Below are 57,671 nucleotides of genomic sequence, written 5' to 3'. Positions count from 1 at the left end.
CGTTCGGCCCTCGGCCGCACTTCAACTTACCCGCATATCTACTGGATAGACTTTTCGCGGCGGGAGTGAAATCGGCGGAAGACATCGGTGTCTGCACGCTCGAAAACGAATCGATTCTCTTCAGTTACCGGCGCGCTTGCTTGCGTTCGGAATCGGATTATGGACGCCAAATTTCCGCCATCCTGGTCGGGTGATGTGGATAACTAGGGGGGCATACCCGATATTAACGGGTTTTTGTGTCGCTTCGCGGCTTTGTGGAGCGTCGTTCTGGACGCGTTTTGCGGCGACCGCTAAATTTCGAATGTTATAAAGATTCGGCGGATTTATAGGTGCCGGTATGTCAAGTGCCGCCGTTCCTGGAGCAAAAAAGCAAGGAGTGGAGAAAGTGACGCGCGAGAATAATCTGGCCGCGCAGAGCGCAGCTCGCCGTGCCGCGTCGCTCTTGACTGGGGGACTTATGCTTGCCGGCCTCGCCGGGTGCAGCGGTGATCTCTTTCAGAATAGCGACAACGCCAGCCTGACTCAGAAGGCCAAGCCCGCTGTCGCCCTGTCCGCCGGACAGGGTGTTCCGCAGAAATACGCAAGCAAGGTCGACGAGCAGCTCGCTGCCTCGATCAAGGCAAAAGGTGTCGTCCTCGTCGAAGCGAAGGACGCGCAATATATTTTGAAGCCGACTTATGCCGCAGCCAGAGAAAAGAAGGGCACGAAGGTCGCTTACACGATCGACGTGACCGACAAGGCCGGCAACACGGTCCGCACGATTTCCGGCGAAGAGATCGTTTCAAACAAGCGCGGCGGCGATAATTGGAAGCATCTGAACGACGAAGGCATCCAGAAGGTGGCGCTCAAGTCGGCGACGGACGTTGCGTTGTGGGTCGAAAACCCGAACGCTCCGCAGGCGGCTCCGGCCGTTGCGGCGGTCGAGCCCGCGACGCCGGTCAGGGCGGCGGCCGCTCCGACGCCGATCAAGGCGGCTGCGGCGCCAAGGGTTCGTCAACCCGCCCATGCCGCCGAGCAGCCTTCGCTGGCTTCGGCCGTTGCCGCTCCAGCGCCTCGCGCGCATGCGGCGGTTAACCCGGGTGAGGTGGTCGCGGTCGTGTCCGGCGTAACGGGCGCTCCCGGCGACGGCAAGACCTCGCTGACGGAAGCCATGAAGCGCGCGCTCAATCGTCAGGGCATCAAGCTTTCGTCATCGGGCGCTCCCGGCTCCTACAAGATCCAGGGCGAAGTCCAGATGGGCGCGGCGCAGAACGGCCAGCAGCCGATCACGATCAAGTGGGTCGTCTACGATCCGACCGGCAAGCAGCTTGAGAAGACCGTCGTGCAGAACAACAAGATCGGCGCGGGCACTCTTGACGGCGCGTGGGGCGAAATTGCGGATCAGGCAGCGGGTGCCGCGGCGGCCGAAGTTTCCAAGCTGCTCAACAAGTCGCCCACCGGCCAGGCCCAGGCCGGCAACGGCACCTCCGGCTAATTCCGAGGTCATTATAACTCAACCTGTGGGTAGCCATGTCGCGCTCACAGGTTTACAGATGACGAGCGCGCTGCTAGAAGCGCGCTCGTTGTTGTTTGTGCACAATTCTCGTCACCCAATGGACAATCCCGCATCATGAAGCTGGTCGCTGGCAATAGCAATCGGCCCCTGGCTAACGCCATCGCCGCTTACCTGAAAACCCCGCTGACGGAATGCCTTGTGCGCCGCTTCTCGGACATGGAAATCTTTGTCGAGGTGCGTGAGAACGTGCGCGGCGAGGATATCTTCGTCATCCAGTCGACGTCCTACCCGGCGAACGACAATCTGATGGAACTGCTGATCATCACCGATGCGCTGAGGCGCGCGTCGGCGCGGCGCATCACCGCAGTGATCCCGTATTTCGGCTACGCCCGGCAGGACCGTAAAACCCTGCCCCGCACGCCGATTTCGGCGAAACTCGTGGCGAACCTCATTACGCATGCTGGCGCCGACCGCGTGCTGACGGTCGATCTCCACGCGGGCCAGATCCAGGGCTTTTTCGACATTCCGACCGACAACCTCTATGCCGCCCCTGTCATGGTGCGCGACATCACCAAGCGCTATACAGACGGCAACATCACGGTCGTGTCGCCGGACGTGGGCGGCGTCGTCCGCGCGCGAAGTCTGGCAAGCCGCATCGATGCTCCGCTCGCCATCATCGACAAGCGCCGCGATCGCCCGGGCGATTCCGAGGTGATGAACGTCATCGGCAATGTCACGGGCCGTCACTGCATCCTCATCGACGACATCATCGACTCCGGCGGCACGCTGTGCAACGCGGCCCAGGCGCTGATCGAGAAGGGTGCTTCCTCCGTGGCAGCCTATGCCACTCACGGCGTGTTTTCCGGCGGCGCGGTTGCCCGCATTCAGGCGTCGAAGATCGACACGCTCGTCATCACGGACACCATCGTGCCGACCGAGGCCGTGCGCGTGTCCAGCAACATCGAGGTGTTGTCCTTGTCCGCGCTGATCGGCGAGGCAATCCTTCGCACCTCCGGCGAGGAATCGGTGTCGAGCCTGTTCGATTGACGGGCTCGTTCATGTGCGGAAGCGACAGGATTTCGAAGCCGCGCGCGACCGAACGGCCGTACCCGCCTCCTATGAATGAAGGTTGAACGAACGAAGCAGCTTATTGTCTTTCGTTGAACTTGCCCTTATAGAGAGGGTTTGAGACATCCCTGAGTGCAGAACGTCCGCGTGCTTGATCGCCGCACAGACGCGCTCATCCAACAAAACAGAGACAAAAATGGCTGAGGTTATCGAACTCAAGGCGCAGGCGCGCGAAGGCACAGGCAAGCTCGCGAACCGCGCGCTGCGGGCAATGAAGCTCGTTCCGGGTGTCGTCTATGGCGGCGAAAAGGGCCCGGCAAATGTCGCGCTCGAATATCGCCACGTAAGGCAGCATTATCAGACCGGCCACTTCCTCTCGACGGTCTATATACTCGACGTCGACGGCAAGAAGGAGCGCGTGATCCCGCGCGAAGTTCAGGTCGATCCGGTGCGCGACTTTCCAATCCATGTGGATTTCCTTCGCGTCTCGAAGTCTTCGCGGATCGAAGTTGAAATCCCGGTGCATTTCATCAACGAAGAAGCCTCGCCCGGCCTGAAGCGCGGCGGCGCTCTCAACATCGTGCGTCACGCCATCGAGCTGTCCTGCCCGGCGGATTCGATCCCGGATCACATCACCGTGGACCTTACCGGCTACGACATCGGCGACAGCATTCACATTTCCGCCGTGAAGCTTCCGGCCGGCATCACCCCCACGATCACCGACCGCGACTTCACCGTCGCAACCGTTGCGGGCGCTGCGGCTCAGATCTCGGAAGAGGCGGCTGAAGCTGCCGCGGCCGAAAAGAGCGAGTAGCATATTCCCATACCGGTTCGGCGTTCATCATCGATAAAATGTGAGAGATTTCATCATGAAGCTGATCGTCGGATTGGGTAATCCGGGTGAGAAGTATCAAGGCAACCGCCATAACATCGGTTTTCTGGCGGTTGACGAATTGGCGCGCGGCTATGGCTTCTCGCCATGGAAAAAGCGGTTTCAGGGGCTGGTCGCCGAAGGGCAGATCGGCCTCGTTCGCGCGATCCTGCTGAAACCGTCGACCTATATGAACGAGAGCGGGCGCGCGGTCGGCGAAGCCATCCGTTTTTACAAGATCGCCGTCAGCGACGTGATCGTCATTCATGACGAGATCGACCTTGAGCCCGGCAAGATCCGCGTCAAGACCGGTGGCGGCAATGCGGGTCATAACGGCCTCAAGTCCATCACCGCGCATATCGGCAACGATTATCGCCGCGTCCGTCTCGGCGTCGGCCATCCCGGCGACAGGGCGCTCGTCGCCAATTACGTTCTCCACGATTTCGCGAAGGCCGATGAGGAATGGCTGGTGCCGCTTCTCGAAGGTGTCGCGCGCGGAATGTCGAACCTCGTGGAAGGAAAAGAGGCCAGTTTTTTGAGCGAGGCCGCCCGGGGACGGAAGCCATTCCCGAAGGCGGCGAAAGCGCTCGGCTCCGTTGAAAGTGCCGCGCAGCATCGCGCGGAAGAGCCGTCTGTGGAGGCCCCTTTGGCGGCGGCCGCAGCCGTGGTCGCATCGAGCGCCGTTTTCGACGCACCAGCCGAGGCGGCCAACGAGGGCGAAACCGCTTTCGCTTCGGTCGACGACGCCATCGCATCCCCCGGAATTGAAACGCCGAGCCTCGAAGCTCCTGCTGAGGCCGAAGTCGAAGCTGCTCCGGTGAGCGAAGCAGAGGCACGCGAAGCCGATCCCGTCACGACAGGAGCCGAAGCCCCCGCCGTTGAGCTAGTCCCGGCTGAAGCTGAAGCGCCTGCCGCTGAGACTGTGATGGCCGCAGAGGTCGCGACAGAACCGGAAGCCGAGGCAACGGCGTCGGAGCCGGTCGCCGCGGAAACGCAAGCTGAGGCCCCTGCCTCCGAAATCGTCGCCATCGAAGAGGTGAGCGAAACCGCCGCCGACCCCGAAGCGCTCGCCGCCATCGTGGCAGTCGCGACGAAGCCCATCGAACCGATGCCGCTGCCTTCGATCACCGTATCGGTCGGGCGCGACGGCAGCGGCGGCGCCGTATCCTCAGCCGTCATGCTGCCTCACCCGGAGGCTGGCGGCGCTTCCGAAGCCGCTTCCGTTTTCGATCTGGAGCGCGACGTGCCGCCGCAGCGCGTGCCCCGCGATCAGGAAATTCTCGCCACGAGGGAAGCTCTCGGCGAGGCGACGGCACCGAAACAACCCGAGCCCGACGCAGCGCCCGTCGCCACCAGCGGCGAAGACGATGCCATCGTCGAAGCCGCCGAAACAGCGCCGGTTCCCGGTGAGACATACGACGCGTCGTTGGCTGGACCGGAAACCGTCGTGGCAAACGCGGAGGCGGTTTCCGTGGAAGCGGCGACGGTTGAAGAAGCCGTCGCGGTTGCCGAAGCCCCGGAACTTGCCACGGAACCGGAAATCGTCAGCGCTGCGTATATCGAACCGGAGGCGGATGCAGAGCCGATCCAGGCCGGAACGCCCGATCCAGAACCTGCGCCGGCGCCTACGCCGGAGCCGATCATCGATCCCGTCCCCGCGCCGGAACCACAGCCGGTTCCCGAGCCTGAACCGGTCGGCGATCCGGACCCCGCGCCAGAGCCCGCGCCCGTTCCCCATCCCGACCCCGTGCAGGAACCCGAGCCTTCCCCGCTACCCGAGCAGGTTCAGGCCCCGGTCGTCGCGGAACCCGCGCGTGAGCTGGAGTTTGCAGCCGCAGCTTCCGCGACACTGATCGACCGGCCGAGCGCGGCTGAACATCAGGCCGCTCCGCTCGCGGAAAGCGAAACTGCCGCCGTCCCGGTTGCGAAAAAGAAGGGCGGCGGTTTCTTCGGCTGGTTCCGCAGACGGCCGCGCGGTTCTTGAGGCAACAGAACCGCATCAGCGGGCGACGTTGTCACCCGCAGTATCGGACTTTACCCGCGCATGGCCGGAAGCGTCGCTTCTGGCCCTTCGCGCAATGGTTGCTCGCGTGGGCGAAAGCGCCGCCAGGGCCGGCGCGGTGAGTGGACATAACCGGGCGCGCCGTGGCCGTCGCCGCAGCGGCTTCAGGCACAGACAAGCAAGACAGGACGTTTCATGGGTTTCAAGTGCGGTATCGTCGGCCTGCCAAACGTGGGTAAGTCCACGCTTTTCAATGCCTTGACGCAAACGGCGGCAGCGCAGGCCGCGAACTATCCCTTTTGCACGATCGAGCCGAATGTTGGCGAAGTTTCCGTGCCCGACGAGCGCCTTCAGAAGATCGCCGCTGCCGCGAAATCCGCCGCGATCATTCCGACGCGCCTCACCTTCGTGGACATCGCGGGCCTCGTGCGCGGCGCGTCGAAGGGCGAAGGGCTCGGCAACAAGTTCCTCGCCAATATCCGCGAGTGCGATGCGATTGCCTATGTGCTCCGCTGCTTCGAGGACGACGACGTGACGCATGTCGAAGGCCGCGTCGATCCGCTGGCGGACGCCGAGACCATCGAGACCGAGCTTATGCTCGCCGACCTCGAAAGCCTGGAGCGCCGTCGCCCCGCGCTCGAAAAGAAGGCCAAGGGCAACGACAAGGAAGCGAAGACCGCGATCCAGCTTATCGACGTCGCGCTGAAATACGTCTCCGAGGGCAAACCCGCGCGCCTCGCGCTCGCGGACATCCCCGAGGCCGATCATCGCGCCTTCCGCAATCTTCAGCTTCTCACGGCAAAGCCCGCGCTCTACGTCTGCAATGTGGACGAGGCGAGCGCGGGGAGCGGCAACGCCTATTCGAAGATCGTGGAGGATCGCTACAAGCCCGAGGGCGCGGAAGTGGTCATCATCTCCGCGAAGATCGAGTCGGAGCTTGCGCAGCTCGACGAGGAGGAGCGCACGCTCTATCTCGCCGAACTCGGCCTCACCGAGCCCGGCCTCAACCGCCTGATTTCAGCGGGCTATCACCTGCTCGACCTCATCACCTATTTTACCGCGGGCCCGAAGGAAACCCGCGCGTGGACGATCACGAAGGGCACGACGGCTCCCGCCGCCGCAGGCGTGATCCACTCGGATTTCGAGAAGGGCTTCATCCGCGCCGAGACGATCGCCTACAGCGATTTCGTTTCGCTCGGTGGCGAGACGGGCGCGAAGGAGGCGGGGAAATTCCGCCTCGAAGGGAAAGACTATGTCGTCGCCGACGGCGATGTGCTGCATTTCCGCTTCGCAAATTAGTTTCGATCCGCCAAAAAAGCACAGCGGGACGACGGCCCGCCGACCAAACGCCCGGCCGCTTGCGCGCGTCGGCGAAGTTGACGCTGCGCGCCCTCCGCCATGTCACTCGGCTTGGGGCCGGTTGTGTCAAATCGGCGACCGCAAGCAACTGCGGCTATAAGCCATCCCGGACAACTTGTCTCGACAACCGCGCCAACGGGAAAATCCTGCTCGACGCTTCCGCGATTTCACAATGATACCAGCCATGCCGTTCCGGAAAATGTGTTGACACTCGCGTGTTGCCTTGTGCGGCCAAGTTTTCTAAGGTCGCGGCGCTGCGCCGGAAGCTAAACGATATTCCCACTCGTCCGGCCGTGGGCTTCTTTCGCCCAACCCTCTCGTTCCAGGATCTCATCCATGAACCAAGTACTTTGGATCATTATTGCTGGGGGCGCGCTCTCCATCCTGTATGGCGCGCTGACCACGCGCTCGCTGCTGGCGGCCAGTCCCGGCAACGCGCGCATGCAGGAAATCGCCGCCGCCATTCAGGAAGGCGCGTCCGCCTATTTGACGCGACAATACACGACGATCGCGATCGTCGGCGCGGTCATCTTCGTCATCCTCGCCTATCTTCTTTCGTTGACGGTCGGCGTCGGCTTTCTGATCGGCGCGATCCTCTCGGGCGCTGCCGGCTTCATCGGCATGCTCGTGTCGGTTCGCGCCAATGTGCGGACAACGCAGGCTTCTTCCGAAAGTCTCGCACAGGGCCTTTCCATGGCCTTCAAGGCGGGTGCCGTGACCGGGCTTCTCGTGGCCGGGCTCGCGCTGCTTGGCGTCACCATCTATTACGGCGTGCTCACGCAGTATCTCGGCTACGCGCCGAATGATCGCCGTGTGATCGACGCGCTCGTGGCTCTCGGTTTCGGCGCATCGCTGATCTCGATCTTCGCGCGTCTCGGCGGCGGCATCTTCACGAAAGGCGCCGACGTCGGCGGCGACCTCGTCGGCAAGGTTGAAGCCGGTATCCCCGAGGACGACCCGCGCAACCCGGCGACCATCGCCGACAACGTGGGCGACAACGTCGGCGACTGCGCCGGCATGGCGGCGGATCTTTTCGAGACCTATGCCGTGACCGTCGTTGCGACGATGGTGCTTTCCTCCATCTACTTCGCCTACGATCCGGACCTTCTGTCGCGGATGATGGTCTTCCCGCTCGCCATCGGCGCGGCCTGCGTCGTCACCTCCATCATCGGCACGTTCTTCGTCCGTCTCGGTTCGAACAACTCGATCATGGGCGCGCTCTACAAGGGGTTTATCGCCACCGGCGTACTCTCCCTCATCGCCCTCTATCCGCTTACCGACTATCTCGTCGGCCTGGACACGACGCTGAAAGCGAACGAGACGACGTTCACAGGCATGGACCTGTTCTGGTGCGGCGTGGTCGGTCTCGCCGTGACAACAGCCATTGTGGTGATCACCGAGTACTACACGGGCACGGGCTATCGCCCCGTGAGGTCGATTGCGCAGTCGTCTGTGACCGGCCATGGTACGAACGTCATTCAGGGCCTCGCCGTCTCGCTTGAGTCGACGGCGCTTCCGGCAATCGTCATTATCGCAGGCATCCTGTCCACCTATAACCTCGCGGGCCTCTACGGCATCGCCATCGCCGTCACGACGATGCTGGCGCTGGCGGGCATGGTCGTTGCTCTCGACGCATTCGGCCCGGTGACGGACAATGCGGGCGGCATCGCAGAGATGGCGGATCTGCCGTCGAGCGTGCGCAAGACCACCGACGCGCTCGACGCGGTCGGCAACACGACAAAGGCCGTCACGAAGGGCTATGCCATCGGCTCCGCGGGGCTCGGCGCGCTCGTCCTGTTCGCGGCTTATACGGAAGACCTGCGTTACTTCATCGAACGGGCGGCGACGAGTCCGGATCAGTTCCAGTACTTCAAGAACGTGACCATCGACTTCTCGCTGTCGAACCCATACGTCGTGGTCGGGCTGCTGTTCGGTGGCCTGTTGCCGTATCTCTTCGCGGCGATGGGCATGACGGCCGTCGGGCGCGCGGCAAGCTCGATCGTCGAGGAAGTGCGCCGTCAGTTCCGCGAGAAGCCGGGCATCATGAAGGGCACCGAAAAGCCCGACTACGGTCGTGCGGTGGACATGCTGACCAAGGCCGCCATCAAGGAAATGGTCATCCCGTCGCTTCTGCCGGTGTTGTCGCCAGTCGCGGTCTTCCTGATCATCAATGCCATCGCGGGCAAATCGGCAGCCTTCTCCGCGCTCGGTGCGATGCTCCTCGGCGTGATCATCACGGGTCTGTTCGTTGCCATCTCGATGACTTCGGGCGGCGGCGCGTGGGATAACGCCAAGAAGTCCTTCGAAGACGGCTTCGTCGACAAGGACGGCGTCCGCCACATGAAGGGCTCGGACGCTCACAAGGCGTCTGTGACCGGCGACACGGTGGGCGACCCGTACAAGGATACCGCCGGTCCGGCCGTCAACCCGATGATCAAGATCACCAATATCGTGGCGCTTCTGATCCTCGCGGTGCTCGCACATCAATAGGGCTGCGCAACGCGGCTTCGCCTGACAGGGCCAGGCCGTGACACGAGAAAATGACGAGATGGCCGGGGAAACCCGGCCATTTTGTTCTTAAGCGGCTCGCGATTACGCCGTCGTTGGCGCGCTCACGTGCCCATCCATTCCGGCGTGCGCTTTTCGATGAACGCGCCGATGCCCTCTTCCGCGTCGCGGGCAAGCATGTTTTCCACCATCACCTGCGCCGTGTAGTCATAGGCGGCGGCAAGCGGCATCTCGCCTTGCGCATAGAACGCCTTCTTGCCGATGGCGACCGTCAGCGGCGATTTCGCGGCGATCCTTCCGGCAACCTCGAGGGCCGCCGGAAGGACCTCCGCGTCGGGCACCACCCAGTTGACGAGGCCGAGTTCGCGCGCCCGCGTCGCGTCGACCATGTCGCCGAGAAGCAGCATCTCCATCGCCGCCTTGCGCGACACGTTGCGCGAGAGCGCAACCATCGGCGTGGAGCAGAACAGGCCGATGTTGACGCCGGGCGTCGCGAATTGCGCACGATCGCCCGCCACCGTCAGATCGCAACTCGCAACGAGCTGGCAGCCTGCGGCGGTCGCGATGCCGCCAACCGCCGCGATGACCGGCTTCGGGCAGGCGACGACGGCCTGCATCAACGCCGCGCACGCCCGCATCGTCTGATCGAAAAACGCGCGGCCCCGGTCTGCGTCGGTGCGATGGGCGGTGAGTTCCTTCAGGTCGTGCCCGGCTGAGAACGCTGGCGGCGCACCCGCGAGCACGATTGCCGCCACCTCGCGATTGCCGCCGTCCGCCGCGATGGCGTCATGCAGCGCCGCGATGAGGCCGAGCGACAGGCTGTTGCGCGCCCGCGCGCGGTTCATGGTGAGGATCGAGATCTTGCCCCGGCGCTCGGTGAGCAGCAGCGGCTCGGGCGTGTCGGGTGTCTGTGTTGTCGTGGTCATATACTGCTGTCCCCCATCAATTGTTTTGCTCTCTCAGCAAGCAGGATTGATCGCTCTTTTCTAAATTCACTATATGTTAGACTGTGCCAGCCAACAGGAAGGCAACTCTGTTTGAATATTCCATCTCTATGATCGGAGGAAACCATAGAAACATATTCTGACGGAGACTTGTCCTTAATTTTTTGATTATCAGCAGCAGATAAAAAACAGAAGTTCACTAATAAGTTAACATTATCTTGATCTCCGAATTTTTTCAGGTAACCTTTTGGAAAAATATGATGAAATTCATTTCTATTACATCTTAATAACACGTCATCAAGATTAATATTGCACCCGGATATGAAGCTTTTCGGCTTCTGATTAACTAGCAACAAAATGAATATTTTTGTATTTACGGAAGTCACGATAAAATTGTTCTCGAAAAAGAAGTTTGGGGTCACGGATGCGTTTATTTTCCAAACCTCCGCGTTCCCGTTCCTTCTTAGAGTATCCATCGCCGAAATATCATGAGAATGGGCCTTTCCAACTCCGCTAGAATAGCGTCTTGAGAAACAGCTCTTCCAAAACCATCGCTTCAATTGCGCGGTTTGAGCCGAAGTCGGAGAAAAACCTGACGAGCCGTCCGTAGCAAAAAAACGCGTTAGAGGGACCAACATAGCAGGATAAGGCATCACCTCCAGTGAATGGACGCAAAGCTGATTTCTTAGAAATTCTATTGCTCCCAAAATGCCCCGTTTGATTTTTTCGAACTCTTGTCTAACTGTAGGCCCTTTAAGATTAAGAACAGAGCGAGCGCTAGCATCTCCGGTCACGACAGCTGAACAACATTTCATAAGCAAATCTTGTTGTTCGCCTATTGCCGCATATCCATATGGGTCAACCTCATATCCAAGATTTCTTATTTTTTCTGTTAGATAAAATTCGTTGCTCCATGTCCAGGCGGTCAGCAATTGAAATGTATCAAGTGGCACGCCAGCGCGATTTATGCGTTCAAAGATCATTGCGATCTGTTCTCTATCTTTAAACTCAATTAACGTTGCGGGAATCGACGCTTCTTGGAAACGCCTTTGAAGCTCAGCAATCCTGCACAATGATTCGTCATCTAAATTTCGTGTCGCTTTCGCATACTCCGGCGTATCAAACAGAAGTCTAAGGGAAAAAAGCGACCTAATGTCATAATTTCCATTGTTGCAAACGAATAGATCGTCTGGAGAGTTCTTGTCGGCTGCCATATTAAAGCAAATATTAAAATCATTTGTTTCTGAGTTTGGCTTTATTGCCGTCTGAAAAACCCCAAAAAGCGACGTCAGGCGTTGTTGTCCATCAAGTACATAATCTACAGGCCAGTCCTTTTCCGGCACTGGTAATGTGAAAGGACCCAAGTCTCGTTCACTAGTAAGTTTCTCGTGACTTCTCCACAATAGCAGACTCCCGATTGGGTAGCCGCGGTAAATGCTATCCATGAGAAATGCAACCCGATCAGGGCCCCAAACAAATCCACGTTGGAATTTGGGGACACGAATTGTGCCGGACTGCACCCGTTCAATTAGTTTTCTGATAGGTAAAGGCTCTGACATAGTTTAGCTCCAATCAATCAAACCGCCTCCACGAAACTCGCGACAACCTTCTTCTGTCCGGCTTTCTCGAAATCGACGGTGAGCTTGTTGCCCTCGATCTCCGCCACGCGGCCATAACCGAACTTCTGGTGGAAGATGCGCTGGCCGACCGAAAACGCGCAAACCTCGGCGACGCTCTTCGCCACAAGCTCGCCCTCGATTTCGCGCGGGACGGGCCGCTGCCGGTTCTTCGCCGCGCCCTCGCTTCGCCAGTTCGTCTGCGCGCGCTTCCAGCCGGGCGTGCCGCGCTCCTCGTAATCGAACGGCGAAACCTCCGGTTCGTCAAACCGGCTCGCGCCATAGCCGCCATGGGCCGCGCCGAACCGCCCGTAGCCGTAGCCGCCGCTCTCAATCTTGAGTTCGGCATGCTCGACCGCGAGTTCGTCGAGAAAGCGCGACGGCAGCGCCGTTTGCCACGAGCCATGCACGCGCCGGTTCTGCGCGAAGCTGATGGTGAGCCGCCGCTTTGCGCGCGTGATGCCGACATAGGCGAGGCGGCGCTCCTCCTCCAGCCCCTCCTGCCCGTTCTCGTCGAGCGCACGCTGATGCGGGAACAGCCCCTCTTCCCAGCCGGGCAGGAACACCACGCCGAATTCGAGGCCCTTCGCGCCGTGCAGCGTCATGAGGCTGACGCGGTCGCCGTCCGCCGCCTGGTCCGCGTCCATCACGAGCGAAACGTGCTCCAGAAAAGCAGCCAGGCTGTCGAACTGATCCATGAAGCGGATGAGTTCTTTCAGGTTTTCGAGCCGCGTCTGCGCCTGCGGGGACTTGTCCTTCTGCCACATCTCGGTGTAGCCGGACTCGTCGAGGATGACTTCGGCAAGCTCGGTGTGCGGCATCGCGCCCATGAGACCACGCCAGCGCTCGAAACTGTCGGTGAGCGCACGAAGCGACCGGCGCGGGGCCGGCTTCAGTTCTTCGGTCTCGGTAATCTGCCGCGCGGCGTGGAACAGGCTCAGTCCCTGGCTCCGCGCATGGCCGAAGATCGTCTGCACCGCCGCTTCGCCGAGCCCGCGCTTCGGCACGTTGACGATGCGCTCGAAGCGGAGGTCCGCCGCCGGGTTTTGCAGCACTTCGAGATAGGCGATGGCGTCCTTGATTTCCTGCCGCTCGTAGAAGCGCGGGCCGCCGATGACGCGGTAGGGCATGCCCATGGTCACGAAGCGGTCTTCGAAGGCGCGCATCTGGAAACTCGCGCGAACGAGGATCGCGATGTCGTTCAGCGCGACGCCATCGCGGCGAAAGCGGTCGATGTCCTCGGCGGCGAGCCGCGCTTCCTCGTCGTCGTCCCATATGCCGCGCACGGCGAGCTTTTCGCCCATGTCCGCGCCCTCGATACCGGTGCGCAGCGTCTTGCCGAGGCGCCCCGCATTGTTCGCGATGAGCTTCGAGGCTGCGCCGAGGATGTGCGGAGTGGAGCGATAATTCTGTTCGAGGCGGATGACGTGCGCGCCGGGAAAGTCCTGTTCAAAGCGCAGGATGTTGTCCACCTCCGCGCCGCGCCAACCGTAAATCGACTGGTCGTCGTCGCCCACGCAGCAGATGTTGCGGCTGCCCTGCGCCAGAAGGCGAAGCCAGAGATATTGCGCGACGTTGGTATCCTGATACTCGTCCACCATGATGTAGGTGAACCAGCGGTGGTATTGCTTGAGAATATCCGTGTTTTCCTGAAACAGCCGGATGTTTTCGAGCAGCAAATCGCCGAAATCGACGGCGTTCAGATCCTTGAGCCGCTTCTGATACGCCGCATAAAGCTCGATGCCGCGCCCGTTCGCGAACGAAAACGCGTCGCCCGCGGGCACCTTTTCAGGCACGAGCCCCTTGTTCTTCCAGCCGTCGATGAGCCCCGCAAGCTGCCGCGCGGGCCAGCGCTTGTCGTCGAGCCGCTCGGCCTGGATGATCTGCTTGATGAGCCGGATCTGGTCGTCGACGTCGAGGATCGTGAAATTTTGCGAAAGGCTGACAAGTTCGGCGTGGCGGCGCAGGATGCGCATGCCGATGGAGTGAAACGTGCCGAGCCATGGCATGCCCTCCACCGTGCCGCCGACAAGCTTGCCGACGCGCTCCTTCATCTCGCGCGCCGCCTTGTTGGTGAAGGTGACGGCGAGGATTTCGTTCGGCCGCGCGCGATGCGTCCAGAGCAGATGCGCCATGCGCGTGGTGAGCACGCGCGTCTTGCCCGTGCCCGCGCCCGCGAGCACCAGCACCGGCCCATCCAGCCGCTCCACGGCCTCGCGCTGTTCGGCGTTCAGACCTTCGAGATAAGGGGGGGCGGGCGCTAGCGCGTTGGAAGCGGCGATGGCCGCGGCTATGTTGAGACGACTCGTTGGCATGAGAAAGATATAGCACGCACGCGTCGGGTTTTCACGGAAGCGGCGGCGGTTTTCACCAACGGGTAGAAGGCCACGTGCTGAGAGTGCCTTCGATCTGCGCCGTCATTGCAAGCGCCGGTAAATGCTTGATACAAGCTTAATTGAACAAAACAACCTCGCCAGACTACACCGCAATGAGCGATCCAAATGCCCGTTGACAGTGAGCGCCCTTGAGCCGCCGCCGCGAACCCGCTACCTCTGACGCATGGCCGACGAAACGATTCTCGCACCCCCTCCCATCGAGCCGATCCGGCTGAAGGACGCGCTCGAAGAGCGCTACCTCGCCTATGCGCTCTCCACGATCATGCACCGCGCGCTGCCCGATGTACGCGACGGGCTGAAGCCGGTGCATCGCCGCCTGCTGTTCGCGATGCGGCAGCTGAAGCTCGATCCCACGGGCGGCTTCAAGAAATGCGCGCGCGTCGTCGGCGACGTGATCGGTAAGTATCACCCGCACGGCGATCAGTCGGTCTACGACGCCTTGGTCCGCCTCGCCCAAAGCTTCTCGCAGCGCTATCCGCTGGTCGACGGCCAAGGCAATTTCGGCAATATCGACGGCGATAACGCGGCCGCGATGCGCTACACCGAAGCGCGCATGACGGCCATCGCGGCGGCGCTGCTCGACGGCATCGACGAGGACACCGTCGATTTCCGCGAAACCTACGACGGCGAGGAAGAGGAGCCGGTGGTGCTGCCCGCCGCCTTCCCGAACCTGCTCGCGAACGGCTCGTCGGGCATCGCGGTCGGCATGGCCACGTCGATTCCGCCGCACAACGCGGAAGAAATCTGCGACGCCGCGCTCTATCTCATCAAGCACCCGAAGGCGAGCGTCGAGACGCTGCTCACCTACCTGCCGGGGCCGGATTTCCCGACAGGAGGCGTGCTCGTGGACGACACGGCGGGACTTGTCGAAGCCTACCGCACGGGGCGCGGATCGTTCCGGTTGCGCGCGCGCTGGCATACCGAGGACACGGGGCGCGGCGGCTATCAGATCATCGTCACCGAAATTCCCTATGGCGTGCAGAAGTCGCGGCTCATCGAGAAGATGGCCGACCTGCTTCAGGCGAAGAAGCTGCCGCTGCTCGGCGACATCGACGACGAGAGCGCCGAGGACATCCGCGTCGTCATCGAGCCGAAATCGCGCAACGTGGACGCGGCGCTGCTCATGGAACAGCTTTTCCGCCTCACCGAGCTTGAGGCACGCATCCCGCTGAATATGACGGTGCTGTCGAAGGGGCTGGTGCCGCAGGTGCTGGGCCTGACGCAGGTGCTTCAGGAGTGGCTCGACCATCGTCGCGTCGTGCTGCGCCGCCGCTCCGAGCATCGCCTGAAGCAGATCGATCACCGGCTCGAAGTGCTGGGCGGCCTGCTCATCGCCTATTTAAATCTCGACGAGGTGATCCGCATCATCCGCAACGAGGACGAGCCGAAACCGGCGTTGATCGCGCGCTTCGCGTTGACCGACGTGCAGGCCGAGGCGATCCTCAACATGCGGCTGCGGTCGTTGCGCAAGCTTGAGGAAATCGAGATCCGCTCCGAGAACGACGCGCTGACAAAGGAGCGCGAAGGGCTGGTCGAGCTTCTGGGTTCCGACGAAATGCAGTGGGACAGGATTTCTGCCGAGATCAGGGGCATCAAGAAGCAATTCGGCAAGGCCACGCCGCTCGGCAAGCGAAAGACCGGCACGGCCGCGCTTCCCGATATCGACCTTTCGGCCGAGGAAGCGTTGATCGACAGGGAGCCGGTGACGGTCGTGCTTTCCGAAAAGGGCTGGATTCGCGCGTTGAAGGGGCATGACGGCGATCTCGCCAAGCTCACCTTCAAGACGGACGACGCGCTGAAGGTCGCGATCAAGGCGCAGACGACGGATAAGGTGGTGCTGTTCGCCACCAACGGCAAGTTCTACACGCTCGAAGCGAGCGAACTTCCGGGCGGGCGCGGGCAGGGCGAGCCAGTGCGCCTCATGATCGATCTTGACGAGGCGGACGGCCTGCTCGAAGCCTTCCTGCACAGGCCGGGCCGCAAGCTCGTCGTGGCGTCGAGCGCGGGCAACGGCTTCGTCGTGGCGGAAGATGAGGTCGTCGCGCAGACGCGAAAGGGCAGGCAGGTGCTGAACCTCGGCGACGGCGAGCGCGCCGTGCTGTGCCGTCCGGCGGAGGGCGATGCGGTTGCCGTGGTCGGCGAGAACCGCCGCCTGCTCGTGTTCCCCATCGCCGAGTTGAACGAGATGACGCGCGGTCGCGGCGTTCGCCTCCAGAAATACAAGGATGGCGGGCTTGCCGATGTGCAGGTTTTCGACCCGGCGACGGGCCTCAGGCTCTGCGATACGTCGGGCCGCGTTCGCACCATGACCGAACTGGATGAGTTCAAGGGCGCGCGAGCCGCTGCCGGCTCGCCCGTGCCGAAAGGCTGGCCGAAGTCCGGCCGTTTCGGGCTGACGGGGTTCGAGGCCGCCTGATCGGCAACGCGCGAAGCAAAGCGACGGATTACACGTTCGCGGGGTCGATCAGGCCCATGAGGTTGTCGTCAAGCCGACGTGCGGCATCGTTGAAGGCGGGCAGCCGCGCCTCGGTCTCGCCTTCCAGCGCCGCCGCGCCTTCCTTGCCGAGCGCCTTTTCGAGGCTCGCGGCATATTCGGGGATGTCGCGCCATTCCGGCACCGTGTCGGGCGTGATCTCGACATGATACTGGAAGCCGTAGGCGTGGCGGCCGATGCGGATCGCCTGCGTGGCGCAGGCCGCATTGGACGCGAGCACGACGCTGCCTTCCGGCAGGCGCTTCACTTCCGCGCCGTGCCACTGGAAGGTTTCCACGCGAGGCGGAAAGCCCCGAAAGATCGGATCGGCAAGGCCCGCCTCGGTCAGATCGACAGGCGTGAAACCGACCTCGGGCGCCTTCATCGGCCCGACCTCGCCGCCGAGCGCCGCCGCGAGAAGCTGATGCCCAAGGCAAATGCCGAGATAAGGGCGGCCAAGCTCCGCCACCCAACGCCTGATCGCGCGCTTCTCGTCGGCGAGCCAGGGTAACTCGTCGTCCTGCCAGACATCCATCGGGCCGCCCATGACGACGAGCAGGTCGAAGTCTTCGAGGTCGGGGATCTCGTCCCCTTCGTCGAGTTCGACCGCCAGGACCTCATGGCCCGCGTCGAGCCAGAAATCGAGGAAGACGCCGGGATGTTCGACCGCGAGATGCTGGAAAACAAGAATGCGCATGGTGACCCCCGAAGCGTCTGCGCGCGAAACGGATTTCCGGCTCGCGCGAAGAACATGCCGAAATGAACACCAGAGATAATGGATTCTAACCGTTCTTGAAGTCTTTCATTCCGGCCACACACTCTCAAGCAAACGCATGCGCCTGATGAGCACCAGCTCGCCTCAAACCGACAAGCGCGGCTGCCAGATACCGGCGAGCGGCGACCGGAGATCGTCCACGACCTTCATCAAGTCTCTCTGTCGCGCAGTGCCGGTCTTTGCAAAAATGTTTTGCAGGTGGGTCTTCACGGTGTTCACGGAGAGCGACAGCGCCGCCGCAGCCTCCGCCACTGAGGCGCCTGCGGCGAGATGTTCGAGTATCCGCGCCTCTGCCCTTGTCAGCCCGTAGCAGATCGTCATGACATGGAGGGCGCAAGTGGTTTGCGCAGGAGAGGTGGCGATGTGGATCGCCACCATGGCGCGCCCCTCGTGCGTTGTGTCGAGGAGGCGGATCATTGCAATGGCAATGCTGCCGTTCTGCGACGTCGCGGAGAGAGAGAGTTCGCGGTTGCCGGGCTTCCCGCTCGTCAGAGACGGCGCCTGCGCCGTTTCGAAAATCGCTTTCAACAGGAGCGCGGTGCGCTCGGCATTCTCCGCCCGCAGGCGCTTGTCCTCTATCCGTATCGGCCAGCCTGCTTCGGCCATAGCCCGCACAGCAACGTTTGCGTACAGGAGTTCCCCGTCGCCGAGCGAAACGGCAAAACCCGCGCGGAACTGGTCGAGAGCGAGCCCTAAAAGGGAACCAAGGCGAATATCGATCAACGTGATCCAAAATGTGGCTGGTGCTAAAGGATGCTTCAAACCAATTTAGGTAGAACTTTTTCAGAAAAACAAGTTGCAATAACAGCGCGAGACAAATCAACACGGGCATCGTTGCGAAAAGCCCGCTGTTTCCGGCTCCCCGGCGCGGCAAGCGCTTCATCCGGTTCAATTGCCAGGCGCTTGAAAAGCAGCTTCGAGAAAGTCGCTTCGCCGAACTTTGCGGCCAGTTCGCGGTATGCGAAATACGGAACCGGCACAAGAAACATGAAAGTGAAATGCCAGTCGGCCTGTAAGCCGGGTTCTGTGCCGGCGGAAGAGGTTGCCCCCCTGTCGCCGCGATGGCCATTCATCTGGGACGCGCGTTGCCGCGAGCCTCAAGCAACCAACCCGGACGGCGATGCGGAAACGCATTCCGCCGCGAGCCGAAGCCCGCGAGCCGTGCCGTCCCTATTCGGTTTTGCTCCCGGCGGGGTTTACCGTGCCGCGACTGTTGCCAGCCGCGCGGTGCGCTCTTACCGCACCCTTTCACCCTTACTCTCTCAGGAGCCTGACGCGTTCCGCGCCGCTTGAGGCCGATGGCCCGGCATGCGCTGCGTCAGGATCTGGAAAGCGGTTTGCTTTCTGTGGCACTATCCCTGGGGTTGCCCCCGCCGGACGTTATCCGGCGCCGTGTTTCCGTGGAGCCCGGACTTTCCTCCATCCGCGCGCTCACGACCTTGCGGCCCACAAAGATCGCGCGAACAGCGGCCATCCGGCCGACTGGCACCTTACGTTTTGGGGGGTGTGTGCCTTCTCGTCAAGGGCCTTCGACGGCAGGCGCTTTTCCCCCGGGGACTGGTCCTCTCCACGCACCACGCAACGATTGTGTAAAATACTGTGAACAAGTCTTAATTGCACCTTGTATGCTATTCACCGCATCTCTAGAACGGCAAATCATTCCGATTACGTCGTTATGAAAAACGGGGCGGGTATGGACGGAACATCTGGCGAAAGCTTTCACCTGATCCTGATCAAGCCGACGCACTATGACGATGACGGCTACCCCATCCAGTGGCTGCGCTCCGCCATCCCGTCGAATACGCTCGCCTGCCTCAACGGCATCGCCGAAGACTGCAAGGCGCGCGCCGTGCTCGGCGACGATGTGGAGCTTTCCATCTCGACCTATGACGAGACGAACCGTCGCGTGCATCCGAAGGCCATCATCAAGTCGATCAAGCCCGGCGAGAAGGCGCTCGTCGCTATCGTCGGCGTGCAGACGAACCAGTTCCCGCGCGCGGTCGATCTCGCGATGACATTCCGCAGGGCAGGGCTCCCCGTCGCCATCGGCGGGTTTCACGTGTCGGGATGCGTCGCCATGCTGCCGGACCTGCCGCCCGACATCCGCGCGGCGCAACAGCACGGTATCAGCCTTTTCGCGGGCGAGGCGGAAGACGGGCGCTTCGAAATCGTGCTTCGCGATGCCTATGAAGGCACGCTGCAACCGCTCTACAATTTCATGTCGGACCTGCCCGACATGACGCACCAGCCGCACCCCATGCTGCCCCGCCAGCATTTGCGGCGCACGCTTGGCGTCACGTCGAGTTTCGATCTTGGCCGCGGCTGCCCTTATCAATGTTCCTTCTGCACCATCATCAACGTGCAGGGCCGCAAGAGCCGCTTCCGCTCGCCCGACGACCTCGAAGCCATCATCCGCGAAAACCACGCGCAAGGGGTCAACCGCTTCTTCATCACCGACGACAATTTCGCCCGCAACCGCAACTGGGAAACCTTCTTCGACCGTCTCATCGCGCTCCGCGAGAAAGAGAAGATCAAGGTCAAGCTCATCATTCAGGTCGATACGCTCTGTCATCAGATCCCCGGCTTTGTGGAGAAGGCCAGCAAGGCGGGCGTTTCGCGCGTCTTCATCGGTCTCGAAAACATCAATCCCGACAGCCTGCTCGGTGCGAAGAAGAGGCAGAACAAGATCACCGATTACCGCGCGATGCTTCAGGCGTGGAAAAACCGCGGCGTCGTCACCTATGCGGGCTACATCATCGGTTTTCCGAACGACACCGCCGAGACGGTCGCGCGCGATATCGAGATCATCAAGCGCGAACTGCCTGTCGACGTGCTCGAATTCTTCATGCTGACGCCGCTTCCCGGCTCGGAAGACCACCAGATGCTTCATCGGAATGGCGTCTGGATGGACCCGGACATGAACAAATACGACATCAATCACGCCGTGACGCATCATCCGCGCATGACGCAGGCGGAGTGGGAAGAGACCTATCGAGCCGCGTGGCGTGCGTTCTACACGCCGGAGCACATGAAAACCGTGATGCGCCGCGCCGTCGCCTGCGGGATGAAGCCGGGCAAGGTCATGATGATGATGTACTGGTTTTTCATCTCGATCCGATACGAGGGCGTGCATCCGCTCGAAAGCGGCTATCTCCGACTGAAATACCGGCGCGACCGCCGCCCCGGCCTGCCGCGCGAAAGCTGGCTGTCCTTCTATCCGCGCTACCTGTTCGAAACGGCTCGCAAGCATGTGCTGATGGGCTACTGGATTGCTCGCATGGATCGCTGGCGCCAGCAGATCATGCGCGACCCGAACCGCAAGTCCTATTTCGACGTCGCGCTTCAGGCCGATGTGGCGGACGAACTCGACAGCCTCGAAATGTTCCAGACGACGCGCGGCGGCGCTGAAGCCGTCACCAAGCGGCGCGGCGAAGATGCAGCAAGGGAAGCGATCAAGGCGCGCGCCGCCGCCGAATAGCGCCATGGCGGCCAGCCGGGCCGCTCTGCCCGCGTTCGTCGGAAAAACTCCCGCTCACGTTTGGATGCGGTCTTTTCTCGACAAAGCGCACGCATGGGCGGGAAGCGCGCCGATTTACGTAAAGAGCTTCAGCAGCGGGTCATCCCCGCGTCCTATTCGGCGGCATGGCGCTGCATGATCATCGACGTCAGCAGCGCGCGCAGCGCCGCCGGTTTCACGGGCTTCTGCAAAAAGGCATGGCTCGCTTCGCTCACGATGCGCCGCACCTCGTAGGAGCCGTCCGCCGTGATGATGATGCCGGGCAATTCCGTCTCGCAGGCGGCGCAGATCCTCTTGATCGCCGTGCAGCCATCGCCCCGGTCGAGGTGGTAGTCCGAGACGACGATATTCGGCACGATCATCGCTTTCTGAAGCTGGCTTATCGCGTCTTCCGCGTTGACCGCCGTGATGACCTGGCATTGCCAGCCCGAAAGCAGCGTGCTCATGCCGTCGATGATGCTGCGCTCATTGTCGATGCACAGAACGATCGTACCGCGCAGGTCGCCATAGGACACCGGGCGCGCGGGGAATACGCGCGGCTGTTCCATCTCCACCCAGCGAGCGAGCGGCACGTTGACGGTGAACGTCGAGCCATGTTCCAGCTTGGAGCGCAAGGCAAGTTCGTGTCCGAGAACCCGGCACATGCGCTCGACGATGGACAGGCCCAGGCCGAGGCCCGGCGCGTGGATTTGGTGATCGAGCCGCTGGAATTCCTTGAAGATGAGGTCGCGCTGGTGCTCCGGGATGCCAGGGCCGCTGTCATGGACCTCGATGACGAGGTTTCGCCCCAGCCTGCGGCAGCCGAGCACGGCGCGGCCTTTTTCTCGATTATATTTCAGCGCGTTCGAGATCAGGTTTTGCAGGATGCGGCGCAGGAGTTTCCGGTCCGAGCGGATGAGCGCGCTCGAATCGAGGATCTTGAACGAGATGCCGCGCGCCTTCGCGATCGGCTCGAAATCGATGCGGATCTGTTCGAGCAGATCCTTGATCGGGAAAACGGTGAATTCGGGCTTCATCGCGCCCGAGTCGAGCCGCGAGATGTCGAGCAGCGCGTTCAGGATTTCCTCCACCCCGTCAAGCGATGCGTCGATGTTCCGCGCGAGGCGGCCGAGTTCGGCGGGCGGCGACCGTTCCAGCAGGCTCGCCGCGTAAAGCCGGGCGGCGTTCAACGGCTGAAGCACGTCATGGCTCGCGGCCGCGAGAAAGCGCGTTTTCGAGATGTTCGCCTCGTCGGCCTTGGTCTTGGCGATGGCGAGTTCCTGCGTGCGCGCCTCGACGCGCCGTTCGAGCGTCTCATTGGCCCGCGCCAGCGCCTCGGCGGCGGCCTCGCGCTCGGTAATATCCGTGTAAGTCACCACGATGCCGCCATGCGGCATGGCATTGGTCCGCACCTGCAACACGCGGCCTTCGATGGAACGCTCGTGGAAGCTCTCCATCGTGAGCTGGTACTTCGCGATGCGGTCTGTCACGAGTTCCTCGGCCGCCGTCGGGTTCGGATGAACGCGTTGCGCCATGAAGCGCAGAATTTCGTCCAGCGGCGCGCCGACACGGCCAAACTGCTGCGGCAGTTGCAGGATTTCGCGGAATTGCCGGTTCCAGCAGATGAGTTGCATGTTCTTGTCGAACACGGCGATGCCCTGACGCACGTGATCGAGCGCCATTTGCAGCAGGTCGCGGTTGTATTGAACGGCCTCGGACGCCTCGTCGAGGAGCCGGAGCGCGGATTCGCGCCCGACGTTCAGACGTCTCAGCATCAACGACATGACGAGCCGCGAGGATGGCGCGCCGATGGCGCTCGCGAGCAGGTTTTCGGTGAAGCGCAGCGCGTGAACGTCGCCCTGCGGATGGCCCGTCTTGTCGATGCCCCTGGTCTCCATGTAGTCCGCAAAGGCGCGCTGCGTTCGCTCCTCGCCGAGATAGCGCGACACCGTGCCGATGAGTTCCTCGAACGAAACCGTCGTGCGCCAGGGCTTGAACGCCGGGCCATTGGTCGGCTGGGGGTTCGGGTCTTCGATGAAAACGTTTGTCTGAAGGCGCTCAATGGGTTCGAGCGGGCGCAGGAGCGAGACCGAAAGGAAGGCGAAAAGGTTGGCCGTGAGACTCCAGACGACGCCATGCGTCAGTTGGTCGAAATTCATGTAGAACAGCATTTCGGGGCGAAGCAGCGCGATCCCGAAGGGGCCGTCCTTGAGGAAGGCCGCGCCTTCCGGCGATGAAGCGATCAGCTTCGGGAGAAGCAGCGTATAAGCCCAAACGGCGAAGCCCGTGAGGATGCCCGCTACCGCGCCGCGCGCCGTCGCCCTCCGCCAGACCATCCCGATGAAGAAAGCCGGTGCGAATTGCGCGATCGCGGCAAAGGACAGCAGCCCGATTTCCGCAAGCGAGGCGTTTCCGATGTGATCGTAAAGCAGATAGGCGAGCAGGATGACCGCCAGCATCGCCACCCGGCGGATGTCGAGCAGGACGCCGCTCATGTCGCGACGGTTCTGCACCACATTCGCGCGGCGCTTGAGGATCAGCGGCATCAGGAGGTCGTTGCAGACCATCACCGACAGCGCGACCGTCTCCACCACGACCATCGCGGTGGCCGCCGACAGGCCGCCGAGAAAGGCGATGAACGTGAAGAACTCGCTTCCGGCGCTCAACGGGAGCGCAAGCAGGTACATATCGTGCGGGACGTTCTGGCCCTGAAAGATCAGCGTCCCCGCCATCGCGACCGGGACCACAAACAGGTTGATCGCAACGAGATAGAGCGGGAAGAGCCAGGACGCGCGCTTCAGCTCTTCCTCGGAGACGTTCTCCACCACCGTCACATGGAATTGACGCGGCAGCAGGAAGATGCAGACGAAACTGAGCCAGGTCACCGTGAGCAGCGTCCCGCCGTGAAGCCCGGTGCTGAAGATCTGACCGATATGCGGATCGGCCATGGCCTTCGTGACGAGCGGGCCGATGCCGTCGAACATGCCGTATACGACGAACAGGCCGACAGCGAGGAAGGCCGCGAGCTTGACGAGCGACTCCACGGCCACGGCAAGCATCAGGCCGCGCTGATGTTCGGTTGCGTCGCTGTCGCGCGCGCCGAACAGGATCGTGAACGCGGCGAGCACGAGCGCGACCGCGAAATCGGTGTTGGGCGACGGTGTCGACGGCAGTCCGGAGACGGTCGCAGGAGAATGTGCGAGGAGCACCGCGATGGCTTGCGAGATCGCCTTCAGTTGCAGCGCGATGTAGGGCAGCATTCCCACCACCGCGACAATGGTCACGACAGCGGCCACGGCCGGGTTCTTGCCGTAGCGCGCGGCGATGAAGTCGGCGATCGAGGTGATGTTCTGCGATTTCGAAAGAAGGATGAGCCTTCGCAACAGCGGCATCGCAAGTGTGAAGGCGATGATCGGCCCGAGATAGACCGCGATGAAGTCGAAGCCTTTGTCGGCGGCGGATCCGACGCTGCCGAAAAACGTCCATGACGTGCAGTAGACGGCCAGCGCGAGCGCGTAGACATACGGGCGCCCGTAAAGCGTGCGGTTCTTCTTGCCCGAGCGGTCCCCGTACCAGGCAACGGCAAAGAGCGCTCCGATGTAAAGGAAGGAGCACCCGATGATGACCCAGCCGTCGATCATTTTTCTCTCGTGCTGAAGCTGGATGATGGCTGACGCGTATCAGCCATGCGGACCTGGAATGTCAATGTAGAACGCCGGACCAAGGTTAAGCAACAGCGGTGCGTCGCCTCCCGCGCTTGGCGAGCATATATTGCGCAACAGCCCGCGGCGGCGGCGTTGCGCGCGCATGGCGGCGAACTTTCGGCAAATATGTCGCGCCATTCCCCGCGCCGGGGCGCCCTTGCCGCATTTGGGGGTGCGTCCCCCGTACCCTATATAACCTTCGTCACAAGAACCGAAAAAACTGCGCCATGCCGACATCCATCGCCGACGCGCCCGCGCCGCTCGCGGGACGCGACCCGGATCTTTCTCCCGCCGCGTTCGGGTTCACGGGGTTGCCGTCGAGCCATCGCATCGTCGTGGCCATGTCGGGCGGGGTGGACTCGTCGCTGACGGCCGCGCTCGTCCGGCGCGCGGGCTATGATACCGTCGGCATCACGCTCCAGCTTTACGACCACGGCGAGGCGATGGCGCGCAAGGGTGCATGCTGCGCGGGGCAAGACATCGTGGACGCACGCGGCGTGGCGGACAGGCTCGGCATTCCTCATTACGTGCTCGACTACGAGGACCGTTTCCGGCAGTCCGTGATCGACGAATTCGCAGACAGCTATCTCGCGGGTGAAACGCCGGTTCCGTGTGTTCGCTGCAACCAGACGGTCAAGTTCCGCGATCTCCTCGCCACGGCGCGAGAGCTTGGCGCATCGGCGCTCGCGACCGGCCACTACGTGCGGAGCGTGCCGGGAGCTTGCGGCATCGAGATGCATCAGGCGGTCGACTCGGACCGCGACCAGAGCTATTTCCTCTTCGCCACCACACAGGCGCAGCTTGACTTTCTTCGATTTCCGCTCGGCGGGATGACGAAGTCCGAAACGCGAGAGATGGCCGCAGCCCTCCATTTGCCTGTTGCATCGAAGCCCGATAGTCAGGATATCTGCTTCGTGCCCTCCGGCGACTACGCGTCGATCATCCGGAAGCTCAGGCCGGAGAGCGGCGAGCCGGGCGACATCGTCCATGCGGACGGGCGTGTGCTGGGCCGGCACCCCGGCATCATCAATTTCACTGTGGGCCAACGCAAGGGCCTCGGCATTGCAACGGGAGAACCGCTGTTCGTGATTCGGATCGAGCCATCGGCGAGACGTGTGATCGTGGGCCCGCGCGAGATGCTGCGGACGACGCGTCTTTCCCTGCGCGACGTGAACTGGATCGGCGGCGGCTCCCTCGATGAAGCCTTGGCCGGCGGGCGTTCGGTATTCGTGAAGGTGCGTTCGACGCAGCCTCCTCGCGAGGCGCGCCTTTTCGCGGAGAGCGGCAGTGTTCGGGTCGACTTGTCGGGCGGCGAATTCGGCGTCGCGGCGGGTCAGGCCTGCGTCTTCTATGAGCGCGCGGGTGGCGCGGCACGTGTGCTGGGCGGCGGATTTATCGAAAGGGTTGCGGCGTGAGCACGGAAATGAAGACGGTCAATCAACCGTCGCTGGATGACAATGCGGTGCGCGACGCCTATCGCTGGTGGGCGCCCATCTACGATTACAGTTTCGGCGTGATCGCGGGGCCGGGTCGCAGGCTTGCGGTGGACAAGCTGAACGAAGAGCACGGGCGCATTCTCGAAGTCGGTGTGGGGACCGGGCTTTCGCTGCCGCGCTACCGCGCCGATCTCGACGTGACCGGCATCGACCTGTCGCCGGAAATGCTGTCGAAGGCGGCGCAGCGCGTGAACCGGCTCGGCCTTCGCCGCAAGACGCTGCTTGTGATGGACGCGAGCCGCCTGTCTTTCGCCGACGAAAGCTTCGACGCCGCTGCCGTCATGTACGTGATGACCGTGGTGCCGGAACCGGCGGCCGTGATGGCGGAACTTCACCGGGTGTTGAAGCCCGGCGGAACGGCCATCGTGGTCAACCACTTCAGCCGCGAGAAGGGCGCGCGAGCCGGGGTGGAAAAGTGGCTCGCGAAATATTCGCGCAGCCTCGGCTGGCATCCGATCTTTCCGATCGAGAACGTGACCGAAGCACCCGGCTTCAAGCTTGTCGACGCCACCGATGCCGCCCCCTTCGGGATATTCACCCTTCTCAGGCTGAAGAAAGTCGGCTAGCGCGGGCCTTCGGAATATTGACGGGGCGAGCGGGCGTCCTTATACAGGGTCGATGCGGTGCAGCGATGCGCCCCATATTTTGGCGGAGTAGCTCAGTCGGTTAGAGCAGCGGAATCATAATCCGCGTGTCGGGGGTTCGAGTCCCTCCTCCGCTACCAACAATTTCAAGAGGTTATCGATCCGTCGGCTGTGAATGGGCAAAGCAGAAGTCGCACGATGCGCGAAGCCGCGTCTCGGTTGCCGAGCCGCCATCATGTCGGCGAAGCGCGCGATGCGAAGTCTGGGGAGCGTCAGCCATGGGACCCATTATTTCAATAATGCCAGAATCATAGAATTATGGTCCTGTCAGAGGGTTGAAGGACTACCGCTTTATGGTCTTGCTTGCGGGCGGTGCAAGCTCATCGCGACGATGGATGTCGCCGCCAGTTCGCGCTTGCGGCGAAGTGTCATCCCGGTTATTCAGTAGCTATTAATCGGACCCGGCGTTGCCGGGTGGCTCGGCCGGGCGCCTATCCCTCGGATAACCTTGAGCAACCCCAGCTTTCTCCCGGACGGGCGAGAAGCTTGAGCGCGCTGCGTCAGGGGTTGTCGATCCTTCAGGTGCAAATCTCATATGTTTTCTATCGCCTCGCTTCGCAGCGAGTGGCTGTCCAACCCGCGCGCCGACATCCTCGCGGGTATCGTCGTGGCTCTGGCGCTTATTCCCGAAGCCATCGGGTTTTCGATCATCGCAGGCGTCGATCCCAAGGTCGGCCTGTATGCCTCGTTTTCGATCGCGGTGATCACCGCGTTTGTCGGCGGGCGCCCCGGCATGATTTCGGCCGCCACGGCAGCCGTTGCCGTTCTGGTCGTGCCACTCGTCCGCGATCATGGCGTGAACTACCTTTTCGCCGCAACGATTCTCATGGGTATTTTTCAGATCGCGGCGGGCTTCCTGCGGCTCGACCTGTTGATGCAATACGTCTCGCGCTCAGTGGTAACGGGCTTCGTCAACGCGCTGGCGATCCTGATTTTCGTCGCGCAATTGCCGCAACTCATGAACGTGACCTGGGTCACCTACGCGATGGTCGCGGGCGGGCTCGCAATCATCTACCTCTTTCCGCGCCTCACCAGATCGGTACCTTCGCCCCTGGTCGCGATCGTCGCGCTGACGCTCATTTCGATCTATGGCGGCCTGAACGTGAATACGGTCGGCGACATGGGGCAATTGCCTTCGACCCTTCCCTATTTCTTCATCCCCGACGTACCGCTAACCTTCGAGACGCTGCAAATCATCTTCCCCTATGCGCTGACGATGGCGGTGGTGGGCCTGCTGGAATCACTGATGACGGCCCAGATCGTCGACGACCTCACCGACACCCCGAGCGACAAGCGGCGCGAATGCAAGGGTCAGGGCATCGCCAATTCCGTGACCGGATTTTTCGGCGGCATGGGCGGCTGCGCGATGATCGGCCAGTCGGTCATCAACGTGAAGTCGGGCGGCAGCACGCGGCTTTCGACGTTCGTGGCCGGCAGTTTCCTGCTCTTCCTGATCGTGGTGCTTGGACCTGTCGTCAGCCAGATTCCCATGGCGTCCCTGGTGGCGGTGATGATCATGGTTTCGATCGGCACGTTCAGCTGGAGTTCCATCAAGAACCTCAGGACGCATCCGTGGCAGTCATCCGTCGTCATGGTGGCCACGGTTGTTGTGGTGGTTTGGACGCACGATCTGGCGCAAGGCGTGGTGGTGGGCGTGCTCCTCAGCGGCGTGTTCTTCGCGAGCAAGGTGATGAATATGGTTTCGGTCACGTCCGAGCTTTCGGACGACGGACGTTGCCGGACCTATAAGGTCGCGGGTCAGGTCTTCTTCGCCTCGACCGACCGTTTCGCAGAAAGCTTCGACTTCAAGGAAGTGCTCGATCGCGTTATCATCGACGTGTCGGCCGCGCATTTCTGGGACATCTCAGCCGTCGACATTCTCGACAAGGCCGTCCTGAAGTTCCGCCGCGAAGGGGCGACCGTCGAAATCGTGGGGCTTAACGAAAAGAGCGCCGACATGATCGAGCGTTTCGCGATCCACGACAAGCCGGGCGGTCTCGAACACGTTGCAGCGCACTGAGGAGCAAGAGCATGAAACGCATACTCGCCTGCATCGATGCCTCTTCATACGCCACCAGCGTTTGCGCGCTGACCGCATGGGCCGCCAAGCGGCTCGACGCCGGCGTTGAAATTCTTCACGTGGTTCAGCGCAAGGACGCCGTGGCGGCGCGTCACGATCACAGCGGGGCCATCGGCCTTGGCGTGAAGGGTGAACTCCTCGAAGAATTGACCCGGATCGACGAAGCGGAAGGCAAACTCGCCATCGAGCGCGGGCGTCTCCTGCTGAAGGAAGCGGAGCGGCTGTTGACCGAAGCCGGGCTGACCGACGTCCGCAAGGTGCATCGTCATGGCGGCATCGTCGAAACCATCGCCGAGCGCGAGGCCGAGGCGGATCTCGTGATCATCGGCAAGCGCGGCGCGACCAGCGAATTTGCGCCCGCTCATATCGGTTCCCAGATCGAACGGGTTGTCCGCGCAAGCGTCAAGCCGGTGCTGATCGCGTCCAGCCGGGTGCATGCGCCCCGCAGCGCCATCGTGGCGTTCGACGGCAGTGCCGCTGCCTCGAAGGCGGTGGACCTGGTGGCCGCGTCTCCGCTGTTCGGCGGCCTCCCGGTTCACATCGTCACGGCCGGCGACAATGATGCCAGTCAGCGCAAGCGGCTTGAAAAAGCGGCCGCGCGCTTGTCCGGCCGCACGCCGGAAGCGGTGCTCGCCGTCGTGCCCGGCCCTGCCGAAAAGGTGATCGGCGATTACGTGGCGCGGCAAGCGGACGGAATGCTTGTCATGGGCGCGTACGGCCATTCGCCGTTGAGGACGCTCATCGTGGGCAGCACCACCACCACGATGATCCGCACCGTGCATGTCCCGGTCCTGCTGGTGCGTTAGCCATGGCAGATCTCGACGCCGTTCGTCAGCGGCTTCTGGCGATGCAGGAAGATCTGGCGAAGGCCGATGAAGAAGCGAGGGCAGACCGCGCGCCTGTCGAACTGGATCAATCCAGCGTTGGACGCTTGTCCCGCATGGATGCGATGCAGATGCAGGCCATGGCGGTGGCCGCGCAGCAACGGCGGCGGATCGAACGCGCCATGATCGAGGCCGCGCTGCGTCGGATAGAGGCGGGCGAATATGGCTATTGTGTCGGTTGCGGGGAGCCGATAGCCCCCGCGCGCCTCGCTAACTCTCCGGCTGTCCCCACATGCCTTGAGTGCGCGAAAAGGAAATGAAGGCGTCTCTTGAATGAAAAATCGTTTTGGCGGCGCCGGTCGAACTTCACCTGTGCCTTCAAGCGCATCTACGCGTCGTGCCGCACCGCGCGAATGAACTCCTGAGGCTCACTCGTAATAAAGGGCGATGCGACGTCCGGCCACCTCATGGACGTGAATGTCCATCCCGTAGATCTCACGCAGCATGTCTTCGCGGATCACCTCGTCCACGGTGCCGGCGGCGGCAAGCCGACCGCCCTTCATCGCGACGACGAAATCCGAGTACCACGATGCGAAATTGATGTCGTGAAGCACGAGAACGACCGTCTTGCCGAAGTCGCGCGTCGCCCGCCGCAGCGTTTTCATCATCGACTGCGCATGCTTCATGTCCAGGTTGTTGAGCGGCTCGTCGAGAAGCACATAATCCGTGTCCTGACACAGCACCATGGCGACGAAAGCGCGCTGCCGCTGGCCACCCGAAAGCTCGTCGAGATAGCGGTCGGCCAATGCGCCGAGGTCGAGATAGGCGAGCGCACGTTCCACATGTGCCTTGTCTTCCAGTGTCGGGCGCCCTCTCGAATAGGGAAAACGGCCGAAGGTTACGAGGTCGCGGACGGTGAGCCGCGCGGAAAGGTGATTATCCTGCCGGAGGATGGCCAGCCGCCGCGCGATCACGTCCGACGCCGTGGCGGTCACATCGAGGCCGCCGACGGTGACGCTACCGCCGTCCATCTTGAGAAGACGGGCGAGCATCGAAAGCAGGGTGGATTTTCCCGCTCCGTTCGGCCCGATGATCGAGGTGATGCCGCCCTTCGGGATCGTCACGCTGAGGCAATCGACCACGACCGCGTCGCCGTAGCGCTTCGTGACTTCGTTTGCGTGGATCATCTGACGGCCCCTCTCACGATGAGAATGATGAACGCGATACCTCCGACGAACTCGATGATCACCGACAGAGCCGTGTCGAAGCCGAAAACGCGTTCGAGAATCGTCTGCCCGCCAACGAGGAAAATCACGCTCAGAAGCACGGCGGCGGGAATGAGAACCGCATGGCGCGCGTTTCCGACCATCGCATGCGCGAGGCTTGCAACGAGCAGCCCGAAGAAGGTGACGGGACCGACGAGCGCCGTGGATGCGGAGACGAGAAGAGCCACAGCGACAAGGACGAGCGAAACCTCGCGCCGATAGTTCAGCCCGAGGCTGATCGCCATCGGCCGACCGAGCGCAAGCACGTCGAGGCGCGGCAGCATGGGGATGACGAAGGCCGAGACGGCGGCGATTATCGCCGCCGATACACCGAGCAGCGTCGCATCGATGCGATTGAAACTCGCAAAAAAACTGTCCTGTAGAACCATGAACTCGTTCGGGTCGAGCAGCCGCTGCATGAGCGAAGAGAGGCTCTTGAAAAAGACGCCGAAAATGATCCCGGCAAGAACCAGCAGGTGCAGGCTGCGTTCCTCGCCCGCGAAAAGCCAGCGGAACAGCAGCCCGGAAAAGAGCGCCATCGCGACAACGTTGAGCGCGAACACGGAATTATGGTCGAGCATGGCGACGGCCGCCGTCCCGAGCAGCGCCACGAGGGTCGTCTGAATCAAGATGTAGAGCGCGTCGAAGCCCATGAGGGCGGGCGTTAGGATGCGGTTGTTGGTGACGGTCTGGAACAGCACCGTGGATAGTGCAATCGCCCATGCGACGAGCACCAGCCCCGCGAGCTTCAGGCCGCGAAACTTCAGCACGAAGTCCCAGTTGCCTTTTGCGCCCAGGGTCATGAACGCGACGCCGGCACCAACCGCCAGCGCGGCGAGCAGCAAAAGGACGGCGCGCGGCCGCGCGTTCCGGTCAGGCAGCATGCGAGCGCTTTCGCAGGACGAGCCAAAGGAACATTGCACTGCCGACGACACCGACGACGGTGCCGAGCGGGATTTCGTAGGGCGCGCGGATGATGCGTCCGAGGATGTCGCAGGAAAGGACGAAGATCGCGCCCAGCACGGCCACCCACGGCACCGCGCGGCGCATGTTGTCCCCCACGGTGAGGCTCACGACGTTCGGCACGATGAGACCGAGGAACGGGATCATGCCGACCGTCACGATAACTGCCGACGTCACCATCGAGACGATCACGAGGCCGAGCGCCAGAACGCGCTTGTAGTTGAGGCCGAGATTGGTGGTGAAGTCGCGCCCGAGCCCCGCCACCGTGAACCGGTCGGCAGCGATCCATGCGACAGCGGCAAGCAGCCCGCCGACCCACAACAATTCATATCGCCCGCGCAGCACGCCCGAAAAATCGCCCATGGTCCAGGCCAGCAGCGATTGCAGCAGATCGAAACGGTAGGCGATGAAGGTTGCGACCGCGTGGATCACGCCGCCCAGCATGATGCCGAGAAGCGGCACCATCAGCGGGTCACGCAGCGGCACGAGGCGCAGCAGTTGAACGAAGAGCAGCGTTCCCGCGAGCGCGAAAGCGGCCGCCGCCAGCATTTTGCCCATCACCGGCAGTTCGGGCGCCATGATCGTGACGACGAGCAGGCCGAGGCTCGCCGCCTCCACCGTTCCCGATGTCGTCGGCTCGGCGAAGCGGTTGCGGATCATCATCTGCATGATCAACCCCGCTATGGCCATGGACGCGCCTGCGAGCACAAGCGCCAGTGTGCGCGGAATGCGGCTGATCGCGAGAATGCGCGCGGCATGTCCGTCGTCATACCCCGAAAGCATGGCCCATACGGGCATATGCGTCACCCCGACGAGGAGGCTCACGCAGGCCAGCACCAGCATCACGAGGACGGCAAGAAGGAGAGCCCGCATCCCGCGTTATTTCCGGTCCAGCGTGGCCTGGATCTGCCCGGTCAAAATCGTGAGCGCGGTATAACCTCCCGGCGCGATATAGGCGGCAGCGGGGTCAAGGTACACGATGCGGCCGAGTTTCGCGGCGCTCGTCTGACGGACGAGTTCATTGTCGAGCACGGCAGCCGCCGCACCGCCCGTTTTAGCGGTCCCGACAGCCGCATCCCGGTCGATCACGAAGATCCAGTCGGGATTTTTATCAAGGATGTACTCGAACGAAACCACGTCGCCGCCATGGAAGCGGTCGTCGATCCTGCTTTCGACCGTCTTGAAGCCGAGTTCGCGGTGCAGCCAGCCGATGCGCGACGTCGGCCCGTACGCACCGACCTTGCCGCCATTCACAACGAGGATAAGCGCCGTTCCCGCACCGGCTGCGCTATCCCTGAGCTTCGCCACCCTCGCGTCAAGATCGGCCACGAGGCGCGCCGCCTCCGCCTCCTTGCCGAAAATCGCGCCGACCTTCGTGATGTTGGCCTTCACGCTCTCCACGATTTTATCCTGATCGAACGAGAGATCGATGGCGGGCACGAGCGCTGCCACATCTTTCAGCTTGCCGCGCGAGCGCATTCCGACAATGGCGAGGTCGGCGCTCGCAGCGTTGATGGCTTCAAGATCCGGCTCAAACAAAGTGCCCATTCGGGCGTATCTCGGAGCGGCATATTTCCTGAGCCATGGCGGAAGGTTCGACCCCAGCACACCGGCGGGCTGCGCCCCGAGCGCGTCAGCGATGTCGAGCGTGTTGATGTCGAGAACGAGCACCTTATCGGGCTTCTTCGGCAGCACGGTGCGGCCTTGCGCGTGCTCGATGACGAATTCGGCCCGCGCACCCGCCGACGAGATCGAAACCGGCAATGCGAATGCCAGCACCAGCGCGGCATGACGAAGGGTTTTGGCTAGCACGGCACGCGTCCTTTTTTTGTCCGTCTTGCGAAAGGGCGCAATGCCTTAACACGCTCAAAACTGAAGCGCCAGCTATCTTAAAGTAAAAAATCAACATAGACTTAGAATAATTAAACGATTGTCGAATTATTTTCCGCCAATATCGTGCTTAAATCAGGTTGCAACGGTAGATAACTACACTTCAAAGTAGGACTTTGCTATCAGGTCGTAGCATTCCTTCGTCTGTTTTTCTCTCTTTCAAACGTTTTCGATCATAAGTGTTTGAAATACATTAGGATAAGCAATGCCGAGCTGGCGTTGACAGATATCTGGAAGAGTGCTGTTAATGGATAGAGCATGAAACCTACAGCTTAGAACCACTATAAATAAAGCTGGTTATCCTATTCTTATGGATGCTGTGTATCCGGAGCGGCTGATGGGGAACGATGAAAGGGCCACGCCGTCTGCTACGGAACTGGTCAACATCTTCGGGGCCGAACAAGGTCGGCTACAGCGGCTGGTCCGGCGTATCACAGGTAATGCACACACGGCGGAGGATGTCGTTCACGACACCTTTCTCAAGCTCATGAATCGCGATGTACGAGGCCGTGATGTCGGTCTGGTAGTCACGACGGCACGCAATCTTGCGCTCGATGCCGTGCGGGCTGAGAAGGTACGCGCGTCCTATGCCGAGAGCGTGTCGAGCGAGCAGGTGCAGGCCGGTGAGGTTTGTCCGGAGGACGCGGTTGCGAGCCGGATGGAGTTCCATGCGCTGATGCGCGCGCTCGAGACGCTGCCACGTCGCACCCAGCGCATCTTGCTTCTTAGCAAGATCGACGGCATGACCTATCCCCAGATTGCCCGCGCCTTGGGCATTTCGGTCTCTACCGTCGAGAAGGAAATGATCTCCGCCCTCGAATTCTGTCGCAACTGGAAGCGACGGCGCGAAAAAACCTGAGGCGACGCTGGCTTTATTGTGAACTTAGTGCGAGCGCTCCCCGCTCTCGTTGGCTATGCTTCCGCAGCTCGATGTTGTTTGCAAGAAAGAGAGTGCATGCCGCAGAACGGGCCAACCCTTCCACCCGGCATCGACTGGCCTGAACACCAGGTTTCAGTCTGCATGAAGATATATATAAAGTGGGGCGGTGCTTTAAGAGTGGACGCTTTGCGAGAGTGAATGCTTGGAGATGGAATCCGCATCCGACCACAGCGACGACCGCAAGCGGGCTTCGCGCGAGGCAACCGAATGGTTCGTACGCCTCAATAACCCACTCGCCTCTGAAGAGACGCGACGCACCTACCGGGCTTGGCTCATGGCCGATCCTGCCCATCATGATGCGATGCGCGAGGTCTCCGAACTGTGGGATGCGCTCGACCGCCCCGCAGCGCAGCTTGCTGCAACCGGCTGGCATCGTGTCACCGACCGTCCAGCGCTGCAACCGCGTGGATGGCTGACCGGAGGCTTCAGGTTCGCCGCTGCCGCCATCGTCACCGTGGCGCTGGCAGGCGGTGTCGCGGTTTGGCGCGATACCGGCATGCTCGACCGTGCTTTCGCCGATGTCGCGACGCGTCCCGGCGAACGGCGTGAAGTGCGACTCGCCGATGGCACGACGGCCTTTCTTGACGGCGATACAGCGCTAAACAGCCGCATGGGCGGGGAACTCCGCGAGATCACCCTGCTACGCGGCCGGGTCTGGTTTGATGTGGTCGCGGATGCCGCGCGTCCTTTCGCCGTCCATGCCGGGCGCGTCGATTCGCGGGTGCTCGGCACCGCCTTCGGGGTCGACCGCGAGGCCGGTGTCGTCACAGTCGAACGCGGCGAGGTCGCCGTGTCCGATGTCGAAGTTGCGCGCGGGCCGGTTCGGCTGGCGGCGTGGCAGAGCGTCGCGCTTCAGAACGGGAGTCTAGGCTCCCCGGTGGCAGTCGATCCCGAGCAGGCAATGGCCTGGCGTCGGGGATTGATCATCCTTGACCGAGTCCCACTCTCGCACGTCGTCGAAGAACTGGGCAAAATGGCACCGGGCCGCGTGGTGTTCGCCAATCCGGCGCTAAAGCATCTCACGCTCTCCGGCACTTTCCGCGCCGACGACCCAGGCGCCGTGCTGGAGGCGCTGCAAAGCGCGCTAAAACTCAAGATACTATCCGTTCCAGGTTTCGCCACGCTGATCTATCGCTGAAAATTTCAGTTTTTTTGCGGGGTTTGCCCCTCCTGCCCGTTGAACATCTGGGTGGGGCCGCCGGACGCGTGCCCCGAGTGTGGGTGTGGGGCATCAAACTATGCAGAAATACGTGAGGGCCGCAGCGTTGAGCTGCGGTGTATCGATGTGCGCGTTGTCGCTTTTCGTTGCCGATATTCATCAGGCGTCGGCGCAGGCGAATGCGACCTACGACTTCAATATTCCAGCAAAACGGCGTCTCTCGGCCCTAGCCGATTTCACGGCGGCGACCGGAATCCAGGTGGTGCGTCCGGGTGCGGGCGCGATCGGCGGAACCTCGCAGGCGGTGAGCGGCCAGTATTCAGCCGAGACGGCGCTCAGGGCGATCCTCGCCGGTTCGGGCCTGAACTATCGCTTCACGGGTTCGCGCACGGTCGCGATCGAGGCGCAGGGCGGTGACGCGGGCGGAGGCGACGGCGGTCTCGCGCCCGGCGAAGGCATCGCTCTCGATACGATAGACGTCAGGGGCGCGGGAGACGGTATCGGGCGAGGCGGCGTCAGCGAGGTCAACGTTACGAGCGCGGATCTCGAACGTCGCAACGCGAACGACATCAGAGCCGTGTTCCGCGGAGAGCCGCGCATTACCGTCGGCTCCTCGCTGCCAATGTCCCAGAAGGTCTATGTGCAGGGTATCGAGGAAACCAATCTCGCCGTCTCGATCGACGGCTCGCGCCAGAACAACAAGGTCTTCCACCACAATGCGACGACGATTATCGATCCGAGCCTCCTCAAGGCCGTGCGCGTCGATGCGGGCGTGGCTCCCGCCGATGCGGGCCCCGGCGCGCTTGGAGGCGCTATCGCTTACGAGACCAAAGACGTGGCCGATCTCCTTGCCAAGGATGGCCTCGGCGGTTTCCTGAAGACGACTTACAATTTCAACAGCAATACTTCGACCAATAATCTCGCTGTCTACGGCCGTCAGAACGGTTTCGAGGCGCTCGGCTCCTTCAACTTCGCCAAAGGCAGTGAGTTCACTTCCGGCAACGGTCAGGAGGTGCTCGGGACAGAGACGAACTTTGTGAGCGGGCTCGGCAAGTTTGCCTATCAGAGCACTGACGGCCACCGCTTCGAGATCAGTCACGAGCAGTTGCGCGACGACGCCACGCGTCCATTCCGGGCAAATGCCTTGCAGATCATCAGCGGAACAGCGACGCCGCCTGTGCGTCCCTACACACTCGATCGGCAGAATACGGTCTTCACTTATACCGACACATCCCCTGTGGGCTGGTGGGATCCGAAGTTCGTGCTGGCCTACAACCGCTCGAAAGCCGCGGTGGACCAGTATACCGGCGCCACCCTCGATACATACAGCTATACCAGCGAGGGCATCACCGACAGCTTCAACGGAAAAATGGAAAACAAGTTCGCCCTTTCCATCGGCGACGTCGTTACGGGCGTCGATTTCTATCGAGACGGCGCGGAATACATCGACCGCACTTATCGAACAGCAGAGAAGGCAAACAATTTAGGCGCCTATGCCCAGGCAAGGCTGACGCCTTTGGAGCGCACGAAGCTCTCCTTCGGCATGCGCGGAGACTACCAGAACTTCGAGGGCGTCAACGGCTTCAGTTCGAGCGACCAGGGCCTCAGCGGCAATGTCTCGGGCGAATACGAGTTGACCAGTTTCCTTATTGCCAAGGCCGGTTATTCGCATGTCTGGGCGGGCGTGCCACTTGCTGAAAACTATGTCCAGAACCCGGCCTGGAATTACGGTGACGGGCCGAAGTCTGTCACGTCCGACAACTACACTGCGGGATTCGTCGTTCCATATGAAGCTTTCCGGTTCGAAGCTGGTGTGTTCCAGACCGAAATCGACAATGCGCGTGTGCCTCTATACAAACCCGTTACTTTGGCGTTACGCGCCTTCGACGTGCAAACGCGAGGCTTCAATCTCAGCGCCGCCTATAATTGGGGCGACGGCTTCGCGCGCGTGCGTTTCGCGCGCACGGACGCGGAAATCGATGGGCAGCCGGCTAACACTTATCTCGGCCAGTATCTTACTGCCCCCATCGGAGACGTGCTGACATTTGAGGTGGCGCATACCTTCACACAGTGGAATCTGACAGTCGGGGCCGATGTCGAGATCGTCTTCGACTACGACAAGCTACTGAATCCCGTGACCGGCATCGGCAAGATTGAAGGCTACGAAGTCGCCAACGCCTTTGTCGAGTATCGCCCACCGTCGCTCTCGTCATTGACGCTGCGCGGCGAGGTGAAAAATATCTTCGACGCGACTTATGCCGCCCGCGGCACCTACGGTCTGGAATACGGCACCGGCGTGGTACGGCCCCTCTATGAAACCGGTCGCACCGCCCTGGTCAGCACGAAGATCGACTTCTGATGCGGACGTAGGAGATTTCGGCCGGGTCTGACGGTTAGGCATATCGCCTGCTCCAGACCTGCTAACAGCGTCGTGCCGCTTCTGATTTACGGCCCGGCGCTGTTTGATGGAGCGCTCGATCTCGAAAGCCCGTCGCCTTGGCGCGGCGCTTCGCCGTACACGCTCAAAACCGGAGCGCCGGACGCATGTAGTCTCCGTCGCGGGCCTGCGGGGCAGGTCGGACGCGCGCGGAACGCCGACGTCAATCGAATTATTCGCCCGAAACTCGCGCAGGACTTATCTCGACACTCTCACCGCAGCCGCAAGCGCTCGTCTGATTCGGGTTCTTGAAAACAAAACCGGAAACGAATTTCTCGGTCTTGTAGTCCATCTCCGTGCCGAGCAGATAGAGAATCGCGGAGGGTTCGATGAGGATGCGCACGCCCTTATCCTCGACCACCTCTTCGAGAGGACGCGTCTCGGAGGCATACTCCATCGTGTATTCCATGCCAGCGCAGCCGCCCTTTTTCACGCCCACGCGAAGCCCGACGACCGGCATTTCGGATCGTCCCATGATTACCTTCAGGCGCTCCGCCGCCGCATCGGTCAGCGTGATGACTTTTCCGAAAGACCCCAAGTGTCGCCTCCCTTTTCTTACCTGTGGAATATGGCATCGACCGCCGGGAACACAAATACATCCTCGTCCGCATAATTTCAGCGGAAAGCGACTCTCCGAATTCGTCGGGCCGACCGGCCTTACACCGCTTTTGCACGCACGTGCATAAAAACGCTTGACGCGGAGCGCGATGCAGACCATTGTTATGAGAACCCGCTCATAACAAAAGTGGCGTCCGCTTATGGCAAGACCTAGAAAATGCAGACGAATCAGGATCAATCCTGCGGTGAGGTTCTACAAGCCGCAAGGCGTTCCCTTACGTCAGCTTCAGATCGTCGCCATCAAGGATGAAGAACTTGAAGCTCTCTCCCTCGCGGACGGCAAGGGGCTCGATCACGAGTCTGCCGCCGCGCTCATGGGCATTTCGCGCTCCACGTTTTCGCGCATTCTGGCGCAGGCTCGGAAGTCCGTGGCGATAGCGCTTGTAGAAGGCGCGGCGCTGGAGATTGGGGGCGGGGATTTCCAGCTCGTTTCTGAAGAAGACGAAGCTGGGATGACTACTGAAGACAACAAAGGAAAAGACGATGCCGATAATGGATAAGACAGGCCCCTTCGGAACTGGGCCGGTTGGCGCAGGCAAAGGTCCGTGTCAACGTGTAGACAGTGTTGCCTCTGGCGGCCGCGGTCGCGGTAGAAGTGGCGGCGGATGCAAAGGTCGTGGCGGGTTCCGCCAAAAATGGTCCGGACGGGCTCAACTCTCCCAAACCGGAGAAGCGGCCGCGCTTGAGCTTACTATCTCCGCGTTGCAGACGCGATTGAAGTCGTTGCAGGGCGCCTGAGAGCAACCGCGCGCAGCGCTTTCGCGCCGCGACGAGGCAGGCTTCGACTTGGCGGCTGCGCCGTTGCCTGCTCCACACAAGACCACCAGCAAGAAACATCAGATGCAAGTCCTGGTCGGAAGGCGCGCCTGCCAACCGTGCGGCCGCAACACGCGCTTCAGGCTTAGGCGGCACCGCGTCAAGGGGAAACCAAATTGAAAATCGCCATCACAACGGCCGGGACAGACCCGGCGGCTCCCATGGATCCGCGCTTTGGCCGCGCGCCGCACTTCATGGTTTTCGATACGGCAACGCATGACTTCGTCTTGATCGCCAACCCGAATGCCGCCGCCGCGCAAGGCGCAGGGATCAAGGCGGCGGAAGCCATCGTCAAGGCAGGCGCGGCAGTTTTGATATCGGGCGAATGCGGGCCGAAGGCGTTCAGGGCCCTGAAGCAGGCCGGCGTGCGAGTCTATTCCGCGAAATCCGTATCCGTGGCGGGAGCGCTCGAAGCTTTCGGGGCGGGCAAACTGCCGGAAGCCACAGCAGCATGAAGATCGCTGTTGCATCCGGGAAAGGCGGGACTGGAAAAACGACGGTGGCGGTCAATCTCGCGTTGGCCGCCGATCACGCCTTGCGCCTGCTTGATTGCGATGTCGAGGCGCCGAACGTCCATCTTTTCCTGAGCGGCGCCATGAAAAGCCAGCGGGTGGTGACGATCCCCGTTCCCGAAATCGATGCGACGCGGTGCAACGGCTGCAATGAATGCAGTGCGTTCTGCAGGTACAACGCGATTGTATCCTTGGGCGCAACGCCCTTCATCGTGCCCGAACTCTGTCACGGCTGCGGCGGCTGCGTGCGCGTCTGCCCGCGAAAGGCCATTCGCGAAATTCCCCGGCGCATCGGCGTCGTTGAAACGTTGCAGAGCGGCGCGATCACGCTCGTCCAAGGTCGTCTCGACGTTGGAGTGACGCTCACGCCGCCCCTCATCCACGCCGTCAAGGAAGAGGCGCAAGGCGGCCTCCTCATCATGGATGCGCCGCCCGGAACGTCGTGCCCGGTCGTCGCGACCTTGCGCGGTGCGGATTTCGTCGTGCTGGTGACCGAGCCGACGCCTTTCGGCCTGAACGATTTGACGCTTGCCGTGGAAATGGTGCGCGAACTTGGGCTCCCGTTCGGAGCCGTCATCAACCGCGCGACCGGAAGCGACGATCTTGTTCGCCCTTATCTCGACAAGGAAGGAATATCGCTGCTCGCGGAAATCCCGGACGACCGGCGGATCGCGGAAGCGTATGCAAAAGGAACCCCGCTTCTGGCTGCGCTGCCCGACGCGAGGCCGCTTTTTTCCGCGTTGCTGAACACGATTTGCGAGGCGGCGGCATGAGGGAAATCGTCGTCATCAGCGGCAAGGGCGGCACCGGCAAGACGAGCCTCACCGCGAGCTTCGCACTCCTGGCGAAAACTGCCGTGTTGGCGGATTGCGACGTCGACGCGGCGGATCTGCACCTGATACTGACGCCGACCGTCAGGGAATTTCACGACTTCTGGAGCGGCCATGAAGCCGTCATCGATCCGCAACTCTGCACGCCTCATGGCGTTTGCTCCAGGCTTTGCCGCTTCGACGCGATCGGAAAGAAGGACGGGAAATATCACGTCGATTCAACGGCGTGCGAAGGGTGCGGCGTATGCGCTCATTTCTGTCCGCACGGGGCGATCGAGATGCAGGAACGTCTGTGCGGCGTCTGGATGAGTTCGGACACCCGCGCGGGGCCGATGATTCACGCAAAGCTCGGCGTCGCGGCTGAAAACTCCGGAAAGCTGGTTTCGCTCGTTCGCCAGGAAGCGCGGCGTCTGGCCGAAGAAACGCAACGTGAGACGATCCTCATCGACGGCCCGCCGGGGATCGGCTGCTCCGCGATTGCCTCGATCACTGGCGCTTCGGCGGTTGTCATGGTGACGGAACCCTCGATGTCGGGCGAACACGATCTGATGCGCGCGCTGGAACTGACCCGTCATTTCAACGTACCGGCGTTTGTCTGCATCAACAAATGGGACATCTGCCCCGAGATGGCGGCCCGGATCGAGACGCGGGCGGCAGCGGCGGGAGCAATCGTCCTCGGACGCGTCCGCTACGACGGCGGCGTCACAGAAGCGCAGAAACAGGCAAAAGCCGTTGTCGAGACCGGCGCCCCCTGCGCCGGCGACATCGAAGACATCTGGAATACCCTTCAACAAAACATCGGAAAGGATACCCTGACATGATCATCGCAATTCCGCTCGAAGACGGGAAACTCGCGCCGCATTTCGGCCATTGCGCCAGCTTCGCGCTGATTGAGACCGACGCGGCCAATGCTGTAACGGAGCGGCGCGATATCGATGCGCCTCCGCATGAGCCCGGCCTGCTGCCTGTGTGGCTTGCCGAGCGCGGCGTCACCCTGGTCATTTGCGGCGGCATGGGCGCGCGCGCTCTGGATCTCTTCGCGCAGAAAGGGATCGAAGTGGTCAGCGGCGCGCCGGTCGATACCCCTGAACGACTTGCCGCCGCCTATCTTCATGGACAGATGGAAACGACAGCGAACGGTTGCAGCCATCACGATTGCGATCACGATTGACGCTTGAAGTAAAGGCAACGCAGCGGAGATCGCGTTCTCGTCCACAGGCCACGAAAGCGGCGCGCCCTGAACGCGCGCCGCTTTTGAATGCTGCGCCGAGGCCCAAGCGGCGTCAGGCAATTTACGAAGGGCGCAGACGTTGCATAAAAGCTACACCTTGGCTGATGTAATGCGTGAACCAATCCTCGCCTGAGTGTCCAAGCGCCCCGCTACCCTCCCGTGCGCGGACAGTAGTGCCGATAAACAGAGCACGACGCCCAAACTTTAGGCAAAATGTTGCGAGTGCTTTAGAAATAAGCGCCCAATTTTCGTGCCCTCATCCGCAAAGCGGTAAGTTTAAGGTCGATTCGCGGCGCTCCGTGTCGCATGGACGAGCGCTCGCCTTTGGCACAGCTTTTGATGTCGCTGCGACAGCCGTGTCTTCGCGATCACCTTTCCTATCGCGCGGATACGTTAGAGAATGAGCGTGTTCGAGGCAGGAAATTGGAGGATCACAACATGAAACTGGTGGTGGCGATCATCAAGCCATTCAAGCTGGAAGAAGTCCGTCAAGCCCTCGACGGTCTCAGCATCGAAGGGCTTACGGTCAGCGAAGTCAAAGGCTACGGCCGTCAGAAGGGGCATACCGAAATCTATCGTGGCGCGGAATACGAAGTGAACTTCGTTCCGAAGATCAAGATCGAAGTCGTGGTGGTCGACGAGCAGGTTGATAAAGTCATCGAAGCAATTACTTCGGCGGCGAAAACGGGGCAGATCGGAGACGGCAAGATTTTCGTGTCGACGATCGAACATACGGTGCGCATCCGCACGGGCGAATCCGACGCTGATGCTCTTTAGTAAGAAGGGGAAATCTATGACACCTGTCTGGCGTAATCTAGCTCTTCTAGGGGCAACAGCCCTGGGGGCGATGGCTCTCGTCGATCCATCGCTCGCCCAGGACGCCGCGACTGCGGCAACGGACGCCGCCGCTGCGGCGCCGGAAGCAGCCGCCGCTGCTGCAACGGACGCCGTCGCTGCTGCAACGGATGCCGCCGCTGCTGCAACGGATGCCGCCGCATCCGCTGCCACGAACGTGGCTGAAACGGTCGCCGCAGTGGCCAACAAGGCCGACGACGCATGGATGATGACGTCCACCCTGCTCGTTCTTCTGATGACGGTCCCCGGCGTCGCGCTGTTCTACGGCGGCATGGTCCGCACCAAGAACATGCTTTCTATCCTCACGCAGGTCCTGCTGATCCAGTGTCTCGTCTGCGTGGTCTGGTTCATTTACGGTTACAGCCTGGCGTTCGGTACCGCCGAGGGCGCGCTTGGTCAATTCGTTGGCGATTTCTCGAAACTATTCCTGTCTGGCGTCACTGCATCGACTGTGCTGGACGGTGGCAGTATTCATGAACTTGTGTTCGTCAGCTTCCAGATGACCTTTGCGGCGATCACGACCGCGCTGGCAATCGGATCTTTTGCCGAGCGCATGAAGTTTTCAGCGGTCGTCCTCTTCGCTCTTCTCTGGTCGACGCTGGTATACATTCCGATCGCGCACATGGTTTGGGCGAGTTCCGGCATCGCCTTCCAGATGGGCGCTCTCGACTTCGCGGGCGGCACCGTCGTTCACATCAACGCCGGCATCGCTGGCCTGATCGGCGCGCTTCTCGTCGGCCGCCGCATCGGTTACGGCAAGGAACCAATGCCGCCACATTCGCTTACGCTGACCATGGTCGGCGCCGCGCTTCTGTGGGTGGGCTGGTTCGGCTTCAACGCGGGTTCCGCTCTCCAGGCGAACGGCACTGCGGTTCTCGCCATGGCAAACACCTTCATTGCGACGGCGGCCGCGGGCCTCTCCTGGCTTCTCGTCGAGTGGCTCTTCAAGGGCAAGCCCAGTCTGCTCGGTCTCGCTTCGGGCGTCGTCGCCGGCCTCGTTGCTGTGACCCCGGCGGCCGGTTTTGCCGGCACGAACGGTGCACTTGTGCTTGGCCTCATCGCCGGGGCGGTTTGCTTCTTCTTCTGCACGTCGGTGAAGAGCGCGCTCGGCTATGACGATACGCTCGACGTATTCGGCGTTCATGCGATCGGCGGTATCGTCGGCGCGATCGGCACCGGTGTTGTTGCGGCTCCGCTCTACGGCGGCATGGGCAACGGCTCCGAAGTCTACGACATCGCTTCCCAGGTTCTGATCCAGATCAAGGCTATCGGCATTACGGGTGGCTGGTCCATCGTGGGCAGCTTGATCGTGTTCCTCGTCATCTCGGTCGTCGTCGGTCTGCGCGTCTCCACGGAGAAAGAGCGCGAAGGTCTCGACATCTCCGAGCACGGCGAACGCGCGTACAACATGTAATCGGCGCGGACGGCGCAAGCGCCGTCCGCTACCTCCTCGAAGCAGCGTTTCGCTGCAAAGCACCACTCTATTCGGCGCTTGCAGCGAAACGGCTTCGACTTCGCTCGAAAACGCTCTCGCCGCCGAACGCCTTCCTCCCGGCGGTCGGCGCGGCGGCAGGCAAGCCCGGGACCCCATCTCTCGGGCTTTTTTCTTCGCCGCCTAGAGCCGGATCCGATCAGGTTGACCCAACCTGTCCTTCAAAGAAGAGACCGTTTTACCGATCTGATTGCGATTCAATCAGATCGGAACGGGCTCCAGGGTTTTGCCTTCGGGCTCACGGTGCTAGACTCCGCGACTTCACGTTGAAGCAACCCGGTATGTGCCCGTGTCCGAAACCTCGCTTTCCACGATTCAGTCGCCATTCCCGCGCCTTCGCGACCTCATCGAAGGGCTGAAGGCCGGCGCTTCTCCCATCGACATGACCATCGGCGAGCCGCGCCACGGCGTGCCGTCGTTTGCGGCCGACATCATCGCCGAACATTGGCGAAGCTTCTCGAAATATCCGCCGATCAACGGGATCGCGGAACTGCGCCACGCCATCGCGGCATGGCTCGCGCGCCGTTACACGCTGGCGTCGGGCGTCGTCGATCCCGACAGGCACATTCTCCCGCTATGCGGCACGCGCGAGGGGCTTGTTTCGGCCATGACGCTCGCGGCGGCGAAGAAGAACGTGCGCGGCGCCGCCGTGCTGATGCCGAATCCGTTCTATCAGGCGTACTACGCTGGCGCGCTTACGGCGGGTTGCGAAGCGGTGATGCTCTCCGCGACCGCCGCGAGCGGTTTCCTGCCCGATCTCGACGCACTCGACCCGCAGCTTCTCGACCGCACGGCGGCCTTCTACATCGCCTCGCCCGCAAACCCGCAAGGCGTGATTGCGCCCGCCGCCTATTTCGAGCGGCTGATCGCGCTCGCCCGCCGTCACGCTTTCTATGTTTTCTCGGACGAATGTTATTCGGAGATTTACCAGAACGAACCGCCCGCAAGCGCGCTTCAGGTGGCCGCGCGGACCGGCGATCTTGACCGCGTGCTCGTCTTCAATTCGCTGTCGAAGCGCTCGAATGCGCCGGGGCTTCGGTCGGGCTTCATCGCGGGTGACGCGGGCTTCCTGAAGGACTATCTGCAATATCGGAATGTGGCCTGTCCGCAGGTGCCGATCCCCATCCAGCATGCCTCGGTGGCGCTTTGGTCCGACGACGCGCACGCCGCCGAAAGCCGCGCGCTCTATCAGGCGAAGATCGCCGCCGCGAGCGAAAAGCTCGGCGCCCTGCCGAATTATTACGAGCCGGCGGGCGGCATGTTCCTTTGGCTCGATCTCTCGCATTTAGGTGGAGGTGTCGAAGCCGCAAAAACCATTTGGAAAGGATGCGGTGTCAAAGTGCTGCCTGGGGCCTTTCTGGCGCAACCGGACGAACGCGGCTTCAATCCGGCGGACGATTACGTCCGGCTCGCGCTGGTGGACCCGCTCGACGTGACGCGCGACGCGGTGGATCGCCTCGCGTCGATGCTGTTGTGACCGGAAGACGAGTTCGGCCATGAGTCGGGTATTTTCGTGGGGTGGCGTGCGCGCATGGAGTCGAGGCAAAGGTTTCTGCCGAAAGCGCTGGCGGCCGAGTTGCGGCGTCTGCCCTGGCGCGTTCTGGGCTTCTCGCTGGTCGCCATCGCGATAGCAATCTGGCTCGCGCTGATAAGCTGGTCCTACGGCGACCCGAGCCCAAGCTACGCCACCACATCGCAACCGCATAACTGGCTCGGTCATCGCGGCGCGAGCGTCGCCGACGCAATGATGCAGGCATTCGGACTTGCCTCGCCCTTCCTCGTTTTTCCGATTTCGGTGTTCGGCTTCCGGATCTCGGGCGGGCACATCCCTTCGCGTCCGCGCCTTCGCCTCTCATACTGGGCGGCGGCGGGGCTGCTCGTGCCCGCGTTCTTCGCCATGTTCCCGACGCCCAAAAGCTGGGTATTGGATACCGGGCTCGGCGGCATAGCAGGCGATTTCGCAGTTGCGCTCGCGGCAAAAGCGACGTCGGCTGTCGCGCCTTCCCTCCTCTGGCCGCTGCTCGGCCTGATCCTGCTTCCCGCTGGCGGCTGGTGCCTGCTTCGGGCCTGCGGGCTGAATTCGAAGGTTCTCCCCGCAGCGTTCCAGTTGGGCAGCGAAGCTCCGGCGAAAGGCAAGGCCAAGGCGAAAGCCAAGGAAGAGCCGCTGATCGACAAGGCGGCGGCTTGGGCGAAGCGCGTCTCTCAGCAAGGCAGCGGGGCGCTCCAGGCTTTCGCCCATCCCGGCGACTACTGGCTCGCGCGCGTTCGCGACGAAACGCCGCCGCCCGCCGCTCCGTCGCCCGCTCCTGCAAAAGCGCCGAAAAAGCCCGCGCCGAAGGCCGTGGAGCCTTCGCCCTTCTCGGATTGGGGCAGCCGCCCCTCGCCTTCGTTCGGCGGTTCCGAAGCGCGACATGTCGAGGCGGAGCCGGACGGCCTTTTCGACGATGTGCGCATCGAACCGTTCTTCGGAGCGCGGCGCGGGCCGGTGCCCTCTGCGGGCGCCATGGCGAACGGAACGCCAGAAGATGACGGCGAGCCGGTTTCGCCGATCCGCCGCTTCACCGGCAAGGCCATGGAAACGGCGATGAGCAGTGCACACAGGATCATCGAGACGAGCGCGGCGGCCGCCGCCGCCGTCAAACGCCAGAAGCCGCTCATCTATGTGAAGCCCGCCAACGACGAGCCTGCGCTTCGTACCGACGACGACGTGCTCGAACACTTCACCTCCGCGTTGCCGCCGCTCTCGCTGTTGTCGCCGCCGGCAGCCACTTCGGAACGGCCCGGCGCGCACGATCCCATGCTGATGCAACGCTCGTCCGCACTGATGGGCGTGCTGGGCGATTTCGGCGTGAAGGGCAAGATGTCGGGCATCTATCCCGGCCCTGTCATCACGCTGTTCGAGCTTGAGCCCGCGCGCGGCACGAAGTCCTCGCGCGTGGTGGGCCTCGCCGACGACATCGCACGGTCCATGAGCGCCGTCTCGGCGCGCGTCGCCGTGGTCCCCGGCCGCGACGCCATCGGCATCGAATTGCCCAATCCCAAGCGCGAAATGGTCTCGCTGCGCGGCATCATCGAGTCGAATGCATTTCAGGACAGCCAGGCCGCGCTTCCGCTCGCGCTCGGCAAGTCCATCGGCGGCGAGCCCATCGTGGTGGATCTCGCCCGCATGCCGCATCTGCTGATCGCGGGCACGACCGGCTCCGGCAAGTCGGTCGGGATCAACACGATGATCCTGTCGCTGCTCTACCGCCTGCCGCCGAGCCAGTGCAATTTCATCATGATCGACCCGAAGATGCTGGAGCTTTCAGTCTATGACGGCATCCCGCATCTGCTCGCGCCCGTCGTCACAGACCCGAAAAAGGCCGTCGCCGCGCTGAAGTGGACGGTCAAGGAGATGAACTCGCGCTACGAGAAGATGTCGAAGCTCGGCGTGCGCAACATCACGAGCTATAATTCAAAGGTCGCCGCGGCGCAGCTTCGCGGGCAGCCTCTGAAGCGCGTGATTCAGACCGGCTTCGATCCGGTCACGGACGAGCCGATCGAGGAAGAGGAAATCTTCGATCCGGTCCCGATGACGTACATTGTGGTGGTCATCGACGAGATGGCCGACCTGATGATGGTGGCGGGCAAGGACATCGAATTCGCCGTGCAGCGGCTTTCCCAAATGGCGCGCGCGGCGGGCATCCATCTCATCATGGCGACGCAGCGCCCGAGCGTGGACGTCGTCACCGGCACCATCAAGGCGAACTTCCCGAGCCGCATCAGCTTTCAGGTCACGTCGAAGATCGACAGCCGCACCATCATCGGCGAGCAGGGCGCGGAACAACTCCTCGGCGCGGGCGACATGCTCTACATGGCGGCGGGCGGGCGCATCATTCGCGCGCACGGGCCGTTCGTGTCCGACGAAGAAGTGGAGCACGTGGCGGCGCACCTGAAGGCGCAGGGCTTCCCGAACTACCGCGACGATATCCTCGAAGACCCCGACGCGGAAGACGAAGCGCCCCGCAAGGGCGGCGGGGGCGACAGCGGCGATCTTTATGCATCCGCCGTGGACATCGTGCTGAAGGACAGGAAGCCGACGACCAGCTATCTCCAGCGCCGTCTCGGCATCGGTTACAACCGCGCCGCATCTCTCATCGAGCGGATGGAGCAGGAGGGCATCGTCGGCTCGCCGGGCCGCACCGGGCGGCGGGAAATCCTGATGGAGGAGCGGCACAAGGCAAGTTAGCGGTGCGCGCCACGTATTTCACTTGCTCGCGCGGGCCGGTTCCGAAGCGATTATCGGGCACTAAGCAGTTTCCGCCGCGAATTTGACGCTTTCATGCAAATTCATAACCGAAAAGTTATGAGCTTTTCACAGGGGCTATCGAGGCATGAGCAAGCGCGTCATTTCGAGCTTATTGGGATCAGGGGCGCGGGTTGCGTTTGGCGCGTTGCTGGCGGCTGGCGCAACAAACGCGGTTTTCGCACAGGGCGGCCAAACGGAAGTCCAGAAAACGTATCCGGCTCCTTCCGTCGCGCCCGCTCCGACGGCGCCTGATGCGCCAAAGGAACCGTTCCCGGCTCAAACCGAGCCCTCGGCCCCGCCGAAACCGACAAGCCCCATCGGCGGAACGGCATCGACGTCCGCGCCGGCCTGGCAGACCGACCTTGCACAGCAGCCCGATGCGATCGCCGAACCGGCTGCCCCGTCCATTCAGGAAGGCGATCTCGAAATCGTCGCCAAGATCAACGATTATTTCAACAAGATGACATTTCTTCAGGGGGTGTTCATCCAGACGGACCCGGATACCAAGCAGAAGCGCGGCAAGTTCTACCTCGCGCGCGGCGGTAAGGTCCGTTTCGACTACGGCGCGCCGAGCAGGCTCAAGATCATCGCGAACGGCAAATATCTCGCCATCGAGGACCACGACCTCAACACCTCGGATCGCTATCCGCTGGAGGTTACGCCGTTCCGCCTCTTGCTCTCCGAACATGTGGATCTCTTGAACGACGCCAACATCATCGGTGTCGAGCATGGCGCAGAGGTTGTCGTTCTCACCGTCGAGGACAAGAAAGGCGACGGCTCGGGACGCATCCGGCTCATGTTCTCGACGCCCGACATGGTGTTGAAGGAGTGGATCATCACCGACGCGCAGGGTCTCAACACGAAGATCGAGGTCGCGGATCTTGAGGAAAATATGGAACCGGCGCCCGATGTGTTCGAATTTTCGCAGACGATTGGCTTCAAGCCGGTGAATTGACACGCCCAAGCTGCGATAGATTCGCCACTGTCAAGGCGCGAATTGCCGATTTTTCATTTGCAATCGGTCGGGGCCGTGCTATCCTACCTTGCATAGAGAGGTTGATGCTAGTCACCATCGGTAGTGCCCCCCCGTCTAGCCGAAGGCGTCAACCTCTCAGCGTCGGCTTCCCTCCCGACGCATGCGTGAAAACGCAAAAGCGCCCAACCTTCGCCGGAGTTGGGCGCTTTTTTCATGTCCATGACACTTCGCATCAGCACCTGGAATATCAATTCGGTCAGGCTTCGCTTCGATCTTGTCGCGCGCTTCATCCGCGAGACGCGGCCGGATATTCTCTGCCTTCAGGAAATCAAATGCCGCGACGAGCTTTTCCCGGCCGACGGCTTCCGCGAACTTGGCTTCCCCCACATCGCGATCTGCGGGCAGGCGGGCTATCATGGCGTGGCGACGCTGTCGAAGCTGCCGCTCGAACCGCTGCCGCGTCAGAGTTTCTGCGGGACTGAAGAAGCCCGCCATCTCGGGTGCAAGGTGGCGTTGCCAGGCGGCGGCACGCTAGCCGTGCATAATATCTATGTGCCCGCTGGCGGCGACATACCGGACCCGGAGCTGAACCCGAAATTCAGGCAAAAGCTCGCCTATCTGGCAGCGCTGGCGAAGTGGGAGCGCGGCTGGGCGGACGACGCGAACGCCGTGCTCGTCGGCGACTTCAACGTTGCGCCGCTCGAAACCGACGTGTGGTCGCACAAGCAGCTTCTGAAGGTGGTGAGCCACACGCCCGTCGAGGTGGAGGCGCTGACGAAGGTGCGCGATGATGGCCGCTGGGTAGACCTCGTCCGCAAGATTGTCCCGCCCGAGCAGAAGATTTACAGCTGGTGGAGCTATCGCGCGGCGGACTGGACGGCGTCGGATCGCGGGCGGCGGCTCGACCACATATGGGGCAGCGCCGCGATGGCCGGGCGCACGCGCGACGTCACCGTGCTGAAGGAAGCGCGCGGCTGGCCGGGGCCATCCGACCATGTGCCGATCACGCTTGAATTTGAAAATTAGGAGCTACTTCGGCACGAGCCCGGCAATGCGTTCGGCGATCACTCGCGCACGGCGCGGCTTTCCTTGCCTATGAAAGACAAATCAGCGATCGGGGGCTGCGCATATCCCAGAATTTCAAGCTCGCGGCGCGCTTCAAGGCGTAGGCGCTCCGACGCCGTTTCGATCTCGCTTTCAAGCCGCTGCATGAACTCCTGCTTAGGCAGCCCCGGCGGGATCGGATCGAGGAATTCCACGACGATGGTGCCGGGATAGCGCAGGAAGGAGTGGCGCGGCCAGAACATGCCGGAGTTCAGCGCCATCGGGCACACCGGCACTTTCAGATCCTGATAGAGGACAATGATGCCCGGCTTGTAGTCGGGAGCGGCTCCCGGCGCGGCCCGCGTGCCCTCGGGAAAGATCACGATCTCGCGGCCTTGCGCGGCGCGGCTGCGGGCCTCACGCATCATCTGGCGCAGCGCCGCCGGACCTAGCTCGCGTTGAATCGGGATGAGTTCGAATTTCTTGCAAAAGCGGCCGTAGAGCGGGATCGCAAGCAGCTCCGCCTTCATCACGAGCGCCGGATCGCGCATGAGCGACAGCGGCGCGAAAGTATCCCACGCGGCCTGATGCTTCGCGGCGACGATGCACGGTCCCGGCAGAAGCTTCTCTCGCCCGCGCACCTCCATTTTCGTGCCGCAGATCGCGCGCAACAGCCCTTGCGACACGTCGCCGTGCAGTTTCAGCGCCGCCATCGCCCACCGGCGCGGCACGAACGGGAGCAGCAGCCAGCTTCCGAGGATCAGGAAGACCGCCCAGGTGACGTAAAGGATCGAAACGAAGAGCGCGGATCGGAAATAGAGGAGGGCTTTAGCTGGCGCGCGCATTGATGAAATGTGGCTGGTGTTCGTTTCTGGCGGAAGCGTTGGAGATGGAGTTCGCGCCATAGCGCGCCATCGCCGTAATGTACTTCATATACTCCTTCCAGAGAACCCACGCAGTGCGCGAATCGCGCCACCACCGCTCGTCGAGGCGAGGCGCCCGGACCGGGTAGGGGACAAGCTCCACGTCCCGCATCGCCTGATGCAATTCGATCAGCGCGCGCGGCATGTGGTAGGTGGAGGTGACGACGATGATCGACCGATAGCCGCGCTTTCGCACCCAGTTCGTGGTCTCCAGCGCATTGGCTTCGGTGTTGTGGGCATTGTCGAGATCGACGCAGCAGGAAAACAGCGACGAGTTTCGCGACCCGCGTGATGTCGTGAGGCTCATGATCTGCGGCGCGCGCGTCGTCTTGTGCACGCCCGAAATCAGGAGGCGGCGCGCCTTGCCCTCGGACAGAAGGCGCACGGCGGCGGCGATGCGCTCCTCGTCGCCCGTGAGCGCGACGATGGCGTCGGCGTCCTTCAGTTGCGCCGCGGGCATGATACTGACGGAATACGCGAATATGAGAAAGCCGCACATGATCGCGAAGGAGAGAAGCGCGGTTATGCGGACCACGCGCCGCAGGATCGCTCTCGGAGCGAGCAGATTACGTGGGCAAGTCCTGTCGCCATCGGTGCTCATTGCATCGGCAGTATACCGCCGGGCCGGGGAGTTGCCTATGATTTTTGAATCGCGTTCCTCAACCATTAACCTTAGCTGTTCTGGTGATTGAGGATTCTGCGCACGCCATAACGTGAGGTGAGCTTGCAGATGAGCGCGACCGCCACAACCACAAGCACAAGCACGGCGTACCCGCCGATATCGAGCGTGCCCGCGCCGACAAGGCGGCGGATCTCGGCCGCTGACGTCGCAGACGTGCTGATGCCTTCGGTGATGTAGGGCAGGCTGAGAAAGAGAAGCGCCGCGAGCCCCGCTCCGAAAACTCCGGCCCTGACGCCGACCTTGACGAAATGCGTCTCGAACTGGCGCGCGATGAATTTTTCCTCCGCACCTACAAGGTTCAACACGGACACGATCTCGCGGTTCGAGGCCAGAGCGCTCGTCGCCGCCGCAACGATCACAGCCGCCGTCGCCGCCGCCATCAGGAACAGCATGCCGATACCGCCGATTTCGAGGAGCCGCGTAAGACGCCGGATTTCGTTGCGCCAGAGCCCGTGATCGTCGAGAAACGCACCCGGAAACTTCGATTCCAGCACGGTTTTCAGTGTGGCGATGTCCGGCGGGCTCGACGTATCGATCTGAACCGCGACGAGCTTCGGAATCGCGAAGCTCTTGAGCACCTCGGAGCGGCCGATCCACGGTTCGACGAGCTTCAGCGACTGCTCTTGCGAAAACGGCGTGACGCGAGCGATGCCGTTCTGGTCTTTCAGAAATTGCACGATATCGGCGGTTCTGTCTTCGCCCGAAGCGTCGGCGTGCGGCTGGATCTGGACGGTGATTTCGGCCGAAATCCTGTCGGTCCAGACATTGGCGGCGTTGAAGACGATGTAAACGCCGCAAGCGGTGATCGAGGCGAGGAACCCCATGATCGCGATCACGAGCGCGAGCGAGCGCCCCGTGACCGATCCCGGCGGCACGATCGGCGCGTTCGACCGGGCGTATTTGGGTTGCGACTGCTTGCGCGTCTTGTAGAGGACGGGAAGCGAGGACGCGGGTTCAACGGTACTCATGGTTCAACGGTACTCATGGTTCGACGATACTCATGATTCGATGGCACTCATGGCCACTTCGCTACTCGTGCATTTCCAGGCGGCCGTTTTCAAGCTGCATGCGCGCCGCCGGGAACTGGGACATGAGCTGATAGTCGTGGGTCGCGATGATGATCGACGTACCGAGCCGGTTCAACTCGATGAACAGGCGAAGAAGGCGACGCGCCATCTGCGGGTCGACGTTGCCGGTCGGTTCGTCGGCGAGGAGAAGTTCCGGCTTCGCGATCACGGCGCGCGCGATGGCCGCGCGCTGCTTCTCACCGCCCGAAAGCACCGCCGGGAAAGCGTGCATGCGGTCGCCGAGGCCCACCCAGCGCAGGAGTTCCGTCACATCGTCCTGATAGTCGCTCTGCTTGCGGCCCATCACGCGGAGCGGAAGCGCCACGTTCTCCCATGTGGTGAGGTGGTCGAGCAGGCGGAAATCCTGAAACACGATGCCGATGCGCCGACGCAGATCCGCGCGCTGACTCGTCGTATTCTTGGCGATATTTCGTCCGAAAAGGTAGACGAGGCCGCGCGTCGGCCTGAGCGACATGAACAGCATGCGGAGAAGCGTTGTCTTTCCCGCGCCGGACGGTCCGGTGAGGAAGTGAAACGAGCCGGGATGCAAATGAAAATTTACGTCGCGCAGGACTTCCTGGCCGGCTCCGTAACGGAGACCGACATTCTCGAATCGAATAAGAGCATGACCGGTATTCACAACCTCAACCCTGCTGTTCGCTCCCGAGCCGATTTATGATAAGCCCAGGTCGATCTAGCAATTGATTTCGACAAAGCCGAGACGGCGGTAGCGGAAAACGAAGAACAGAGTTGATCCGATGATCATCGAATGCCCGGCATGCACGACGCGCTACGACATCAAGGCAACGCTGCCGCCGGAAGGCCGCTCCGTCCGCTGTGCCAAATGCGGCACGGTCTGGCGTGCGATGCCCGACGCGGCGGAGGAACCGCACGAGACCTATGACGTCGAAACGCAGCAGGTTTCCGAACACGAGTCCGCTATCTCCGAGGAGCGTCAGAAGCGCGACCTTGCCGCGGAACTGCGGCGGCAATGGGCGGCCGAGGCATCTTCCCAGCCGGAGCGTGAGGATAACTCACCGGATGTTCGCGAGAATGAAGACAAAGCCGCCGCGCGGCATGTGGCGGATGAACCCGCGCATGGCGACGAGGATGCGCCGGAAGCGCGCCCCTCTTCGTTCCGCGACGCCTGGCCCCGCGAAGACGCCGATTTGCGCGACGAGGTCGATGTCCCCGCAGGCGCAGAGGCGGACGCCGTTCCAGCGCCCTCACACGCCGAGGATGAGCGCACAGCCGAAGAAGTCGCTCACATTCATAGTCAGCCGGAGGCAGCCGCAGCACACGTCGGGCATCCAACGCAGGCCGATGCGGCAGAACAACACCCCGGAGACGATAGCGGGCAGGATGCTCCATCCGAAGATGGCAAGGTCAGCTGGTTCGGCAGTTTTCGCCGCCGTTCCAAGCAGAAAGACGACGAGCCTTCCACGATAGCAGCTGCGGCCGCTTCGCCGCAGATCGCCGAGACGATCCCCTTCCCCCGGCAACCGCACGCCGCTGAAGCGGAAGCGGCCGAGTTGGCTGGACCCGATTTGCGCACGCTGGAGGAGGCCCGCGAGGCCGTTCGCGGCGTTTTTTCGAGTCTGAATGACGGCCGCGCGTCCCCCGCGGGCTTCGCATCCCCGATGACGGCGCCTGTCAGCGAGTTGGCGCCTGCGAGGGAGCCCTCCGGTGCTATCCGCAGCGAGGCTTCAGGCGGGCAGCACACGGCCTCGCTCGCAGCGCAAGGCACCGACGAGTGGCGGGGCGGGAAGTACGATCGCAACGCATGGCGGGCACCTGAAGACGAACGCCGGGAAGACGGTGCGGGAGCAGGGGGGGACGTTGGCCGTTCCATAAAGCTGGCCGCGCCCGCAGGCGATCCCGAAGCCATGCTTCGCGAGGCGATGAAGGCGCAATTCTCCGATGCGTCGGACGACAAGGATCTTGCCGAGGAGCTGGAAAGCCATCTTCGCGCGGCCGCTGGGCCACGCCAGGAACAGAGCGCAGAGGACGATCTACAGGGCGATCTCGCGGCGATCTGGAAGCGCCCCCAGGTGCGCGCGCCCATCCCGGCCGAGGCATCCCCGGCTGCCGAAGAGGCCGACGAAGCCGGTTTCGATCCTCGTCTCGCGCGCGAAATCGAAGAAACGCAGGAATCGTCCGGCGTCGCTCGCCGTGGTTTCGGAAGCCTTGCCGTTGCCGCTGCGTGGGGGCTTTTCGTGACCGTGGCCACCGGGCTTGTGGTCGGGCTTTTCGCTTTTCGCGACATCGTCGCCGATTCCGCGCCGGGGCTTGCGCCGCTTTACAGCGCTTTCGGAATGCCCGTCACGGTGCAGCCGCTCTCTTTCGATACCGTCACATACAAATGGACGATTACGGATGGCAAGCCCACGCTTCTCGTCAGCGGAGCCATATACAACACGTCGAAGCGCAAGGTAAAAGTGCCCGACTTTACAATCACCATCAAGGATCGCGATCCGGCGCTCGACCGGGAATACTCCGCCGCGCTCAGAAGCGGAGCTACCAAGATAAGGTCGAGGCAGCGCGAAGACTTCGACATTGAACTGGTTTCGCCGAGCCCGACATTGTCTTCCATCGAACTCGCGCTCAAGAAAGTCCGTTAGCCCATAATGTCAGCCGGTCTCCTGGAACGTTACCGCCGACTTCTGGCGGAGGGCAAGATCGCGCCCGACCCTGCGCAGGCGCTCGCCGTCGAAAAGTTGCAAATTCTCACGAACCGGCTTGCGCTTTATGTCGCGCCGACGAAGACGGACTTCTTCTCCTTCTTCACGCGAAAGCGCGGCGAGGTGCCGAAGGGACTTTACGTCTTTGGCGCGGTTGGTCGTGGCAAGACGATGCTCATGGACCTTTTCTATCAGGAAGCGCCGGTCGAGAAGAAGCGGCGCGCGCACTTTCACGAGTTCATGGCCGATGTCCATGCAGCATTGACGGTGGCGCGGCGCGAAGCCAAGGACGACCCGATCGTGTCCGTGGCGAAGGCAATCGCGGCCGAGGCGCGCCTTCTGTGCCTCGACGAGCTTTTCGTCACAGACATCGCCGACGCGACCATCGTCAGCCGCCTTTTCGCGACGCTATTTGAGGCCGGGACGGTCGTCGTCCTCACCTCGAACGCTCACCCGACGCAGCTTTACAAGAACGGGCGCAACCGCGACCAGTTCGTTCCGTTCATCACTCTGATCGAGAACACGCTGGAAGTTCTGCAACTCGAATCCGCGCAGGATTATCGCCTTCAGCACCTGACCCACGGCGCGCTGTATTTCACGCCCGCCGATGATGCCGCAAAAGCAGCAATGGACGAGCTTTGGAAGAAGCTTACTTTCGGCGAACCGTGTGTATCCGAGACCATTCCGGTAGTCGGCCGCGAGCTTCACGTCCCGCGCGCATGCCTCGGCGCGGCGCGTTTCACCTTCGCGGATCTGTTCGAGCAGCCGACCGCCGCCGCCGACTATCTGGCGCTCGTCCGCCACTATCACACCATCTTCGTGGACGGCATTCCGGTCATGACACCTGCCGACCGGAACGCGGCGCGCCGTTTCATCACGTTTATTGATGCGCTTTACGACGCTAGGATCGGCCTTGTCGCCTCGGCGGATGCGCAGCCGGACGATCTCTACAAGGCTGGCGACGGCGCGGAGCTTTTCGAGCGCACGGCGTCACGGCTCATTGAGATACGCTCGCCGGAGTATTTCACGAAGGCGGCGGCGAGCCGCGAGGCGGATGCCGCGGAATAGGGATTGCCCCGAGGGCGACCTGATGAAGAGGGCGGGGGTGCAAGCCCATCGCGGTTATGGGCGCTGGGATTGTCGTAAGCGGTGTTCTGACCTCACCTTCCATTTTGCTCGAACGGCTGCGAGTGTGACGGTTCCTTGAGGGATCGTCTTATGTCTAATCCTGGTCGTAGTCCTATCACTGAG

The 57,671-nt window shown here is 62.1% G+C and carries 47 protein-coding genes, 1 tRNA gene, 1 other RNA gene and 1 other annotated feature (1 of these 50 running past the window's edge); of the genes, 32 read left to right on the top strand and 17 right to left on the bottom strand.

Annotation, left to right across the window (positions count from 1 at the left end):
- The 7 genes from pgeF to KKP04_RS07730 all read left to right on the top strand — a co-directional run.
- A protein-coding gene (gene pgeF, locus KKP04_RS07760) for a peptidoglycan editing factor PgeF (protein WP_215028812.1) crosses the window boundary here: on the top strand, nt 1-194 show its final stretch. 583 nt of this gene lie to the left of the window's left edge; the window shows 194 of its 777 coding nt (coding positions 584-777); the start codon falls outside the window, past its left edge; its stop codon occupies nt 192-194.
- Between the two features lie 263 nt (nt 195-457).
- On the top strand, nt 458-1,474 hold the full coding sequence (locus KKP04_RS07755) for a hypothetical protein (RefSeq protein ID WP_215028808.1): 1,017 nt from the start codon (nt 458-460) through the stop codon (nt 1,472-1,474).
- A 135-nt stretch (nt 1,475-1,609) separates the two neighbouring features.
- Nucleotides 1,610-2,542: a ribose-phosphate pyrophosphokinase gene (locus KKP04_RS07750; RefSeq protein WP_215028806.1), complete on the top strand. Its 933-nt coding sequence runs from the start codon at nt 1,610-1,612 to the stop codon at nt 2,540-2,542.
- A 217-nt stretch (nt 2,543-2,759) separates the two neighbouring features.
- Entirely contained in the window at nt 2,760-3,377 is a 618-nt protein-coding gene (locus KKP04_RS07745) for a 50S ribosomal protein L25/general stress protein Ctc (RefSeq protein WP_215028803.1), read from the top strand.
- Nucleotides 3,378-3,432: 55 nt separating this feature from the next.
- On the top strand, nt 3,433-5,418 hold the full coding sequence (gene pth / locus KKP04_RS15910; protein ID WP_215028800.1) for an aminoacyl-tRNA hydrolase: 1,986 nt from the start codon (nt 3,433-3,435) through the stop codon (nt 5,416-5,418).
- 213 nt (nt 5,419-5,631) lie between these two features.
- Entirely contained in the window at nt 5,632-6,735 is a 1,104-nt protein-coding gene (gene ychF, locus KKP04_RS07735) for a redox-regulated ATPase YchF (protein WP_215028797.1), read from the top strand.
- Nucleotides 6,736-7,131: 396 nt separating this feature from the next.
- Nucleotides 7,132-9,285, top strand: coding sequence for a sodium-translocating pyrophosphatase (locus KKP04_RS07730; RefSeq protein ID WP_215028793.1), 2,154 nt, complete (start codon nt 7,132-7,134; stop codon nt 9,283-9,285).
- 122 nt (nt 9,286-9,407) lie between these two features.
- On the opposite strand, the gene KKP04_RS07725 is transcribed toward KKP04_RS07730, so the two are convergent.
- Genes KKP04_RS07725 through KKP04_RS07715 form a run of 3 tightly spaced genes read right to left on the bottom strand, consistent with a single transcriptional unit; the run spans nt 9,408 to nt 14,178 of the window.
- Complete coding sequence (locus tag KKP04_RS07725; RefSeq protein WP_215028789.1) at nt 9,408-10,229, bottom strand: enoyl-CoA hydratase; 822 nt, start codon at nt 10,227-10,229, stop codon at nt 9,408-9,410.
- Nucleotides 10,226-11,806, bottom strand: a complete 1,581-nt coding sequence (locus tag KKP04_RS07720; RefSeq protein WP_215028786.1) for a DUF262 domain-containing protein — start codon at nt 11,804-11,806, stop codon at nt 10,226-10,228. The genes KKP04_RS07725 and KKP04_RS07720 overlap by 4 nt, the downstream gene beginning before the upstream one ends.
- Nucleotides 11,807-11,823: 17 nt before the next feature.
- On the bottom strand, nt 11,824-14,178 hold the full coding sequence (locus KKP04_RS07715) for an ATP-dependent helicase (RefSeq protein ID WP_215028783.1): 2,355 nt from the start codon (nt 14,176-14,178) through the stop codon (nt 11,824-11,826).
- 244 nt (nt 14,179-14,422) lie between these two features.
- Here KKP04_RS07715 and parC point away from each other — a divergent pair, with 244 nt between their 5' ends.
- Nucleotides 14,423-16,675: a DNA topoisomerase IV subunit A gene (gene parC / locus KKP04_RS07710; RefSeq protein WP_215028781.1), complete on the top strand. Its 2,253-nt coding sequence runs from the start codon at nt 14,423-14,425 to the stop codon at nt 16,673-16,675.
- Between the two features lie 28 nt (nt 16,676-16,703).
- Here the strand turns inward: parC and KKP04_RS07705 are convergent, their stop codons facing one another.
- The 4 genes from KKP04_RS07705 to rnpB all read right to left on the bottom strand — a co-directional run bounded on the left by KKP04_RS07705 (nt 16,704) and on the right by rnpB (nt 18,993).
- Complete coding sequence (locus tag KKP04_RS07705; protein ID WP_215028778.1) at nt 16,704-17,429, bottom strand: type 1 glutamine amidotransferase; 726 nt, start codon at nt 17,427-17,429, stop codon at nt 16,704-16,706.
- 162 nt (nt 17,430-17,591) lie between these two features.
- On the bottom strand, nt 17,592-18,230 hold the full coding sequence (locus KKP04_RS07700) for a helix-turn-helix transcriptional regulator (RefSeq protein WP_215028775.1): 639 nt from the start codon (nt 18,228-18,230) through the stop codon (nt 17,592-17,594).
- Between the two features lie 35 nt (nt 18,231-18,265).
- The gene (locus KKP04_RS07695) at nt 18,266-18,496 is read right to left on the bottom strand and encodes a hypothetical protein (protein ID WP_215028773.1); all 231 of its coding nucleotides are present in this window, start codon (nt 18,494-18,496) and stop codon (nt 18,266-18,268) included.
- Nucleotides 18,497-18,504: 8 nt separating this feature from the next.
- An RNA gene (rnpB, locus tag KKP04_RS07690) (RNase P RNA component class A) lies at nt 18,505-18,993 on the bottom strand.
- Nucleotides 18,994-19,200: 207 nt separating this feature from the next.
- On the opposite strand from rnpB, the gene KKP04_RS07685 reads away from it, so the two are divergent.
- Complete coding sequence (locus KKP04_RS07685) at nt 19,201-20,985, top strand: radical SAM protein (protein ID WP_215028771.1); 1,785 nt, start codon at nt 19,201-19,203, stop codon at nt 20,983-20,985.
- 152 nt (nt 20,986-21,137) lie between these two features.
- On the opposite strand, the gene KKP04_RS07680 is transcribed toward KKP04_RS07685, so the two are convergent.
- Nucleotides 21,138-24,644, bottom strand: a complete 3,507-nt coding sequence (locus KKP04_RS07680) for a PAS domain-containing hybrid sensor histidine kinase/response regulator (RefSeq protein WP_215028762.1) — start codon at nt 24,642-24,644, stop codon at nt 21,138-21,140.
- A gap of 290 nt (nt 24,645-24,934) precedes the next feature.
- Here KKP04_RS07680 and mnmA point away from each other — a divergent pair, with 290 nt between their 5' ends.
- The 6 genes from mnmA to KKP04_RS07650 all read left to right on the top strand — a co-directional run bounded on the left by mnmA (nt 24,935) and on the right by KKP04_RS07650 (nt 30,071).
- Nucleotides 24,935-26,122 (top strand): tRNA 2-thiouridine(34) synthase MnmA, encoded by a 1,188-nt coding sequence (gene mnmA, locus KKP04_RS07675; RefSeq protein WP_256437977.1) that lies wholly within the window; start codon nt 24,935-24,937, stop codon nt 26,120-26,122.
- Nucleotides 26,119-26,769 carry a class I SAM-dependent methyltransferase gene (locus KKP04_RS07670; RefSeq protein WP_215028759.1) on the top strand — a complete coding sequence of 217 codons (651 nt, stop codon included), beginning with the start codon at nt 26,119-26,121 and terminating at the stop codon, nt 26,767-26,769. The genes mnmA and KKP04_RS07670 overlap by 4 nt, the downstream gene beginning before the upstream one ends.
- Before the next feature lie 81 nt (nt 26,770-26,850).
- Nucleotides 26,851-26,927: transfer RNA gene (locus tag KKP04_RS07665), tRNA-Met, on the top strand.
- A gap of 314 nt (nt 26,928-27,241) precedes the next feature.
- Nucleotides 27,242-27,295 (top strand) — a sequence feature (sul1 is cis-regulatory element that is thought to sense ions involved in sulfur or methionine metabolism; They are found in Alphaproteobacteria).
- Between the two features lie 87 nt (nt 27,296-27,382).
- Complete coding sequence (locus KKP04_RS07660; protein WP_215028757.1) at nt 27,383-28,867, top strand: SulP family inorganic anion transporter; 1,485 nt, start codon at nt 27,383-27,385, stop codon at nt 28,865-28,867.
- Nucleotides 28,868-28,878: 11 nt separating this feature from the next.
- Nucleotides 28,879-29,733, top strand: a complete 855-nt coding sequence (locus KKP04_RS07655; RefSeq protein ID WP_215028754.1) for a universal stress protein — start codon at nt 28,879-28,881, stop codon at nt 29,731-29,733.
- Between the two features lie 2 nt (nt 29,734-29,735).
- On the top strand, nt 29,736-30,071 hold the full coding sequence (locus KKP04_RS07650) for a TraR/DksA family transcriptional regulator (protein WP_215028751.1): 336 nt from the start codon (nt 29,736-29,738) through the stop codon (nt 30,069-30,071).
- Nucleotides 30,072-30,179: 108 nt separating this feature from the next.
- Here the strand turns inward: KKP04_RS07650 and KKP04_RS07645 are convergent, their stop codons facing one another.
- The 4 genes from KKP04_RS07645 to KKP04_RS07630 are packed head-to-tail and all read right to left on the bottom strand — an operon-like array spanning nt 30,180 to nt 33,791.
- A complete protein-coding gene (locus KKP04_RS07645; RefSeq protein ID WP_215028748.1) occupies nt 30,180-30,938 on the bottom strand; it encodes an ABC transporter ATP-binding protein in 759 nt (252 codons plus the stop codon).
- The gene (locus tag KKP04_RS07640; RefSeq protein WP_215028745.1) at nt 30,935-31,900 is read right to left on the bottom strand and encodes an iron chelate uptake ABC transporter family permease subunit; all 966 of its coding nucleotides are present in this window, start codon (nt 31,898-31,900) and stop codon (nt 30,935-30,937) included. Before KKP04_RS07640 ends, KKP04_RS07645 begins: the two co-directional genes overlap by 4 nt.
- On the bottom strand, nt 31,890-32,852 hold the full coding sequence (locus KKP04_RS07635; protein ID WP_215028742.1) for an ABC transporter permease: 963 nt from the start codon (nt 32,850-32,852) through the stop codon (nt 31,890-31,892). Before KKP04_RS07635 ends, KKP04_RS07640 begins: the two co-directional genes overlap by 11 nt.
- 6 nt (nt 32,853-32,858) lie before the next feature.
- A complete protein-coding gene (locus KKP04_RS07630) occupies nt 32,859-33,791 on the bottom strand; it encodes a siderophore ABC transporter substrate-binding protein (RefSeq protein WP_371818730.1) in 933 nt (310 codons plus the stop codon).
- A 415-nt stretch (nt 33,792-34,206) separates the two neighbouring features.
- Here KKP04_RS07630 and KKP04_RS07625 point away from each other — a divergent pair, with 415 nt between their 5' ends.
- From KKP04_RS07625 to KKP04_RS07615, 3 genes are all read left to right on the top strand, one after another.
- Nucleotides 34,207-34,728: an RNA polymerase sigma factor gene (locus tag KKP04_RS07625; protein ID WP_215028739.1), complete on the top strand. Its 522-nt coding sequence runs from the start codon at nt 34,207-34,209 to the stop codon at nt 34,726-34,728.
- A 229-nt stretch (nt 34,729-34,957) separates the two neighbouring features.
- Complete coding sequence (locus KKP04_RS07620; protein WP_215028736.1) at nt 34,958-35,947, top strand: FecR domain-containing protein; 990 nt, start codon at nt 34,958-34,960, stop codon at nt 35,945-35,947.
- Between the two features lie 100 nt (nt 35,948-36,047).
- On the top strand, nt 36,048-38,327 hold the full coding sequence (locus KKP04_RS07615) for a TonB-dependent receptor (RefSeq protein WP_215028734.1): 2,280 nt from the start codon (nt 36,048-36,050) through the stop codon (nt 38,325-38,327).
- A 250-nt stretch (nt 38,328-38,577) separates the two neighbouring features.
- Here the strand turns inward: KKP04_RS07615 and KKP04_RS07610 are convergent, their stop codons facing one another.
- Nucleotides 38,578-38,943, bottom strand: coding sequence for an iron-sulfur cluster assembly accessory protein (locus KKP04_RS07610; RefSeq protein ID WP_251133972.1), 366 nt, complete (start codon nt 38,941-38,943; stop codon nt 38,578-38,580).
- A gap of 220 nt (nt 38,944-39,163) precedes the next feature.
- Here KKP04_RS07610 and KKP04_RS07605 point away from each other — a divergent pair, with 220 nt between their 5' ends.
- The 12 genes from KKP04_RS07605 to KKP04_RS07550 all read left to right on the top strand — a co-directional run bounded on the left by KKP04_RS07605 (nt 39,164) and on the right by KKP04_RS07550 (nt 51,049).
- Nucleotides 39,164-39,523: a DUF134 domain-containing protein gene (locus tag KKP04_RS07605; protein WP_215028729.1), complete on the top strand. Its 360-nt coding sequence runs from the start codon at nt 39,164-39,166 to the stop codon at nt 39,521-39,523.
- Nucleotides 39,507-39,761, top strand: coding sequence for a DUF5320 family protein (locus KKP04_RS15905; protein ID WP_371818729.1), 255 nt, complete (start codon nt 39,507-39,509; stop codon nt 39,759-39,761). Before KKP04_RS07605 ends, KKP04_RS15905 begins: the two co-directional genes overlap by 17 nt.
- A gap of 194 nt (nt 39,762-39,955) precedes the next feature.
- The gene (locus tag KKP04_RS07595) at nt 39,956-40,294 is read left to right on the top strand and encodes a NifB/NifX family molybdenum-iron cluster-binding protein (protein ID WP_215028722.1); all 339 of its coding nucleotides are present in this window, start codon (nt 39,956-39,958) and stop codon (nt 40,292-40,294) included.
- Nucleotides 40,291-41,124: an ATP-binding protein gene (locus KKP04_RS07590; RefSeq protein ID WP_215028720.1), complete on the top strand. Its 834-nt coding sequence runs from the start codon at nt 40,291-40,293 to the stop codon at nt 41,122-41,124. Before KKP04_RS07595 ends, KKP04_RS07590 begins: the two co-directional genes overlap by 4 nt.
- Nucleotides 41,121-42,002: an ATP-binding protein gene (locus KKP04_RS07585; protein WP_215028718.1), complete on the top strand. Its 882-nt coding sequence runs from the start codon at nt 41,121-41,123 to the stop codon at nt 42,000-42,002. Before KKP04_RS07590 ends, KKP04_RS07585 begins: the two co-directional genes overlap by 4 nt.
- Nucleotides 41,999-42,352: a NifB/NifX family molybdenum-iron cluster-binding protein gene (locus tag KKP04_RS07580; RefSeq protein WP_215028716.1), complete on the top strand. Its 354-nt coding sequence runs from the start codon at nt 41,999-42,001 to the stop codon at nt 42,350-42,352. The genes KKP04_RS07585 and KKP04_RS07580 overlap by 4 nt, the downstream gene beginning before the upstream one ends.
- 498 nt (nt 42,353-42,850) lie before the next feature.
- Entirely contained in the window at nt 42,851-43,189 is a 339-nt protein-coding gene (locus KKP04_RS07575) for a P-II family nitrogen regulator (protein WP_215029069.1), read from the top strand.
- Nucleotides 43,190-43,205: 16 nt separating this feature from the next.
- Nucleotides 43,206-44,681 carry an ammonium transporter gene (locus tag KKP04_RS07570; RefSeq protein WP_251133971.1) on the top strand — a complete coding sequence of 492 codons (1,476 nt, stop codon included), beginning with the start codon at nt 43,206-43,208 and terminating at the stop codon, nt 44,679-44,681.
- 367 nt (nt 44,682-45,048) lie between these two features.
- Nucleotides 45,049-46,236: an aminotransferase class I/II-fold pyridoxal phosphate-dependent enzyme gene (locus tag KKP04_RS07565; protein WP_371818728.1), complete on the top strand. Its 1,188-nt coding sequence runs from the start codon at nt 45,049-45,051 to the stop codon at nt 46,234-46,236.
- 54 nt (nt 46,237-46,290) lie between these two features.
- Complete coding sequence (locus tag KKP04_RS07560) at nt 46,291-48,987, top strand: DNA translocase FtsK (protein WP_215028711.1); 2,697 nt, start codon at nt 46,291-46,293, stop codon at nt 48,985-48,987.
- 145 nt (nt 48,988-49,132) lie between these two features.
- The gene (locus KKP04_RS07555) at nt 49,133-50,002 is read left to right on the top strand and encodes an outer-membrane lipoprotein carrier protein LolA (RefSeq protein ID WP_215028709.1); all 870 of its coding nucleotides are present in this window, start codon (nt 49,133-49,135) and stop codon (nt 50,000-50,002) included.
- Between the two features lie 240 nt (nt 50,003-50,242).
- Complete coding sequence (locus tag KKP04_RS07550) at nt 50,243-51,049, top strand: exodeoxyribonuclease III (protein ID WP_215029063.1); 807 nt, start codon at nt 50,243-50,245, stop codon at nt 51,047-51,049.
- 38 nt (nt 51,050-51,087) lie between these two features.
- Here KKP04_RS07550 and KKP04_RS07545 read toward each other — a convergent pair whose 3' ends face one another.
- The 4 genes from KKP04_RS07545 to ftsE all read right to left on the bottom strand — a co-directional run bounded on the left by KKP04_RS07545 (nt 51,088) and on the right by ftsE (nt 54,379).
- The gene (locus tag KKP04_RS07545; RefSeq protein WP_215028707.1) at nt 51,088-51,912 is read right to left on the bottom strand and encodes a 1-acyl-sn-glycerol-3-phosphate acyltransferase; all 825 of its coding nucleotides are present in this window, start codon (nt 51,910-51,912) and stop codon (nt 51,088-51,090) included.
- The gene (locus KKP04_RS07540; protein ID WP_215028699.1) at nt 51,896-52,591 is read right to left on the bottom strand and encodes a YdcF family protein; all 696 of its coding nucleotides are present in this window, start codon (nt 52,589-52,591) and stop codon (nt 51,896-51,898) included. Before KKP04_RS07540 ends, KKP04_RS07545 begins: the two co-directional genes overlap by 17 nt.
- Nucleotides 52,592-52,662: 71 nt before the next feature.
- The gene (locus KKP04_RS07535) at nt 52,663-53,640 is read right to left on the bottom strand and encodes an ABC transporter permease (RefSeq protein ID WP_215028697.1); all 978 of its coding nucleotides are present in this window, start codon (nt 53,638-53,640) and stop codon (nt 52,663-52,665) included.
- Nucleotides 53,641-53,701: 61 nt separating this feature from the next.
- Entirely contained in the window at nt 53,702-54,379 is a 678-nt protein-coding gene (gene ftsE / locus KKP04_RS07530) for a cell division ATP-binding protein FtsE (protein ID WP_215028696.1), read from the bottom strand.
- Nucleotides 54,380-54,497: 118 nt separating this feature from the next.
- Between ftsE and KKP04_RS07525 the strand changes: the two genes are divergently transcribed.
- Nucleotides 54,498-56,360, top strand: coding sequence for a zinc-ribbon domain-containing protein (locus KKP04_RS07525; protein ID WP_215028694.1), 1,863 nt, complete (start codon nt 54,498-54,500; stop codon nt 56,358-56,360).
- 6 nt (nt 56,361-56,366) lie between these two features.
- Nucleotides 56,367-57,488: a cell division protein ZapE gene (zapE, locus tag KKP04_RS07520; protein WP_215028692.1), complete on the top strand. Its 1,122-nt coding sequence runs from the start codon at nt 56,367-56,369 to the stop codon at nt 57,486-57,488.
- Nucleotides 57,489-57,671 lie beyond the last annotated feature (183 nt).

Origin of the sequence: Rhodomicrobium sp. Az07, from assembly GCF_018619475.1 — a bacterium.
GTDB lineage: Bacteria > Pseudomonadota > Alphaproteobacteria > Rhizobiales > Rhodomicrobiaceae > Rhodomicrobium.
The sequence above is the reverse complement of the archived record's forward strand: the minus strand, read 5'-3'. Positions and strand labels throughout refer to the sequence as shown.

Coding starts and splice junctions, on each gene's coding strand:
- KKP04_RS07555 (WP_215028709.1), top strand. CDS start 49,133: ATGAGCAAGCGCGTCATTTCGAGCTTATTGGGATCAGGGGCGCGGGTT.
- KKP04_RS07570 (WP_251133971.1), top strand. CDS start 43,206: ATGACACCTGTCTGGCGTAATCTAGCTCTTCTAGGGGCAACAGCCCTG.
- KKP04_RS07655 (WP_215028754.1), top strand. CDS start 28,879: ATGAAACGCATACTCGCCTGCATCGATGCCTCTTCATACGCCACCAGC.
- KKP04_RS07550 (WP_215029063.1), top strand. CDS start 50,243: ATGACACTTCGCATCAGCACCTGGAATATCAATTCGGTCAGGCTTCGC.
- KKP04_RS07755 (WP_215028808.1), top strand. CDS start 458: ATGCTTGCCGGCCTCGCCGGGTGCAGCGGTGATCTCTTTCAGAATAGC.
- KKP04_RS07540 (WP_215028699.1), bottom strand. CDS start 52,591: ATGAGCACCGATGGCGACAGGACTTGCCCACGTAATCTGCTCGCTCCG.
- KKP04_RS07725 (WP_215028789.1), bottom strand. CDS start 10,229: ATGACCACGACAACACAGACACCCGACACGCCCGAGCCGCTGCTGCTC.
- KKP04_RS07575 (WP_215029069.1), top strand. CDS start 42,851: ATGAAACTGGTGGTGGCGATCATCAAGCCATTCAAGCTGGAAGAAGTC.
- KKP04_RS07720 (WP_215028786.1), bottom strand. CDS start 11,806: ATGTCAGAGCCTTTACCTATCAGAAAACTAATTGAACGGGTGCAGTCC.
- KKP04_RS07635 (WP_215028742.1), bottom strand. CDS start 32,852: ATGCGGGCTCTCCTTCTTGCCGTCCTCGTGATGCTGGTGCTGGCCTGC.
- KKP04_RS07645 (WP_215028748.1), bottom strand. CDS start 30,938: ATGATCCACGCAAACGAAGTCACGAAGCGCTACGGCGACGCGGTCGTG.
- KKP04_RS07745 (WP_215028803.1), top strand. CDS start 2,760: ATGGCTGAGGTTATCGAACTCAAGGCGCAGGCGCGCGAAGGCACAGGC.
- KKP04_RS07560 (WP_215028711.1), top strand. CDS start 46,291: ATGGAGTCGAGGCAAAGGTTTCTGCCGAAAGCGCTGGCGGCCGAGTTG.
- pth (WP_215028800.1), top strand. CDS start 3,433: ATGAAGCTGATCGTCGGATTGGGTAATCCGGGTGAGAAGTATCAAGGC.
- KKP04_RS07640 (WP_215028745.1), bottom strand. CDS start 31,900: ATGCTGCCTGACCGGAACGCGCGGCCGCGCGCCGTCCTTTTGCTGCTC.
- KKP04_RS07730 (WP_215028793.1), top strand. CDS start 7,132: ATGAACCAAGTACTTTGGATCATTATTGCTGGGGGCGCGCTCTCCATC.
- KKP04_RS15905 (WP_371818729.1), top strand. CDS start 39,507: ATGCCGATAATGGATAAGACAGGCCCCTTCGGAACTGGGCCGGTTGGC.
- KKP04_RS07660 (WP_215028757.1), top strand. CDS start 27,383: ATGTTTTCTATCGCCTCGCTTCGCAGCGAGTGGCTGTCCAACCCGCGC.
- mnmA (WP_256437977.1), top strand. CDS start 24,935: ATGCCGACATCCATCGCCGACGCGCCCGCGCCGCTCGCGGGACGCGAC.
- KKP04_RS07680 (WP_215028762.1), bottom strand. CDS start 24,644: ATGATCGACGGCTGGGTCATCATCGGGTGCTCCTTCCTTTACATCGGA.
- KKP04_RS07685 (WP_215028771.1), top strand. CDS start 19,201: ATGGACGGAACATCTGGCGAAAGCTTTCACCTGATCCTGATCAAGCCG.
- KKP04_RS07605 (WP_215028729.1), top strand. CDS start 39,164: ATGGCAAGACCTAGAAAATGCAGACGAATCAGGATCAATCCTGCGGTG.
- KKP04_RS07705 (WP_215028778.1), bottom strand. CDS start 17,429: ATGCGCATTCTTGTTTTCCAGCATCTCGCGGTCGAACATCCCGGCGTC.
- KKP04_RS07650 (WP_215028751.1), top strand. CDS start 29,736: ATGGCAGATCTCGACGCCGTTCGTCAGCGGCTTCTGGCGATGCAGGAA.
- parC (WP_215028781.1), top strand. CDS start 14,423: ATGGCCGACGAAACGATTCTCGCACCCCCTCCCATCGAGCCGATCCGG.
- KKP04_RS07620 (WP_215028736.1), top strand. CDS start 34,958: ATGGAATCCGCATCCGACCACAGCGACGACCGCAAGCGGGCTTCGCGC.
- KKP04_RS07615 (WP_215028734.1), top strand. CDS start 36,048: ATGCAGAAATACGTGAGGGCCGCAGCGTTGAGCTGCGGTGTATCGATG.
- KKP04_RS07585 (WP_215028718.1), top strand. CDS start 41,121: ATGAGGGAAATCGTCGTCATCAGCGGCAAGGGCGGCACCGGCAAGACG.
- KKP04_RS07580 (WP_215028716.1), top strand. CDS start 41,999: ATGATCATCGCAATTCCGCTCGAAGACGGGAAACTCGCGCCGCATTTC.
- KKP04_RS07750 (WP_215028806.1), top strand. CDS start 1,610: ATGAAGCTGGTCGCTGGCAATAGCAATCGGCCCCTGGCTAACGCCATC.
- KKP04_RS07625 (WP_215028739.1), top strand. CDS start 34,207: ATGGGGAACGATGAAAGGGCCACGCCGTCTGCTACGGAACTGGTCAAC.
- KKP04_RS07525 (WP_215028694.1), top strand. CDS start 54,498: ATGATCATCGAATGCCCGGCATGCACGACGCGCTACGACATCAAGGCA.
- KKP04_RS07545 (WP_215028707.1), bottom strand. CDS start 51,912: ATGCGCGCGCCAGCTAAAGCCCTCCTCTATTTCCGATCCGCGCTCTTC.
- KKP04_RS07590 (WP_215028720.1), top strand. CDS start 40,291: ATGAAGATCGCTGTTGCATCCGGGAAAGGCGGGACTGGAAAAACGACG.
- KKP04_RS07535 (WP_215028697.1), bottom strand. CDS start 53,640: ATGAGTACCGTTGAACCCGCGTCCTCGCTTCCCGTCCTCTACAAGACG.
- KKP04_RS07715 (WP_215028783.1), bottom strand. CDS start 14,178: ATGCCAACGAGTCGTCTCAACATAGCCGCGGCCATCGCCGCTTCCAAC.
- KKP04_RS07695 (WP_215028773.1), bottom strand. CDS start 18,496: ATGTTTCTTGTGCCGGTTCCGTATTTCGCATACCGCGAACTGGCCGCA.
- ychF (WP_215028797.1), top strand. CDS start 5,632: ATGGGTTTCAAGTGCGGTATCGTCGGCCTGCCAAACGTGGGTAAGTCC.
- zapE (WP_215028692.1), top strand. CDS start 56,367: ATGTCAGCCGGTCTCCTGGAACGTTACCGCCGACTTCTGGCGGAGGGC.